Consider the following 57,671-nt stretch of genomic DNA (forward strand, 5'->3'; position numbering starts at 1 on the left):
TCAAATGGGTCTAGTGGCTTAAGCCAAATCAAATAGAAAACAGGCGGTAAAATGGTACTTTCAACGCCTTGCTCATCGGTTAAGGTCTGACATTCAGGCCAAGCTTCTAGTGCATCGAGAATGAATGCGCCATTTTGCTCCGCAAGCCCTTTAAGAAGTAATGGATATTGTGCAGGCCAAATTAAAACTTTTTCCATCAATTACTCACAAAGTTTGAAGCTATCTGTATTAATCTTAAATGCGCAGATCATAGCAGCTCATATATATAAAATCTTATTTTTTCAGCTGAATTCAAGGTATCTTAATGAAACTTTCGAAATTATAATGACAATATAATTTTAAACCGATTTAAGGGCCCTATCATGGCATCAACTAAATTCGAGACTTGGCAAGTCATCCTTATCATTATTGGTGTTCTAGGTATTATTTGGAGTAATATCGCGCTGCTTAAATACTCAGCTAAATTTGATATAAAGAAGAAAATTGATAAGCAGATAAAACCAGATAATGAAAAAGAAGAGTAAAGCTTACAACCTTTACTCTTCCTGAATACCTTACACTAACCAATGCGCCATTAAAGCAATCACAGGTAATGTTACCAACGTTCTTAGAATAAAAATTGTGAATAATTCTAGGATGTTAACCGGAATTTTACTACCCAGAAGTAAAGCGCCAACCTCAGACATATAGATAAGCTGTGTCACACTCATCGCTGCAACAATAAAGCGCGTTACATCACTTTCAATACTGCTTGCAGCAAGAATTGAAGGAATAAACATATCAGCAAAGCCAACAACAATCGTTTGTGCTGCTTGGGCCGCTTCTGGCACTTGTAACAATTCAAGGTATGGAACGAATGGCATCCCTAAATACTGAAAAACAGGCGTATATTCAGCAATGATCAGTGCAAACGTACCTACAGCCATCACCACTGGAAGCACGGCAAACACCATATCTAGTGCGTTGGTCATCCCCTCTTTCAATGTCCCTTTAACACCAGGTGCTTTTTCAGCTTTCTCTAGTGCTACAGATAACGCATGTTGAAACAAGGTTTTACCTTCGGGTACAGCTTCTGCATCATGCGCAGGCTCAGTACCATCAATATAGGTTGATTTTTTAAAGCTTAAAGGCGGTAATCGAGGCACGATAATCGCAGCAACAAAACCAGCTAAACATACGGTTAAATAAAAAGGCGCAAATAAATGCTCAAGCTTTACTTGGCCAATGACCACTAAGCAAAAAGTAATCGAAACAGCAGAGAAAGTCGTACCAATAATGGCAGCTTCTTTTTGTGTATAGTATTTTTCTTCATATTGACGGGCTGTCATTAAAATACCGACACTGCCGTCACCTAACCAAGAAGCCACACAGTTAACCGCACTTCTACCTGGTACTCCGAATAATGGACGCATTACTTTTGTGAGCAAAGTCCCCACCAGCTCTAGCAAACCGAAATTAAGCAATAAAGGTAACAACAATCCCGCGAGTACAAACACAGAAAATAACACAGGTAACAGGTCGCTCAGTACCAATGCACCTGTATGCTCTGCATGAATAAAAGCAGGACCCACTTTAAAAAAAGTCATTAATATAAATGCAGCACCCAATAAACGGGTAACTAACCAAATCCAACTGACATCAAACAAATGTTTAAACAGCGCGAACTGCATCAGAGCTTTTGGCTTCAACAGTTTGGCGACTAAACTTAAAACAGCTGTAGTACAGACAACCCCCACAATCATGGCATGAATAAAAGGGGCAACAAATGCTTGAAGTTTTTTAGCCAGTACAGCAATGGGAATAGTCATTGCTTCGCCAACTGAGACTGGTGTCATAAACAAAAATACACCGATTAAAGACGGTACAATAAACGCAAATAAAGTACGCCAGTGCACTTTATCTTGCTGATAAGGTTGAGTTGTCATTGTTATTTACCTATAAAACGCAGAAAAGAGCCGCAGCTCTTTTCTGTTCTTTAAATATTACTTGTTTAGATTGATAAGCCTTTGCTACCAATTGCTTTATTTAGCTTCTGTTGTAATTCACTTAACAACTCAGCGGTTAAAGCTTCACCGTCATTGTTTCGCCATGTGACTGATGACTCTTTATCTGATAACGAAGTTATTTTGATACGATAATCACCTCCTTCTATTGGAAGGATAGTCACTTCATCACCCCAAATAGAGTCCCACACGCTGTCTTCAGGCTTTTCATATCTAACATGTAGTTCGTCTTTTTCACCATCAACACTGATGATAGTAAAATTAAGACGCTCTAAAACATTGGCTAGATTTGCAATGACAACATTAAGTGGTTGTGCAGCAACCATTGCTGCATTGCCTTTTGGATCGAAGCCCATATCTAATGCCAATTGACCTTGTTGTTTGCGAAGCTCAACAAGTAATAAACGGTATTGATAATCGAACTCAGCAACAACTTGATTCAGCGCACGCACTTCCAATTGCTGTTTAAGTAAATCAGTTAGTTCAACTTCATCACTTTGGTAGTCAACAAGCTCAGCACTTAACGACGCGGTTCTTTGATGTTCACTTTGAGAAACCGTGAATTTATATTTTTGTTTAGATGGCGTAGTCTCTTCTTGCCAAAACCACTTTGAAGAAGGCGTGATCACTGAATACCAATCGCTAAGTGCTTCACCTTGATTTTTGCTCATGCTTTCAAAACCAGTTTGGTTTTCAGCAACGACAGAATCAACGGCTTGCCAAATAAATGAAGTTAAATCTTCAATGCCGTCGTTTTTATCAAAAAATACTCTAGCGAGTTTGTCATTTTGTTCAACCCAAGAGCCAGCAGCAAGTGTAAGTACTTGTTGAGGCGGGCGCAATGCAAGTGCCTCAGTATCGTTATTGTACTGTGCTTCTTGCATAACATACGTTGGATCTTTGTAAGGCTGTTTTAGATCACCCGGAACTTGAACTGTTTTGTTAATACGGTAATTTCTTTCGTGGTGGGTGTCATTTGTGAAAACACTACATCCAGATAAACCAAGGATCACGCCTAACGCGACCGTTTTTGGGATCCAATACTGCACTGATTATTCTCCTTAGCAGGCCCTGTTATTTAGTTATATGAGTCGGGTATGCTTAGTTTGGTTCACTGTAAAAGCGAAAATTATTATTGTGACTAAACTTTCTTATAAATTTTAATCACTTAGAATCTTTTAATTAAAAAATTCTCAATATGTTACTTGTCTATCCACACAAACACAAGAAACGCCAGCTTTTAAAAGTTGATAACCACAGTTACTGTGCGTTATTAAGCGTATTGTGATACACTCTCGCGCGGCTTTTTCATTGGAGAAGGTTTGTGCATGTTTAATACATTAACAAACACATTGTCTGAATGCTCAGATGGCTTTTGCTCAGCGCAATGCAAAAAGTAAATTATCGAATATTTTAAAATTCGACAAGCATGATGAACTTGCGCTAGCTCAAAGCATGTAATGTTCTGTTGTGTCGAAATAAAGCATTAAGAAAACGCATTTTACTTAGAGAAACAGCATTGCTGTTTTCGTTTAGATGCATACGAAACAAATAAATTAATTTGGCGACTTAATGACCGCATTTACAAACCAACAATTAGTACTAACTGCAATCGGCGAAGATCGCTCTGGCATCGTTAGTGAACTCACTCAACTCGTCAGCGACTGCCATTGCAATATCATTGATAGTCGTATCGCCATTCTAGGGCGAGAGTTTACCTTCATAATGCTTCTTAGTGGCGATATGGCCGCCATCAGCCGTGTTGAGCACACCCTACCAGTAAAAGGCATGGAGCTCGGTTTGCTTACAATGATGAAACGTACCAGTTCTCATACCGAAGACGATTATATTGGTGCCTATAATTTAGAATACACTGGCATAGATGCGCCTGGCACACTCAGCAAAGTGACACGTTTTATCGCAGAACATAATGTCAGTATCGCATCGTTAAAATCTGACACGTATGAACAAGACAATGAATTACATATGCGCTGTGAGCTAGAATTAAATTTACCTGCACAGATCGATCTTGACGATTTCAAAGTACAATTCGAAGCACTTTCAAGTACACTCAATGTAGATTACATTTTAAGACGTATTCGCTAAGGATATATATGAACACATTAAAAGCAGGTGACAACGCACCTTTATTCTCGTTACAAAACCAAAATGACGAAACAGTCGAACTAAAAACCTTATTAGAATCAAACCAAGTTTTAGTTTACTTCTATCCTAAAGCGTCAACACCTGGTTGCACGGTTCAAGCTGAAAATCTGCGTAATGAGAAAGCACAACTTGCGGAACTTAATACTGTTGCGGTTGGTATTAGCCCAGATCCAATCAAGCGTTTAAAGAACTTTGAAACTAAGAAAGAGTTAAACTTTGACCTATTATCTGACGAAGACCATGCCATTGCAGATGCGTTCGGCGTTTGGGGATTAAAGAAGTTTATGGGTAAAGAATACGATGGTATTCACAGAATCAGTTTCTTAGTGTCTCAAGACGGCAAAATCAAACATGTGTTTAATAAATTTAAGACTAAAGACCATCACGAAGTTGTCATTAGTTTCCTAAAAGAAAACGCATAATCGTATTCTTCTAAAAGTAAAAAGGTATGCTAAACGCATACCTTTTTTGTTTTACGCTACTTCTTGTCGTGAATCGCATCTAAGCGTGCTAATAAACTCGATGTATCAAAACGACCACCACCTAAAGCTTGTACATCGGCATAATACTGGTCAACCATTGCTGTCAGTGGAATGCTTGCGCCGTTGTTTCGCGCTTCATCAAGGGCAATGCCCAAATCTTTACGCATCCAATCTACCGCAAAGCCAAACTCATATTCACCCGCTAGCATGGTTTTATAACGGTTTTCCATTTGCCATGAACCAGCAGCGCCTTTTGAAATTGTCTCAATCACTTTTTCACCATCAAGACCAGCTTGTTTAGCAAAATGAAGGCCCTCTGCTAACCCTTGTACTACACCTGCAATACAAATCTGATTGACCATTTTACAAGTTTGACCTGCACCAACTGGCCCTAGTAACTGGCTAAAACGGCTAAACGCAGACATGACAGGTTGAACTTTATCAAAAACTAATTGTTCACCACCTACCATAACAGTTAATACGCCATTTTCAGCTCCGGCCTGACCACCTGATACGGGCGCATCAAGAAATGTGACTGATTGTTCAGCCGCCTTTTCAGCCACTTCTTTCGCGACTTTTGCCGATGTGGTCGTATGGTCGACTAAAATAGCACCCGACTTCATACCGGCAAGCACGCCTTCTTCTCCATAAACAACCGAGCGTAAGTCATCGTCATTACCAACACACATAAATACAATTTCAGCCTGCTCTGCTGCCAATTTTGGCGTAATTGCAAAGTCACCACCATGCTCTTTAGCCCAAGCTTCAGCTTTGGCTGTGGTGCGATTAAACACGGTTACCTGGTAACCCGCTTTCTGTAAATGTCCAGCCATTGGAAAGCCCATGACACCTAAACCGATAAAAGCCACATTCATTGACATAAAATTGTCCTATTTCTTTGTTAGGGTATGAAGATTGGAGCTTTTATACCCAAGACGCTTGGGTATGGCAAATGAAATAGACACATGCGGATTAAAAATAAAAAGCAATCTACTCGCTTTGGATGTATTAATTATGGATAACATTTATAGATACAGTATTGATTTACTTAATGGCAAAAAACTTCCAATGAGTACCTTTGAAGGTAAAACCTTACTCATCGTAAACATTGCCAGTAAATGCAGCTTTGCAAACCAAGTTGCCGGATTAGAATCTCTCTACAAAGAATACAAAAAAGATGGTTTTGAAATATTAGCAGTACCCTGTGATCAATTTGGTCATAGCGAACCTTTATCTGGTGAGCCTTTACTCGACTCTTATAACAAGTACTTCACTGCCAGCTTTTATATTTCTCAAAAACATCATGTGCTTGGTCCTGATGCACACCCTATTTTCAACTATTTGAAAACCCATACACGAGGCATAGTGCAAAATCGGGCAATTAAATGGAATTTCACTAAGTTTTTAGTAAACTCAAAAGGTGAACTCGTCGCACGTTATGCGCCTAGAACTAAACCAGAATCACTAAAAACAGCTATTGAGAGTCAGCTTTATGATGAAAGTCGCCTTGTTCAGCTCGCAAAGGTATGAACAACCCTATTTCGAACACGCATTATCAACTATCAGCAATATTAGCGTCTCGCATTTTAGCGAAGCATTAAATGTGCAAACTGCATCACTATGTTCAGGCTTTCAAGCTGTCTGCGCCTTTGTAAACGATGACTTATCAAGCCCTGTTTTAGAACTATTAGCTGAGCAGGGCATACGCTGTATCGCGTTAAGATGCGCAGGCTTTAATAATGTCGATATAGCATGCGCTAAAAAACTCGGGATCACCGTAGTTCGTGTACCGGCCTACAGCCCTGAAGCCGTTGCAGAGCATTGTATTGCCTTAATGTTGACGCTCAGTCGTAAAACCCATAAAGCTTATAACCGAGTAAGAGAAGATAACTTCGACCTAAATGGCTTACTCGGTTTTAATCTGCATAAAAAAACAGTCGGTATTGTTGGTGCAGGGAAAATTGGCCAAGCCTTGATCCGAATTCTCAATGGCTTTGGTGCAGAAGTTTTAGTGTTTGATCCCAATGTTGGCGAAGGCTCTTATACTCAAGTTAGCCTAGATATGTTATTGGCCCAAAGTGACATCATTTCGTTGCACTGTCCTTTAAATGAAGCAACTCATCATATTATTGATGAAACTGCGTTTAATAAAATGCAAGACGGAGTCATGCTCATTAATACTAGTCGTGGTGCCCTCATAGATACTACAGCCTGTATTCAAGCTCTTAAATCAAGAAAATTAGGTTACTTAGGCTTAGATGTTTATGAACAAGAATCTGAGTTGTTCTTCAAAAATCGCAGTGAAGAAATTTTGCAAGATGACTTATTCGCTCGCTTAGTGAGTTTTCCTAATGTACTTATTACAGGTCATCAGGGTTTCTTCACAGAAGAGGCACTGGAGCAAATTGCTGATGTGACAGTTGGTAACTTGTGTAACTTTAGTCAAAACAAACCACTATTGAATGAAGTGAGCTAACTTAAACTAAGTTCGTGTAGCCACGCTAAATTGTCTGTTTTCATCAAGCTTGATGTGCAAGTCGCTACGCGCACTCAGGCTTTCGATACCCCAACGCGTTAATCGCTCAAAATATTGAATAAAGGTAGTGACTTCTTCATCACTCATGCCAGACCCTGCTTGTTTTATTAGCTGATGCTCTTGCTGCAAACGCCAACTATAAACACGCTCGAAGCTTTGCGCATTCAAAAAGACTATTTTATCGAAAAGTGAAAACAAGGTTTGATACTCATCCGATAAAAATTGGTTCACTCGGGCACGATACTTCCCATTTGAGTCTTTCGTTGCTTCAAGATTATTCATAGGTATATTTAACTGCGCTTCACTTTGTGGCAGTAGTCCTAAACACCAACCTTCAAAAATAAGCACCTTGGGCTTATTTGTGCATTTTAACCAGTTAGCACTGCTATATGGCTCATCGGTCGCCTTATTAAAACGAGGCAGGATAAAATTCTCACTATTTTTAAATCGTTTTACTTGCTCAATGCCAAAAGCAGTATCGTGCGTACCTGGCACGCCTCGTACTTTGAAAAGTGGATGGTATTGAATAGCTCGCTCTGCTCTTTGTGCTTTTGATAAATAAAAGTCGTCTAAAGAAACAATCTCAGTAACAAAACCTTGGCTCTCTAAGTAACTCTTTATATAAGCTGATAATGTTGATTTACCACTGCCCTGAGCACCATTAATGGCTAAACAAAATGGGCTCTTTTGATGTGATAATAATGGCTCTAACCAGTCGATCACACACTGCACATTTTCTGGGTAACTTTTTAAAAGAGTATGTTTTTCTAAAAATTCTGTTTGCCAACGCATATTGACCTCTTATAAATGAAACACATATAGAAAAGGCCGCATGGGCGGCCTTTTAGAGTACGTGTAAGCTTATTAAGCTTGTCTTGCTTCTAACATGATACGCTTCATATCACGCACGGCTTTTTCAAGGCCATCAATCGCTGCGCGTGCAATGATGGCGTGGCCAATGTTCAGCTCATAGATTTCAGGCATTTCAGCAATCGGCTTTACATTGTGATAATGCAGACCGTGACCTGCATTCACTATGATCCCTAGACCGTGCGCATATTTCACGCCTTCACGAATGCGCTCAAGCTCTTGTGTCATTTCTTTATCTGTTTCGGCATCGGCATAAGCACCTGTGTGGATCTCGATATAAGGTGCTCCCGTTGCTTTTGCAGCATCAATTTGTGCTTTATCAGCATCAATGAATAACGATACTTTAATACCCGCAGCTTCTAGTTTGCTTACTGCGTCGGTGATTGCTGCTTGATGTGAAATAACATCAAGGCCACCTTCAGTGGTTAATTCTTCACGCTTTTCAGGTACTAGGCACACATATGCAGGCTTCACTTCGAGCGCGATATTGATCATTTCTTCAGTCAGCGCGATTTCAAGATTCATACGGGTTTGAATGGTTTTTGCCATTACATAGACATCTCGGTCTTGAATATGACGTCTGTCTTCACGTAAATGTATGGTAATACCATCAGCACCTGCATGCTCAGCAACCGCTGCCGCATGCGCTGGGTCTGGATAACTTGTACCACGAGCTTGTCTAAGCGTTGCAATATGGTCGACGTTAACGCCTAATAAAATATCTTTCATTGCCTTACCTTGATAAAAATAATTCTCGGCTCTTTAAAGCCTTGTTTCCTAAAAGTGGTTTTAATAAATACCGACTTAAATACTTTGCAGGTTTGCGCACCTCAGGATCTGCAAACTCCCCGCTTGCCATACGATTAAGTACTTTACCATTAAACCCCATTTGCGGGTTGTCGGTAACAACAAAGCCTAATTCTGGAATATATTGGTAATAATATTTATCTTTTATCTCATCACCATCGGCATCCACGTCAAACTCAACCCCAAACCCCAAAGCTTCAAGTAACTGATACTCATAAGAACGTAATACGGGTTCAAAGTCATTACAGTCTACTAGTTGTTTTAAGTGTTTTTGATATAGCTCGTAAATGTACTCTTGTGGCTCACTGGCTGGGATCACTCTATAACTGAGCTCATTCAAATAAAACGCACAATATAGCGGCTTGCCTTTTAAAGGAAGTGGGTTTTGTACTAATTCGAATTGATTTAAATATTTAAGGTCGAAGTTGCCAGCATAACGGCACAAAATTGGGGTGAATGGTTGAAGTTGAGCACTGTGTTTAACCGACTGTTTGCCTTTGAGTCTAGCCAACATGGTTAGGTGCCCTACACCTTCAACAAGCATACTTAGCATGGCCTGAGAGTCACTGTACGGACGTCTATGCAGCAAGTAAGCTTGTCGAAAGTCGTTATGCAATCAGTCTTCTCCGTAACCTAAAGAGCGAAGTGCACGCTCATCGTCAGCCCAGCCAGATTTCACTTTTACCCATAACTCAAGAAATACTTTGTTATCAAGCATATCTTCCAGGTCTTTACGAGCTTCGCGACCGATAACCTTAAGCTTTTCACCTTTGTTACCTATCACCATACGCTTTTGTGATTGACGCTCGACTAAGATCAAACCATTGATCTGCCAAACACCATTGTCTTGCCATTTAAACTGTTCGATTTCTACGGTCACAGAGTAAGGGAGTTCGTCACCCATAAAACGCATCAGCTTTTCACGAATGATTTCGGCCGCTAAGAAGCGCATTGAGCGATCGGTAACGTAATCTTCAGGGAAGTAAAACTCGCATGCAGGAAGGCGTTTGCGAACTTCATCTTTTACCATATCGATATTCTTACCGATTTTGGCAGAAATTGGTACGATGCCAACAAAGTTGCCCTGCTCACTTAACCACTGCATGTGTGGAAGTACGGCTTCTTTGTCTTTTACGTTATCTGTTTTGTTCATAACGATAAGCACTGGACGACCACTGTCTTGGACTTTTTTTAGTACCATTTCATCGTCTTTCGTCCACAGCGTGCCTTCGACCACAAAGATGATCAGTTCAACATCACCAATTGAGCTTGACGCTGCACGGTTCATTAAACGGTTAATCGCACGTTTTTCTTCAATATGAAGACCCGGCGTGTCAACATAAACGGCTTGATAGTTGTCTTCAGTATGAATACCCATAATACGGTGACGGGTAGTTTGCGGTTTACGCGAGGTGATACTGACTTTTTGTTCAACAATTTTGTTTAGTAACGTTGATTTACCCACGTTAGGGCGACCAACGATTGCGATCATGCCGCAGTGCGTATTAGGCGTCATTCTTTAAAATCTTCAATGCTTGCTCTGCTGCTTTTTGTTCCGCCTTGCGACGAGAACTGCCCACAGAAATAATGCTTTCCATCCCTTCCACTTCACATTCAACCGTGAATGTCTGGTTATGTGCCTGACCTTTCGTGTCGATCACTGTGTAATTAGGTAAAGGCAGTTTTCGAGCCTGTAGAAACTCTTGCAATAATGTTTTCGGATCTTTTTGATTGTGACCCGGAGAAATTGCCGCTAAACGAGATTCATACCATGTCAAAATAAGCTTAGTACAAGAATCAATATCTGAATCTAAGAAAACTGCGCCAATGATCGCCTCAACAGCGTCGGCAAGTGTTGATTCGCGTCTAAAGCCACCGCTTTTTAATTCACCTGGGCCTAAACGAAGGTAATCACCTAAATTAAACTCAACACCAAATTCAGCTAAAGTTTGACCGCGTACAAGCGTCGAGCGCATGCGACTTAAATCGCCTTCACGTGCTTTAGGAAACTTTTTGTATAACGCATCGGCTATCACGTAGCTCAAGATAGAATCGCCTAGAAACTCCAAACGTTCATTATGTTGGCCTTTATGACTACGGTGAGTCATGGCTTGTTCAAGCAATGACTCGTCACTAAATTCATAGCCTATTTTTTTATATAATTCTGCTACACTTCTTTTCATTTTATTGAATATTACCTAGGCGTTCAAAACGAACACCGGTTGGAACCCACCCTGGTAACAGGCTATCTGGGCCATTATCAAAATCAAAACTCATCCAAATAAATACAGCTTTGCCCACTAAGTTTTCTTTAGGAACAAACCCCCACATACGACCATCTTGACTGTTATTACGGTTATCACCCATTACAAAATAACTGTCTTTCGGTACAACCCACTCATCTTTACGAGTACCAGTTTGCTGGTAATAGCGATCAGTAGATTCTAAAGCTTGTGGATTTATTAGAATGTCATGTTGTGCACCTGGTAAGTCTTCAGTCAGTCTTACCAAAGGCATTGGTCCTTGCATAAATTCATCACGGTTTACAATATCAAGACCTATTTTATTGTATTCACCACACACTAGGTTGTCAGTGCGCTCTTTACCTGCTTCACAATTAGGCTTGATAAAAAGTTGGCGGTTACGATACACAATACTATCTCCCGGTAAGCCAATGACACGTTTAATAAAGTCAATTCGCTCATCCAGTGGGAATTTAAATACCGTAATATCGCCGCGCTCAGGTTCACCGACTTCAATCATCTGTGAACGCCAAACCGGATCCTTAATGCCATACGCATATTTTTGAACCAAAATAAAATCACCATCTAATAGTGTTGGCATCATAGAGCCTGATGGTATTTGAAATGGTTCAAAAATAAACGAACGAAAGATGGTGATCGCAGCAATCATCGGAAAAATCGATTTTGCACCCTCTACAATGGCAGGCTCAGGGGCAATCTGCGCAATCACATCATCATCAAGAGGAGTCTGCGTAGCACCTTGTGCCAACGCAATTCGTTCTTTTCGCTTTGGTGCGAACATGTAGTGGTCAATCAACCAGATCAAGCCTGACCCAAGAGTCAAAAGCACCAAGAATACAGAAAAATAGCCTGCCATTAATAAGTCCTGTTATTTACCTACTTTAAGGATTGCTAAGAATGCATCTTGAGGAACTTCAACGTTACCCAATTGCTTCATTCGCTTTTTACCTTCTTTTTGTTTTTGAAGTAGCTTTTTCTTACGACTCACGTCACCACCGTAACATTTCGCGATTACGTTCTTACGTAACTGCTTAACTGTTGTACGCGCAATAACATGCGTACCGATAGCTGCTTGGATCGCAATATCGAACATTTGACGAGGAATTAGCTCTTTCAACGCATCAGCCAACTGACGGCCACGCTGCTGCGAGCCTTCACGGTGCGCTATAATCGCCAATGCATCAACACGGTCGCCGTTAATTAGAATATCAACCCTAACCATATCAGAAGCTTGGAAGCGCTTAAAGTTATAATCTAGTGACGCAAAACCGCGACTTGTTGACTTAAGCTTATCAAAGAAATCCATCACAACTTCCGCCATTGGTAGCTCATACGTCACAGAAACTTGGTTTCCGTGGTAAGCCATCTTAGTTTGAACACCACGCTTCTCAATACATAATGTAATTACATTACCAAGGTATTCTTGCGGCACAAGGATATTCGCTTCAACAATCGGCTCACGAATTTCGATGATGTCATTAACTGGAGGTAACTCTGACGGGTTATCAATTTGAATAACACCATCTTTTGTTTCTACCTCATACACTACCGTTGGCGCAGTAGTAATAAGATCCATGTTGTATTCACGTTCTAGACGTTCTTGAATAATTTCCATGTGTAGCATACCTAAGAAGCCAACACGGAAACCAAAACCAAGTGCCGTTGAGTTTTCAGGCTCGAAGAATAATGACGCATCATTCAGGCTTAGCTTGTTAAGCGCATCACGGAAAGCTTCATATTCGTCTGAAGCAATCGGGAACATACCCGCGTAAACCTGTGGCTTAACGCGTTGGAAACCAGGTAAGCGTTCAGGCGCTGCATTTTGTGTCAGGGTGATTGTGTCACCTACAGGTGCACCATGGATATCTTTAATACCCGCAATCACAAAGCCTACTTCACCAGTCTTCAACACTCCAGTATTTGTCTGCTTAGGCGTGAAAATACCAACATGATCAGCAATATGTGTTTGATCAGTTGACATAATCTTGATTTTATCACCTTTACGTAATTCACCATGTTTAATACGTACCAGTGATACAACGCCTTGGTATGGGTCAAACCATGAATCGATAATTAGCGCCTGAAGAGGTGCTTCAGGATTGCCTACTGGCGGTGGTACATCGCGTACAATATTTTCTAATACATCTTTGATGCCTATACCTGTTTTTGCTGAACATTGAACAGCTTCTAACGCGTCAATACCCACAATTTCTTCAATTTCTTCAGCAACGCGGAGTGGATCGGCCTGAGGTAAGTCAATTTTGTTTAAAATTGGAATAACTTCTAAGTCCATTTCAATCGCTGTATAGCAGTTTGCTAGGGTTTGTGCTTCTACACCTTGACCCGCGTCTACAACTAATAGTGCACCTTCACACGCCGCAAGTGAACGTGATACTTCATAGGTGAAGTCAACGTGTCCTGGCGTATCAATGAAATTAAGTTGGTAAGTTTCACCATCATCAGCCGTGTAGTTTAACGTTACACTCTGTGCTTTGATTGTGATACCACGCTCACGTTCGATGTCCATCGAATCCAGAACTTGCTGCTGCATTTCACGATCTGTTAAACCACCACAGACTTGGATTAAGCGGTCAGACAAAGTTGATTTGCCATGGTCGATATGGGCGATAATAGAAAAGTTACGGATATGCTTCATATTTCTGGATTCTAAACTTCTTAAGTCATTAAATTAGATATTAGGGTGGGATTTTACATTTTATTTGCGCTAATCACCATCTATTTGCTTCACAGAGAAACTAATTGGGTAAATTTTTACCACTTTTACTTGGTGTTTAATGCGACTAACTCGATAACGTGCTAATAAAAACCCCAACACACCACCCATTAACGCAAACAAAATCTGTAATGGTTCAGATAAATTTAACAAAAGTGCGCCAATGAACATCATTATAAATGCACCCATTAATGGTGCCATATAGACCCAAGCGCCATGATTCACTAGCTGACTATCATCAAGGGATAGTTTTATTTTTTGACCAACTTCAACCGATTCATTTAGGTCAATGGGAAAGAGTTTCTTATATGTACCAAAAAGGCGGCTAAATATTTGTGAACCACATTTGCCATTACATCCTTCACAGGCTGGTTTTGGTTCGGCTTGAAGATAAGCAGTTGTGCCGCGAATTTTCGCGACACTCAAGGTTTGTTCTATCATAGAGCTCGTTTTACAGACTCAGCAATGCTCTTTGCTGTTTGCGGTGGAATTTTACCTACCACAGATACATCAAAAGCACCTGAGTTGTGAACATAAACAGTTGTTGCACCCGATGATAACGCGCCACTGGGCCTTTTACCAGCCAGCGGTCTTTGCACAAACACTGAAAACTCAACTAACCCGTCTGAAAATAAATAATAATCTGCAAGCTCATTATTTAAATCTAATTTATGCCTATCGGCTTTTAACAAGGTAAACCCTTGTGGTAACCAATCGATCTGCCAATTAGACTGAGATTGTGGGCTTATCACATTTTCACTAACTAGAGTTGGTTCAGGAAACTCTCTGTTTAAGAGCTCGACAAGCTGTTGTGCAGGCTCTGGGGTGACACTTATATGCGTAAGCTGAAGTTGTTCAAGCAATTCACCCACTTGATTCACATATGCCGCTTTTAATAACAGTGATGATTCGGTATCGATCCACAGCCAGTAATTGTATTTACCACTGTCTTTTGATTCTAAACGAACGAGCTGAGCAGGACGTCCTGCGATCCGCCCTTTTCCGCCAAGAACAAAATCATAATCTTGTTCTAAAACCGCTATGTCTTTAAAAAGCACTTCAGGGATTGGGCCAGCAATTGTGTCAGTTTTAATTGAATAAGGTGTCGATTGTGGCTCAAAGTAAGTGACCTTGTCATCAACACGGACAATTTCAAGGCCTGCACCATTAAGTAAACTTAACAGCTCTAACTCTTGATTTTGATGTTGGGCATGTAACCAACGGTATGGCTCCATACCCTTTTCTTTCATCACTACAAAAGAAGCATCAAAATTTCTTTGATGCACAGCAGTTGCCATATTTTGAAGTAACTGTTTTGCAGAAAGTAGCTCAGATGCCTGAACTACTATAGAAAAACATAAACTAATAAGAAAAATAAACGGCTTCATTAATTAGATTCTTTATTCTCTTCTACTTTTTCAGTTTTTGCCTGATGTAAAGCGTGGGCCATTCTAGATTGACGTTGATGTTCAAGAACAAGTGCGCCAATGCGTTGCTGCTGAAGCTCTCTTACTCCTTGCTGGGCACTTTGTAATGCAGAACCCTCAGATGAAAAACTCACCGGAGCAACACCACCCGCCACAGGAATGGACTGTAGTACAGGTAAATCATCACCAACAACAGGTGTCTGCTGCATAGTGTTTACACCTAATACCGCAACTAATGCAACGCTCGCCGCTATCGCAATTTGAGAAAACGGCTTTTTCCAACTACTGATACTGACAACATTAGATTGCGCAGGTTGATGAGCGACTTCTTCAATGCCTTTTACATTGTGGCAAGGTTCATCAGCCAATGCTGCTGCAACGCTTGCAGTAATGTCAATCGTTATTGCATTGTCGCTTTTAGCTCTCAATGCATCACCAATCATGGCATAACGCGAAAACTTTTCAGAGTCTAATTGACTTAAACTTGCATCATCTAGGATGCGCTCACCGTCAAAGATCTCTGAAGTGCTTACTTGTTCATTCTCAGCTTTATTAGCTTGGGCCATATTTAAGACTCACTAATCATTGGGTTTAAATTATTATCAATTGCTTCTCGCGCTCTGAAAATTCGCGATCTGACTGTTCCAACCGGACAGTCCATAATCACTGCAATTTCCTCATAGCTCATCCCCTCTATTTCACGAAGGGTAATGGCTGTTTTTAAGTCATCAGGCAAGCCATCTATGGTTTTATAAATAACTGCTTTAACTTCATCACTCAGCAATAAATTCTCGGGTGATGCATTTGAACGAAGAGAATCTGCGTTGTCGTAGAGTTCAGCTTCTTCTGCATCAATATCGTTGGCTGGCGGTTTACGACCTTGAGCCACCAAATAATTTTTAGAACAGTTAACCGCAATACGGTACAGCCAAGTATAAAATGCACTCTCGCCTCTAAAATTAGGCAGAGCACGATACGCTTTTATAAACGCTTCTTGTGCTACGTCTGCTATATCGCTTTGATTTGATACATATCGAGAGATAAGACCTGCGATTCTGTTTTGATATTTGGCAACTAAGAGGTTGAAGGCGTTTTTATCTCCTTGCTGTACCCGCTTGACCAATGCTAAATCCAATTCCTGCTCGCTCATTCGAGCCGGTACTCCTCTTTTTTATAATTGTAACTAAATGTGAGTTGCCATCTTTCACAGCAATTGAGACACACTAATAAATAAAAAGTTCTGTTTTTTTGAAATTTTTTTTAAAATATCGTTCAAACGCCTAAAATAACCTCTTTTTGAAAGTCTATTTTGGCCAAACGTTCGTACTTTTACGATCATAGTACACTTGTTAATGTACATCACATAGAAAAACGAAGATTCGAATATGAAACAAATCAATAACCATGAAACTGACGTGGTTGTCATTGGTAGTGGTGCTGCCGGATTGAGCCTTGCACTTTCACTTGCTGAGCACTGTAGCGTTACGGTGATCAGTAAAGGGTCTTTAAAAGAAGGGTCTACACTTTATGCTCAAGGTGGCATAGCAGCTGTTTTTGATAAAAAAAATGACAGTATTGAATCGCACGTTGAAGACACGTTAGCAGCCGGCGGCGGTTTATGTGACAGGGATGCTGTGCACTACACGGCAAGTAATGCAAAAGCTTGTTTAAAATGGTTAATTGAACAAGGTGTTCCTTTCGACATGGAGTTTGATAGCAAAGGTAAAGAGCGCTATCACTTAACACGTGAAGGTGGACATAGCCACAGACGTATTCTGCATGCCGCGGATGCAACAGGTAAGGCCGTTCAAACTACCTTAGTTAGCCAAGTACAATCTCATAACAATATTAAGCTGCTTGAAAACTACAATGCCATTGATTTGGTAAAAGATACTGAGTGTGACATACAGCCTGTAAAAGGTGTCTATGTTTATAATCGCCTTGCCGACAAAGTAGAAACGATTTCTGCTAAGTTTGTTGCCCTTGCAACCGGTGGCGCGAGTAAAGTCTATCTTTATACTTCTAACCCTGATGTGTCTAGCGGTGACGGTATCGCAATGGCGTGGCGCGCTGGTTGTCGTGTTGCGAACATGGAATTTAATCAATTCCATCCAACTAGCCTCTATCACCCCGAGTTGCAAAACTTTTTGATAACAGAAGCAATGCGCGGTGAAGGTGCCCACTTAAAGCGCCCAGATGGAACGCGATTTATGCCTGATTTTGACGAGCGCGAAGAACTCGCACCGCGTGATATTGTTGCCAGAGCGATTGATTTCGAAATGAAGCGTTTAGGTGCTAATTGTGTTTACTTAGACATCTCGCACAAAGACAAAGACTTTATTATTGAGCACTTCCCCACAATTTACGCCAAGTGTTTGAGTGTAGGGCTAGATATTACAAAAGAACCAATTCCTGTTGTACCAGCAGCACATTATACCTGTGGTGGTGTAATGACAGATTTTAATGGTCAGACCGACTTACAAAATCTATATGCTATTGGAGAAGTCGCTTATACAGGTCTGCACGGCGCAAACCGTATGGCGAGTAACTCATTACTAGAGTGCATTGTGTTCGCACATGCAGCAGCCAAGGATATTTTATCTAAACTCGAAAAATCACAAGCCCCTGATGGAATCAATCAATGGGATGAAAGCCAAGTAGGCAATTCAGACGAAGAAGTCGTGATCACCCATAATTGGCATGAGCTAAGATTGTTTATGTGGGATTATGTCGGCATAGTTCGATCGACAAAACGCTTGGAGCGTGCCTTAAGGCGTGTCGAACTCTTACAACAAGAGATCCAAGAATATTATGCCAACTTCAGAGTTAGTAATAACTTGTTAGAACTTAGAAACCTAGTACAAGTTGCTGAATTAATTATTCGTAGTGCGTTGGAGCGTAAAGAGAGTCGTGGCTTGCACTACACACTCGACTACCCTGAGCAGAGTGTTAACCCCACACCCACGGTTTTAAAACCATAGACAAAAAGCGGTTCTCGCTCTTCAAAACCGATCCTCTTAAATGTTCGAATCATTTTTGAGGATTGGATCTTTTTCATTCAAAGCGAATCGGCATATTTTTCGCCAATCTTTTTCACTCATCGAAGAAGCCAGAAGTTGTATGGTTTCTGATTTTTCTTGGGTGGTTCTGATTTTTAAAGATAAGACGGAAAACTTTAGTTGTGCTGAAATAATATGCCCAGATACCGCCCTTTCACTATGCACTTCGATATAATTATCTTCACAGTCAAGTAACAGTGTTCCACTAAGTGGCGTCGTATCTTGGGTAATTTTATAAAAAAGTAAAAACGCTAAAACTGCAGCGATGCAAATAAACAAGAAAGAAATCAGATGTGCAGAAACGAGAAAGGTGGCAAAGCTTAAAACCGACAAGAAAAGCACTATGACCCTGAAGTCTTGCCGGTTATCTGCAAATATGATTTTATACTTTGACGCGGCCAAGTATAAACTGAACCATTTTGTTTAGCTCTGGATCTGGACACTTTTCATGGCCCATAAACCAAGCAAATAAATCAGGATCTTCCACTTCGAGTAAACGTTGAAAAATTAGTTTTTCAGGGTCAGGCAACTCGTCAAAAGCTTCATCAACAAACGGTCCAAGCAGTACATCGAGTTCTAGCATTCCCCTTCTACAGGCCCATTTTAGTCGTGATTTTGGAAAAAGCTGAGTCATCTATAACCTCAAAGTAATTAGAATAATCTAGAGTAGTGAGTATATAAAATCAGGTAACACATTAAAATGCTACACAGCCGAAAAGTTGATATTAAGCAATGTATATCAGTAATCTTAGAGTAACTCGACAGGCAATTTCAGTTTTATATTGATGCCCTCCCCTAATGTGGAGCGACATTTGATTTCCCCTTTTAAAAGCTGCGTAATCAGGTTATAAACTATATGCATGCCCAAACCGCATCCGCCTTGATTCCGTTTAGTGGTTACAAAAGGGTCAAACACTGCTTTAAGCATTTCAGCACTCATTCCCTTACCATTTTCGTCATAGCTCAGATGCCAAAATTCTCCTTCTTGGTGAATAGAAACTTTGATATTGCCAGAATCAACGCCTTCAAAACCATGGATCATCGAATTGTTCAATAAATTAGTCATTACTTGATATATTGCGCCAGGATAAGTGTGCAATTCAAAATCTTCGCCTTCTATGTCTATCTCTATTTGCTTTCCCTTTGTTAAGGGGACCAATGAATCAAATACTTCTTTTAGATAAGATTTTATAAAGATGTTTCTTGCTTGTTCGCTTGATTGGTCAACAGCAACTTGCTTGAAGTTACTAATTAAGCTTTGCGCCCTATCTAAGTTTCTTAAAATCAGTGCATAGCCTTGGTTTTGTTCATTGATTGCATTATTTAAATCTTGCTGCCTCAGTGACCTGCTCTCAAGCTTATGCTCTATCGCAGCCAAACTTTCTTGGTTGTATGTAAGTGCCGTCAATGCAACACCTAAAGGCGTGTTTATTTCGTGGGCAACCCCTGCGACTAAACTACCTAATGACGCCATTTTTTCACTTTCGATAAGTTCTTGTTGTGTATGTTGCAGCTCCATCATAGCTTGCTCAAGTTTCTGATTCTTTTTATAAAGTTCATCGGTTCGCATTGCGACATTAATCTCTAATTGCTCGTTCAACTTTTGTAAAGCTTCTTGATTTTTCTTAAGTTCCGCAATGTCCTTTAACGCCCCTGCTATGCGTGTTGCTTTGCCACTCTGATCACGTTTAACGACTTTTCCTCTATCGAGTACCCAAGTCCATTGCTCAAATAAGTCTTTAACTCGTATTGCTATTTCATAGCTGTCTGTTTTGCCTTCTATACATTCACGTACTTTTTCTTCAACCAATATACAGTCTTTTGGATGGACAAATTGATCAAAGTCATCAATGGTCATCACTTTGACCGCATTCCCATAATCAACTTTCGAAGACACTGTATGACGATATATTTGATTGCTATTCACATGCCAATCCCAAAGCTCGTCACCACTTGCCCAGAGTGACCACTCTAAGCGCTGCCTCAACTCTGACATTTTAATATTGTCACGAACAACTTTTTTGTATCTCTGTTGGCGGGCATAAACAACAGAGGCTATGAGGGTTAATACTAAAAAGATATAAAAGCTTTTAGAGCTAGTATTCCACCACCAAGGTGCTGCAATACTGAGTGTGAATTGATGAACTGGTGAAGCGACATTAAAACGGTTAATGGTATAAGCTTCGATAATATAGTTGCCAGGCTTGAGTTTTAATAAACTTACTTGTCTTACCCCATTTGCAAGTTTTAACCATTGCTCGCTCAATCCTATAACACGATAATAAAACTGATTTTGCTCTGCGCCATAGTCCAAGCTGGAATAGTTCAAAGAAATGATGTCTTGGTTATGCTTTAAGTTTAGCCCCTCAACCAGCTCAGGGGCAACCGACAATACTGAGCCATCTGAAGGCTTGAGTGATTTGCCCAATAGCTCGATTTCACTGACTAACAGGGGCCTTGCTGAATTATCTACATCGAGTTTCTGCGGGTAGAATTGATTAAACCCTTTCGCGCCACCAACAAACAACCGCCCATCAGGTGCCAACCAAGCTGCATTATAATTAAATTCATTATCTTGAATACCATCTGTCGGCGAAAAGTTGTGCACATTAAAGTTACTAATATCAATGCGGCTGAGCCCACCACTTGTTCCAGCCCAAACGTGCCCAACACCGTCATAAATCAGACCCCAAATTGCTGTATTACTTAACCCTTCATTTTGTGTGAAAGTACGGTCGATACTAAAGTCGCTATGGATCAGCGTGATCCCTTGCTCACTGGCGACCCATACTCTGCCATAAGCATCTTGAACAAGCATGAAAACCAAATTAGATAGTAAGCCATCTGATGTATTAATCTGTTGTAGTTCATCCCCTTTATAGCGGAATAATCCATTGCCAATACTGCCAAACCAGAGCTCTTCTTTTACAACAAGCAATGAAGAAACATGAGAAGGTGCATCAAGTGAACTTGCAAAATACGGCATTAACTTACTCGTATTTTCATTAAAAAACATCAAACCCATTGTTCTTGAAGAGAGTAATAACACGCCGTCATAAAGAGTAATGTCGTTAAAACTTAACTCCGGCCCATTGCCAAAATCGGGCTTGAAATGGTCAAGAGTTTCAGTTTCAAATGAGAACCGAAATACACCATTACCTCGTGTTGTTATCCATAAATCGCTGCCATACATAAATAACTTTGTGATGAAACTGCCTTGTACAGCAACTAACGCCTTATAAATAAATTGAGACTCAATAAACCCTTGCCCATTAAAAATATAAACACCAGCGGAGGTGCCTACCCAAACTCTATCTTGTTTATCAATGGCAAAGCTACGAGTGTCTGGCGTAGATAAAGGCGAATCTGGATAGTTATCTGTACTAACATGTCCAAATGACTCACTAAGTTGGCTAAAAAAATGTAGCCCTCGGGTCTCTGTACCAATCCAAATGCCTTTATTGCCATCTCTCATTACTGACAAAATATTATTATCTTGAAGGCCATTTACTTGCTGCCGTTTGTACCAATGATTTAACAAAGTGCCATCGAAATGGAATAAATAGACACCGTTGTTTGTAGCGAGCAATATTTCATTGGTCGAAAGATACAAATTATTGAGGGTGATGTTCGAGACCTCAGCAAACGTTTTCGACCATAAGACTCTGCTGTATAACAAATCATAAACGATCAGTTCTTCACTTTTAGTCAGCAGGAATACTCTTTGCCCCCTGACCTTGAGCATCTTGAACTCACCTTCAAATAACAACAGAGACTGTTGCTGCTCGTTAATTTTCATTAGACCTTTGTCAGTGAGATAATAAATATTGTTATTTTGTGTCTCTGGTGAACGAATGAAATTGCCAACAATGGCAGAGCGGCTTACTTCTAACGTACTTTTATTAATTTGATAACTCTCACCATTAGCGCTAGAAACCAATACATGGGCGCTTTGACAAGTTAAATCATTCACTCTGTCAGATGTAATCGCGTCATAGTCACTTGCCAAAAAGGAATGAAATCGCCCATTTTGCGTATTGTATCGACTTAACCCTGTGTGTGTACCTATCCATACATCTTGATCACTAATGCAAATGTCGGTGATGAAACCACCTGAGAGGCTATTTTTGTCTTGTTGTTTTGGTTTAAACTGTTTGAATTCATGACCATCAAATCTATTTAAGCCTGCTTGAGTGCCCACCCAAATATAGCCAAACTGGTCTTGAGCTAGCGCTGTAATCGAGCTTTGCGTGAGACCTGCACTATAATCGTAAGAACGCATTATCTGCGCCGTATCGGTAAACTGCGGCACAGCCAGTACCAATTGACTAGAAAAAAGCAGAAATAAAAAAGATAGAATTGTCGCTCTCATACCCTGCCATCAAACACACCAAAGTGTTTTAAATATAGCAAAGCAATTAAAACTCACTAAAAAATAAACAAGTTTTTAGAGTTCGAAGTCGCTCTTTGTGCCGTCAGCATGTAACAGGTAGTAGCCTGCAAGTTTGTTGTTCTCAAGCTCAATGAGGCTGATTGCAGCGTGAGATAAGAGATAAGGTGAGCGCAAATGCTCAGAGCGACAAAGATGCTTGGTCACTTTCATTTGCCAACGTTTAGTAAAAAAGTTGAGCGGGCTCCATCTCGCGTATAAAAATGAGTCTAAATGATCAAAACACTTCAATAGCGTTTTAGGGAATTCATTTTTAATACCTGATGCAGTTAATTGCCAAATCCGGTTATCGTGTTGCCCAAAGCGTGCTTGCACAGAAAAGCAAAACGAATAATGTACGTCGCCCGATAAAATAATAGTTTCTATCGGCGTATCACTTCGCCTAAAAATGTCCATAAGTTTTCTGGCTGCCCCTTCATGGGCCATCCAGTTTTCAACATCCACCACCAAAGGATGCCCACAGGCGTTGAAAATGGCTTGCACCGCTTCAATGGCTTTTACCCCAAATACTGGCGCAGGAGACACAATAATTGTTTCTTTTTGATGCTGAAGTTGAGTTTGAAGAAACATCAGCATTTCCCAGTCCATTAAGCCACTAGGCTCATTAAAGTCTTGCTCATTTCGCCAACGGTGGGTTCTTGTATCTAATACAACCAGCTTCGGCGTTGTTTCAAGGCAGTAATGCCAGTTATCGAACTGATGAAGGTGCGTATCAAATTTTGTTAGCTCCCATTCACATGTCTTTAGACTAGCGTTGAAATGAGTTAAAAGCGTTTTAGACATTGAACCTGCGTCATTACCCAGCCCTTGAAATAGCCAATAAGAAAGTAAACCATTACTGATGATCCGTTGACTGGCAGGATTCGACGAAATGTTTTGTTCCCACTGGGCGGTTAAATTCCAATCATCTGTTACATCATGGTCGTCAAACATCATCAAAGTTGAGAGATTCGCAAACAGCCTTGCCACCTTTGGTAAACTCTTTACAAACCCCTTTAGGCTGTTTTTTTGTAATTCATATAAATCAGTTTGTTTGGCGTTGGTAGTTTTAAAATGTGCTTTTTCAAAATCAAATAACCGCCAGCACGCTTCACTATGCGCCAATAAATAATAAGCAACAAACTCTTCTAAATAAACTAGGTGATTGACTGCATGCGCGCTAGTGAAGTGCGGTTCATCTTTGCGAAGCCAATATCCTAAACTGCGTTTTGAACGCTCTTGCCATGGTGTTTTTGGTAAGTGCGGCGTTCTTGCAAATAATTGCTCTGATAAGTTATCAGGTAGATTTATGAACTCAGTCCGTGATTCTTTGTATAAGCAAAGTTGCTCAATAACTGTATAAATCGCCTGCAACATTGGTCCTGCCACATCATCGGCATAAATCTGGTCGCCAGAAAGTAATAATAAGGTTGGTGCTGTTGTTTGATTGAGTCTCGCTTGAGATAGCGTTTCATCTGCACTCGCCAACGAATCTTCTACAGGGTAATGCGGGTTACGACAAGAGCCATGCAATACCTGTTTTAAAACATTTGGGATCACAAACTCAGGCGTACTGGCATCAGGATAACAATAAGCTGACAAATCCGTTTTAACCTCATCGAGATACAACGTATAGCCTATTTTTGTATCGGTAATAAACTCACCACTTTTTGGTTTCACATTGACTATATAGAAAAAACAATGCTTACCCAGTGGTATTTCGAGTACTTCGTTTTCAACCTCAGTGCCTGTAAACTCAAAACGTACAGCCCGAGGCATTGAAGTGACCAGTTGCAAACACACATTACTAGCCTCAGCCCGACGAACCATCGGCCCAAGTAAAAGTTCTGGAAGATGTGTGTTTACAACTGACATGACGATTATTTGCGCTTGGCTAAGCTAAATAGATCATAGAAGTTGTTTGTTGTTGCCGTTGCGAGCTCTTTATATGTGATACCTTTTAAGTCAGCAATATAATAGGCAACATCTTGCACATAAGCAGGCTGGTTTGTTTTGCCACGATAAGGCACTGGTGCAAGGTAAGGAGAATCAGTTTCGATGAGTAATCTATCTAGTGGAATTTGTTTCACCACCTCTTTTAATTCAACCGCGTTTTTAAATGTCACAATACCTGAGATTGAAATATAAAAACCCAAATCAAGAGCTTGTTTTGCCATCGACCAATCTTCAGTAAAACAATGCAAAACACCACCGCATTTATCGGCACCATGGGCTTTCATAAGATCTATGGTATCAGTTCGGGCATCTCGGGTATGAATGATCAGCGGCTTTTGTAGTTCATTAGCCACTTCTATGTGTCCAACAAAACTCTCTTGTTGCACAGAGTGCGTGTCTTTTGAGTAGTAATAGTCTAGGCCCGTTTCACCAATCGCAACCACTTTATCGTGTTGAGCCAGTGACAATAACTGACTTTTATCCAAGGCTTGCTCTTGGTTTAAAGGGTGCACACCACATGAGACTGAAATATCATCAAATGCTTGTACTTTTTCAAGCATACTCGGGAATTGATCTAGTGTGACGCTTACACATAAAAAGTGCTCGACTTGCTTTTGTCTTGCTGCATCTAATGCTTCTGGGAGTGATAAACCAAGTTTATCAAAATCTAATCTATCTAAATGGCAGTGCGAATCTACAATCATAACTACTCTTACATGGTGTAGGTGGGTTTTTCTGAATTAAGTGCTGTCCCCAGCAACTTTATGATTTTATCGTTGACTGTTTCATTCCCCTCAGAAAAGCCAACGCCCACGCCTGGTGGATTTGAATTTTGCGCGCCTTGCGGTGTTATCCATACTACTTTGCCTTCAATGACATCTTCTTCTAATGCATCTGGCAAAGTCACGCGCAGCGATAAAGGCTGCCCCATATCAAAGCGAGAGTTAGTTTTAACAAACAAGCCGCCGTGCTTTAATGCGGGCATGTAACAACGATATAACTCGTCAAAATCTTCAAAATCTAGAAGTAAAACTTGCATAGTGCTCCCCTACTGCAAAGCCTGTTTTAGGGCTGTAAATAACTTAAGCAAGGCTAATTGTAAATTCAAGCCTGGGATCTGTTGATGATCCTTTATAAAGTCAACCAAAGCCTGTTGTGCGACTGTAATCTTTGCGAAGTCAGCACCATCGTATAAAGCTTGCTTTATTCGCCCTTGAACAAAGCGCCCCATTTCATTGACCAATTCTGGCGATTTTATCAATAATTCAACACATTGCGAAACATCCGCCGCATGATTGAGAGTGTCAATACTATGGAATAATTGGTTAATTTGTTCAACTTGACCCGTTTCAAACCAATGCTCAATTTTTAAAGGCTGCGACATAAACAAATTAATCCATGGCTGTTCAGCGTAATCACCTAATTGTTGCATCAACCAAGTCCTAACTTGCGGCTCGGATTGAACCGCTATATCGCTCTTTGCACAGCGACTCACAATCGTCGCTGGCAATTGCGCGACATCATCACAAGTTAAAATCAAAAAGCGTTTTGCGTTTGGCTCTTCAAGTGTTTTTAGCAATGCATTGGCCGCTGAATGCGTCATTTTATGCGCTTGGTGAACAATAACTACTTTGTTGCCACCTTGCTGCGCCGAATGATAGATGAAATCGGCGATTGCTCTTATTTCATCGACACCTATGGTCGCACCCTCAGAGCTGACAAGCAGTTTATCAGGGTGAGTTTGTGCTGCAATTAAGGCACAACTTTTACATTGGCCACATGCCAAAAGCTCTGAAGTATTTTCACACAAGATGGCATCAGCCAGCCCCTTTGCTAATGCTAACTTGCCTACTCCTTGCAACCCAGCAAGCAGCTGAGCATGATGAAAGCGACCCGCTTTAAAGCTCGTATTGAGCTGTTGCCAAGGACGCTCTAACCAAGGCATCATCACAAATTAACCTGCTGATAAAAGTTTTCTAATGCCGCCAAAATATCAGCATGCACTTTATCTATCGCTTGCTCTGCGTTTATGACCACGCAATTCTCATCTGATTCAGCTAATGCTAAATAACGAGCGCGAGTTTTTTCGAAAAACTCAATCGCTTCTAACTCAATTCTATCGAGCTCTCCACGCCCACGTGCGCGTGATAAACCCACCTCTGGTGAAATGTCCAGATATAAGGTGAGATCGGGTTTTAAACCTTGTAATACAATATCAGAAAGACTGTTCAATGTTACTTGAGATAAACCTCTGCCACCACCTTGGTAAGCTTGTGAAGACATGTCATGTCTGTCACCCAGTATCCACTTGTTGGCAGCAAGGCTAGGTCTGATCACATTATGCAGTAACTGCGCTCGTGCAGCGTACATAATAAGTAGCTCAGTTTCACCTGCCACTTCTTCTTCATACTGGTTTTTAACAAGCGTTCTAAGTGCTTCAGCCATTGGCGTGCCACCCGGCTCTCGGGTGTTAATAAAGTCAATTTGCTTATCTGCAAGAAACTGTTGGCAAATTTGCATTGCTGTTGATTTACCAGCCCCTTCAAGGCCTTCAATCACAATAAATTTAGCTGTCATTACTTCTCTTTAAAATATACTGTCTTACGGCCTTATTATGATCCGTTAAGTTTTTAGAAAACTGATGCTGGCCGTTGCCTTTGGCAACAAAATAATAGTAATCAGTTGTATCAGGTTGAGTCGCCGCTATGATTGCCTCTTTTGATGGCATGGCAATGGGTGTTGGCGGCAAACCATTTATTCTGTATGTATTATAAGGCGTATGCTCTTTTAAATCTTTGCGTTTAATATCTCCATCAAATCGTTCTCCCAATCCATAAATTACCGTAGGATCAGTTTGCAAACGCATTTTCTTATTGAGTCGATTAATAAACACTGAAGCGATTTTTTTGCGCTCTCCAGCGTAACCCGTTTCTTTCTCAATGATCGATGCCAATATTAGTGCCTCATAAGCATTTTGCAGTGGCAAATTAGCAATTCGATTTTCCCAAACTTGCGCGAGTTCTGTTTTCATTGCCTCATGTGCGCGTGTCACAATCGACAACGCGCTGTCGTTTGCATGATAAAAATAAGTTTCGGGTAGTAACCAGCCTTCCGCATAGTTAGTCACTTCTAATTGCTCTGAAAGCTTAGCCTCGTCAATATCGTAATCGATGAAATCAGCCGATTTGAGCTTATTGAGGACCATTTTTAAAGTGTCACCTTCAATCACAGTAAAACTAAACTGTTTTTGCTGGCCTTGGTAAATTTTATCAATGGCCTCTAACACGGTTAAGTTTTGTAGCTCATATAAGCCTGGTTTTAGCGAGGTATTCGCAGGGTATAACTTGGTATATACTTGCAGTGCAAAACACGAATCAATATTACCTTTCGCTAACCACTCATTACAAAGTCGATGAACACCTGTACCTCGTTTCACTTCGAACAACTCAGGGATATTTGTCAGTTGTAACTGCTTAAAGTGTGTTATTTGCTGTTGAATGAATACGGCAGCGATTAACATCAAGAGCATAAAGGCTACGGTTATCTTCTTAAGCATATAAGGAACTCATTAAACTCTGTTTGACGATTAAAGCTGCTTCAAGCTCAAACTGTTTTGTATCTAATTGAATAATTGGCACTAACTCCATCAAACTATTACAAGTAAACAACGCGTCCATATCAGTCCAAAAGCCGATACTCTCTTCAACTTCAGTAATGAGATTTACTTGCTGTAATGCACTTAGGTAAACACCTTTTATACCTGCCTTAGACAATTTTGGCGTAAAAAACTCACCATTTTTAAAACCAATCAAGTTTCCAGCTGATGTTTCAATTACTTGATTATTAATGTCTAACACTATCACATCATGGCTATCAGTAAACTGCTTGGCATCTTGTTTGATCAGCACTTGTTCAAGTCTATTTAACGTTTTTAAGCCAGCCAACAATGGCTGATGACCAAGTTTTACGTTTGAAGTACTTACTTTGATCCCATGACTCTGCCAATCAGCATAATGCGTAGGAAAAGGAAGCACGGAAACAATTGCATTGAGGCTTGGTTCATCAGGGGCTAGGTAACCACGCCCTCCTTCACCTCTGGTGATAACCACTTTTAATACGGCTAATTCATGCCCTATTACATGCTTTTCACACTCGGATTGCACCTGTTGCCAATCAATTTTTGGAAAATGGAGTGCTTTAGCACATGATTGCAGGCGTGTGAGATGTAAGTCCCAGAGTTGGACTTTACCTGATTTAATGGCTGCTGTAGTAAAAAAGCCATCGCCATATTGGAAGCCGCGGTCTTGAGGTGTGATTGTGGTTGTTATTTTTAAACTCATTTTAATCACAAAAAAGCCCGGCATTGCCAGGCTTTCTTTATTAGTTTGTCGCCGTATTTAAGGATTATACCTTTTTAAATAGCAACGAGCCATTGGTTCCACCAAAACCAAATGAGTTACATAAAGCATACTCAAGTTTTGCGTCACGACCTGTATGCGCAATATAATCTAGATCACACCCTTCGTCTGGGTTATCTAGGTTAATAGTCGGTGATACCTTTTGGTCGTGTAACGATAGCGCTGTGATAATTGACTCAACAGAGCCCGCAGCACCGAGTAGGTGACCCATCATTGATTTAGATGAACCAACCATCACTTTATCAGCAGCCGCACCGAAGATAGACTTAACCGCTTGCGTTTCAGCTTTGTCGCCCGCATGCGTTGAAGTACCATGTGCGTTGATATAGCCCACTTCTGCAGCATTTACACCCGCGTCTTTAAGGGCATTCTCCATCGCAAGTGCCGCACCTGAACCATCTTCAGGTGGTGACGTCATGTGGAATGCATCGCCACTCATACCAAAGCCAACTAGCTCAGCATAAATTTTTGCGCCGCGTGCTTTTGCATGTTCGTACTCTTCAAGTACCATCACGCCCGCACCATCCGCAAGTACAAAACCATCACGGTCTTTGTCCCAAGGACGAGAAGCTGCTTGTGGATCATCATTGCGTGTTGAAAGTGCACGTGCTGCACTAAAACCACCCATACCAATTGGTGTAGATGCTTTTTCCGCACCGCCTGCAACCATCGCATCTGCATCACCATAGGCAATCATGCGCGCGGCATGACCGATGTTATGCAAACCGGTTGTACAAGCAGTAACGATTGAAATATTTGGACCTCTCAAGCCATGCATGATAGACAAGTGACCAGAGATCATATTGATAATTGTCGAAGGTACATAAAACGGTGACAGCTTACGTGGGCCACTATTGAGTAGTTTTACATGGTTTTCTTCGATTAATGTTAAACCACCGATACCTGAACCTACAGCTACACCTACACGTGCTGCATTTTCGTCAGTGATTTCAAGACCAGAGTCTTTTAAAGCTTGAACCCCTGCTGCAACACCATATTGGATAAACAAGTCCATTTTTTTGGCTTCTTTCTTCGGCATGTACTCAGTGACATCAAAGTCATTGATCAGACCTGCGAATTTAGTTCCAAAATTTGTGGTATCAAAGTGCGTGATGTTAGAAATGCCACTTTGGCCTTCTAGTAAGCCTTGCCAGGTTGATGCAACATCATTGCCTAGCGGCGTCAACATACCTAAGCCAGTTACTACGACTCGACGTTTAGCCACGGTTTCCTCCAAAAGGGATTGATTATTTTTATGAGGGGGTAGAAAAGACTAAGGGCAGCGAATGCTGCCCCAAGTGATACGTTTGATTACTCAGCGTGAGCAGTAACGTAGTCGATCGCTGCTTGAACAGTAGTGATTTTCTCTGCTTCTTCGTCAGGGATCTCAGTGTCGAACTCTTCTTCTAGAGCCATTACTAGCTCAACAGTGTCTAGAGAGTCAGCACCTAAGTCGTCTACGAAAGACGCTTCGTTTTTAACTTCTTCTTCTTTAACACCTAGTTGCTCAACAATGATTTTCGTTACGCGTTCTTGGATATCGCTCATTCTTCTTTCCTTTATTAAAACGCATTTGCGTTATTTTCAGATTGCGGCGTAGTGTACGGCGCATAATTCTGTGTTTCAAGGATTTGCTCAGATATTTTGATCTGGTCAAACCTGTTATAAATTAATTTATACTTTTATCGCTTATTTTAATAGCAATTTCAAGTAAGATTGCAGCAAGATCACAAAAAATTAATTGAATCTTTTTTATGATCTACAGCAATTAAACCATGTACATCGCACCATTTACGTGCAAAGTCTCACCTGATACGTACGCAGCCGCATCAGACGCTAAATAACATACAGCAGCCGCGATTTCTTCAGGCTGGCCTAAACGACCTGCAGGTACGTTAGCAAGCGTTGCTGCTTTTTGATCATCAGTTAGCTCGTCAGTCATGTCAGTTTGAATGAAACCTGGTGCTACAACGTTTACTGTAATACCACGAGAAGCGACTTCACGTGCTAGAGATTTAGAAAAACCAATTACACCCGCTTTTGCAGCTGCATAGTTTGCTTGACCTGCATTACCCATTGTGCCCACAACAGAACCAATGTTAATGATACGACCAGCTTTTTTCTTCATCATAGGACGAAGAACCGCTTTAGAAAGACGATAGATAGAGCTTAAGTTGGTATCGATGATGTCATTCCACTCATCGTCTTTCATACGCATAAGTAGATTGTCACGTGTGATACCTGCGTTATTAACTAGCACGTCAATATCACCAAAATCAGCTTTAATTGCCGCTAATGTTGCTGTAATTGAATCAGCATCAGTCACGTTCAGCGCGTAACCTTTGCCGTTTTCGCCTAAATATTCACTAATTTTTTCAGCGCCAGACTCGCTTGTCGCAGTACCCGCAACAATCGCACCTTGTGCAACTAATGCATTAGCAACAGATTTACCGATACCACGGCTTGCACCTGTTACTAAAACAATTTTACCTTCTAATGAAAATAGATTGCTCATTCTTTATCTCTTCTTATTTAGCAGATTCAATTGCTGTTGCATCGTTCACAGATGCACATGCAATTGACTTATCAATACGTTTAACTAAGCCACTCAGTACTTTACCTGGGCCGAATTCATAACTTTGTGTAATTCCAAGCTTTGCAAGTTCTTGAACTGTTTCAGTCCATCGCACTGGGCTGTAAAGCTGACGTACTAGTGCACCTTTAATCGCTGCCGCTTCTGTTTCAATGGCAACATCAACGTTGTTGATCACGCTTGATTTCGGTGCATTGAATGCAAGAGCTTCTAAATCAGCAGCCAGTTTTTCTGCTGCAGGCTTCATTAGTTCACAGTGAGAAGGCACGCTTACAGCCAGTGGAAGTGCGCGTTTTGCGCCCGCTTCTTTACAAGCCTCAGACGCTTTTTCTACCGCTTCTTTGTGACCCGCAATAACAACTTGACCAGGAGAATTGTAGTTAACAGGTGCAACCACTTGCTCACCCGAAAGCTCAGCACAAATTGCTTGGATCTTGTCATCATCAAGACCAATAATAGCAGCCATTGAACCTACGCCTGCTGGAACAGCTTCTTGCATGTAAAGACCACGGTTCTCAACCAACTTTACGGCTTCAGCAAGGCTTACTACACCTGCACACACCAAAGCTGAGTACTCACCTAAGCTGTGACCAGCTAGAACAGTCTCAACTTCTGCATTGTTTGCTAACCACTCACGGTAAACTGCAACACTCGCAGTTAATAATGCTGGTTGTGTACGATGAGTTTGATTTAGTTCTTCAGCTGGGCCATTAACAACAAGATTTGCTAGGTCATAACCAAGCGCTTCTGATGCTTCTGCAAATGTTGCTTTTACAATTTCTGATGATTCAAGTAACTCTGTAAGCATGCCAACTGCTTGTGAGCCTTGACCTGGGAATAAAAGTGCAATTTTCTGTGACATATAATGCTCTTTATAATAATAGTTATGCCACCCTCACCCCAAGTCAGTGATTTTCGAGGGACGATGGCGAGTGTTCTTCATCTAATGCAATTTGTTCGAAGGTCGCTTCTATTTTTTCAGGAACTTGTTTTTCAACTTCTCTGATGGCTTCTTCGATTGCAGCAAGAAACGCCTTGTTCGAAGCATTTCCGTGACTTTTCACAACAATACCACGCAATCCTACCAGACTTGCACCGTTATACTGGTCGGGGTTCACCCTTCTATAGAGTTTTTTTATGATTGGACTGAGTAATACGGCTAATAATCGGTAGAAAAAACGTTTTTTCAACGCTTTTGTAAACTTATACATAATAAGTTTAGCAATACCTTCACATGTTTTTAGAGCGACATTTCCCACAAACCCTTCACAAACGACAACATCGGCTTTACCAGAAAACATATCACTGCCTTCACAAAATCCTGTGTAGTTAATATAAGGTGTTGCCTTCATCATATTCGCGGCTTCTTTAATTGTGTCATTGCCTTTAATGTCTTCAGAGCCAATGTTAAGCAGACAGACTTTCGGCCTATCACCTTTACAGGTCTCACCGGCAACAATACTGCCCATAATGCCAAACTGAAATAACGTTTGAGCATCACAATGCACATTAGCACCTAAGTCCAGTAAATAAACAGGTTGTTTTTTTTCTGTAGGTACAGCAGAAATGAGTGCTGGTCGTTTGATGCCCGGGAGCATTTTTAACACAAAGTGTGCAATTAACAACAGTGCACCAGTATTGCCTGAACTAACACAAGCTTGTGCTTGCTTGTTTTTTACTAAATCCAAAGCAACACGCATTGAAGAGTCTTTTTTGTTACGAAGTGCTTGTGCAGGTTCGCAGTTGTTAGAAACCACTTCACTACAGTGCTTAATAATCAATCTCGGATGTGTGTTTGCTTTATGTTTTAATAGAGCATTAGAAATGAATTTTTCATCGCCACAAAGGAGCAATGTAAGATTGGGGTATTTATTTACCGCAGAAATGGCGGCTGGAATAGATGAACGGGGGCCGTAATCGCCCCCCATCATATCTAACGCAATGGTTAGATGAGTCAGCATAAAAGCAATCTCTTATTTAGAAATTACTTTTTCGCCTTTGTAGTAACCATCAGCAGTCACGTGGTGACGAAGATGAGTCTCACCAGAAACCTGATCTACAGTTAGAGCTGGTCCACTGATTGCGTCGTGTGAACGGCGCATGCCACGTCTTGCGCGAGACTTTTTGCTTTTTTGTACAGCCATTAGCCTTCTCCTAAGAATCTTTCTTAAGTTGTTTTAAAATTTCAAATGGATTTGGTTTGCTCTCTGTTGCGACTACTCCACCAAAGCTCGCAGGCTCTTCGGAATAAGCGCAAGATGCTTCGTCGTGAGTTGGCACTATAGGAATCGCTAAAATAAGCTCGTCTTCTATAAGTTGACGAAGATTTATTTCACCTTCTTCATCCAGTTCAACCACATCGTAGCAATCAGGAAGATGGTCCGACTCATCACCCGCTTTAACCGGTGAATAAGCAAAGTCATGTTCCAAATCCAACCCTAAATCTCCATTACAACGCTGACAAATAACGGTCAGATGTGCACGGAAAGAACCGCGAATTACAACCAACCCTTGTTCATCATTACTGCAATGAATGTCTACCGCTATTTCACCAGTTTGATCTTGCACAACTTGCTCTAAGCGAGAAAGTTCTTCAAGCTGAACAACGCCGTCATAACTAAGTCTGCGTTGAGCTGCTCTGCAAGGATCAAGAGTGATGGGAATTTTCACCTTTTGCATAGGGGCTGCATCATATAGATAGTTAATGTTTTAGTCAAAATAAAAATCAAAGTTTCCTTTGTTTTTCGCTCTATTGCGCCCTATTCTAGCGCTATTGGTATTTTGACAACTAAGTGTTTATGAAAACTCCTCTTATTTTAGCGTCAAGCTCGCCATTTAGGCAGCAAATTTTAAAAAAATTAAACCTTCCTTTCTCATCATTTTCACCTGATGTTGATGAAAGTCATTTATGCGATGAGTCGCCTGTAGAATTAGTGTCTAGGTTAAGTGTGTTAAAAGCAAAAGCAGCCAATGACAAATTCAAAGAAGGCTTGGTGATTGGCTCAGACCAAGTAGCTGTTCACGACGGAAAAATACTTGGTAAACCCCATACAAAAGAAAATGCCATCAAACAGCTGCAAAGTTTTAGTGGTAATAAAGTGAAGTTTTTAACCGGATTGTGCCTATACGATATAGCAACGAACCGATATGAAGTCATTGTTGAACCGTTCAACGTTCATTTTAAGAAGTTAACTCTCGCACAAATCGAGGCATATTGTGATGCTGAAACGCCCTATCAATGTGCTGGCAGCTTTAAAAGCGAAGGTTTGGGGATTTGTTTGTTTGAAAAATTAGAAGGCAGCGATCCAAATTCATTGATTGGGCTGCCATTAATTAGATTAACCGAGTTATTAGCTCGCTTTGACGTCGATGTGTTGCTCAGCCAACAGAAAAGTATGTAAGTCAGTTAGACTGTCTAGTACTGTCAGCGCTTGCGTTTTTTCAAGCGCTGCTCGAGTTGCTGCACCATGGGTCAATCCAACCGCTGCAATACCCGCTTGCTTGGCCATTTCAATATCTAATAATGAATCACCAATCATAATGGCATCTTCAGCAGCCACACCTGTCATCGCTAAAATTTGATTTAACATATCAGGATTTGGCTTCGACTGCGCTTCATCAGCTGTTTTAGTGGTAACAAAGTATTCTTCTGTCGATGTTTCAGCCATTAAGCGGTTTAACCCTGTACGAGATTTACCGGTCGCAACTGCCAGTTGCACCTGACTCGCAGCTAAAGCATCTAATAAATCATTTGCTCCTGTAAATAACGGCGTAGGTGTATCATCCCCTTCTTTATAAACCGTTTTATAAGCTTGAGCTAACGCTTCCCACTTATCTTCATCGTTTGGAAACAGCTTTGCAACCGCGGTCGGTAAAGATAAACCTATAATAGATTTAGCAGCATCATCGGTCGGAATTACCGCATCACAGTGCTTGGCTGCAAGTTTTAAAACATTCACAATTTTTGGCACTGAATCCATTAAAGTGCCATCCCAATCAAAAATAACAAGCTCGAACTGCATTACTTTGCTCTTAATGTTTTCAAAGCATTATTTAATGCTTTATCTAGTGGTGCCTCAACATGCATGGTTGTTTCATGTTTCGGATGCAAAAAGCGAAGATCATGGGCGTGTAAGAATAAACGGCTCAGTCCCATTTCTCTCATACGGCTATCGAAAACTTGGTCGCCATACTTATCATCACACGCAATAGGATGGCCTTTACATTGAGTGTGAACACGAATTTGGTGAGTTCGACCTGTCACTGGCGATGCTTGTACCAACGTGCAACCCGCAAAACGCTCAAGTACTCTAAAACGAGTATGAGATGCTTTTCCCTGCTCTTCATCTACTCGAACAACACGTTCGCCTGACTGTAGGGTATTTTTTCGAAGTGGCTCGGTAACATTTTTAATTTTTGCTGCCCACTCTCCCACTACTAATGCCCAATAGTTTTTCTCCATGGTTTTTTCACGCAGCTGCTCGTGGAGTCCTTTTAAAATAGAACGCTTTTTTGAAATCAGAAGACAACCTGATGTATCTCTGTCTAAACGATGCACCAGCTCTAGGTTTTTCTCTTGGGGCCTTAAAACGCGTAACGCTTCAATTAAGCCATAACTCAAACCACTTCCGCCATGTACAGCCATACCTGAAGGTTTATTGATCACGATTAGATATTGATCTTCAAATAAGATTGCATCTTCTAAAGCTGATATTTTATCCAAGTTTTTTGGTACAAACTCTTCACGTTCAGCCACTTTAATGGGTGGAATACGAATTAAGTCATCCATTTGCAATTTATAAACAGGCTTAACGCGCTTTTTATTAACTCTTACCTCTCCCTTACGAAGGATTTTATAAATTGCACTTTTAGGCACCCCCTTCAAATGGGCCACTAAGAAGTTATCAATTCTCTGACCTTGCTGATCTTCAGTTACGGTTACAAAGCTGACTTTTAAAGGAGATTTTTCTGACATTGCCTAATCACTGATTTGAGTAATAATTTAGTTGCTATCACGACGTTATTAATGGGATAATCGACGCGCAATTTTTTTTGCGAAACTGCTTTTTATCGCAAAGACAACAATCGTGATGCACATCATGGGTGACGATCATACAGATAGCAGCTTGGATTTCCAAAGCTTTTGTCACCCGAATAACACGTGCCTTTAGCTCACTTCGATGCGCGTAACAGATCGCAGTGAAGGCTAAGCATGATTAAAAAAGAAAGCAAAAATAGAAATAAATGTCTGATTGCGTAAGTAAAAGCCAAAAACGAGATAAAACTTATTCACTAAGAAGCGCCCTTACCGTGCGAATAAACTGGTAGTGATAACCGTCACCGTGCGCTTAAAAAATAAGTTGTAAGAATATTCCATTGACCCCAGTCGTGAGACTGCATCATTAAATATGGGGCACTCGTCAGGTCCACGCTTTGCACATCAGACTCGACTTAATTTGAAAGTAGAGTTAACAATATGAAACGTATGCTGATCAATGCTACGCAGCAAGAAGAAATGCGCGTCGCACTGGTTGACGGTCAGAAATTATATGACTTAGATATCGAAAGTCCTGGCCACGAACAGAAAAAAGCCAATATTTACAAAGGTAAAATCACTCGAATCGAACCATCTCTAGAAGCAGCATTTGTTGATTACGGTGCTGAGAGACACGGTTTCCTTCCTCTTAAAGAAATCGCTAAAACTTACTTCCCAGAAGGTTACACATTCAATGGCCGCCCTAACATCAAAGATGTGATCAAAGAAGGCCAAGAAGTTATCGTTCAGGTTGATAAAGAAGAGCGAGGCCAAAAAGGGGCTGCTTTAACAACATTCATCAGTGTTGCAGGTAGTTACTTAGTCCTAATGCCGAACAACCCTCGTGCAGGTGGCATTTCTCGCCGTATTGAAGGTGACGAGCGAATTCAACTTAAAGAAGCGCTAAGCAGATTAGATTTACCAAAAGGCATGGGACTTATTGTTCGTACTGCGGGTGTTGGAAAATCATTTGAAGAACTAGAGTACGATTTAAAAGCACTTCTTGTTCATTGGGATGCAATTCAACAAGCTGCTGACAGTGGTAAAGCACCATTCTTAATTCACCAAGAAAGTAATGTAATTTTCAGAGCAATTCGTGATTATTTACGTCGCGACATTGGTGAAATTTTAATTGATAAAGCCCGTGTTTTTGAAGAAGCTAAAGCTCATATCGAGCGCTTCCGTCCTGACTTCATCAACCGCGTTAAACTTTATCAAAACGACGTACCACTATTCACGCATTACCAAATCGAAAGCCAAATTGAATCTGCTTTCCAACGTGAAGTGCGCTTACCTTCAGGTGGTTCAATTGTCATTGACCCAACTGAAGCACTAACATCAATTGACATCAACTCTTCAAAGGCGACCAAAGGTGGCGACATTGAAGAAACCGCGTTAAATACTAACCTTGAGGCGGCTGATGAGATTGCGCGTCAATTACGTTTGCGTGACTTAGGTGGTCTAATTGTTATCGATTTCATCGATATGACACCGCCTCGTCATCAACGTGAAGTTGAAAACCGTCTAAAAGATGCTGTACGTCCGGACCGAGCGCGTGTACAAATTGGTAAGATTTCACGCTTTGGCTTACTCGAGATGTCACGTCAACGTCTTCGCCCTTCATTAGGTGAAGCGAGCCAGCATTCATGCCCGCGCTGTAGTGGCCAAGGTACAATTCGCTCAAACGAATCTATCGCCCTTTCTATCTTACGTTTAATCGAAGAAGAAGCGATTAAAGAGAATACTGCACAAGTTAATGCGCAAGTACCAGTTGCAGTAGCAGCATACTTGCTTAATGAAAAGCGCAAGTCTGTTCATCGTATCGAGAAACGTCATAACTGTAATGTATTCATCATTCCAAACCAGCATTTAGAAACACCTCACTATGAAGTGGTTCGTTTGCGCAAAGATGAAACACCAGAGACGGCAAGTTACGAGCAAATTGTTACACCTGAACCTGAAGTAATCGAAGTTGCTGTCAGCACAACCCCTAAAGAAGAGCCGGTACTTAAAGGTGTTGTTATGCCTTCTGCACCAGCGCCTGCACCTCAGCCTGCGGCCGTTGCTCCTAAAGCAGAAGAGGTTAAGTCTGAAGGGTTATTAACGCGCTTAGGTAATTGGTTAAAAGGCCTGTTTTCATCAGAGGAAGAACCTGAAAAGACAGAAACAGAGAACAAAAGCCAAGAACGTAAACCACGTCGCAATAATGATAATCGCCGTCGCAATCAGCAGAAGCGTCGCAATCACAAAAAACGTGATGATGCCCAAGCTAAAGACAACTCTGAAAGCAAAGACCAGAATGAGAAAAAAGAAGGTCAGGAAAATCGCAATAAGCGCCGTCGCCAAAATACGCGTCGTCGTCCTGACAGTCGCTCTAACAAAGAAGCTGATGAAAAGCAACAAACTAATACTGAAGAGACTGCAAATGCTGAAGTTCGCGTAAAACCGAGACGTCAGCGTCGTAATCTTCGCAAAAAAGTACGTATTGCTGATCAAGAAGCGGCTATTGAAAATCAAGATAGTAACAATACAGCTGAAGGTTCTAAGTCTGAAAATGCTGCTGTTTCTCAAGAGCAAATCCAAGTTAAAACTCAGAATGAGGAAAAAGCTACACGTTCTGAAACAAAACGTGCTGAGAAGCCTAAAAAAGCAGCTCAAGCAGAAAATAAACCTGTAGAGGCTGTGTCTGAAGAAGCAACTCCAGTCCCGGAAGTGACAACTGAATCTGTCGAGCAAGGTGAAGAAGCACCGAGAACACGTTCTCGTCGCTCTCCTCGTCACCTTCGTGCAGCAGGTCAGCGTAGAAGAAAACCTGAATCTGCAGAAAAAGAGCAAGAGCCTGCATTCGTTCCTGTTGCAGACCAAGCTGCCGCAGAATACGAAGCAGAGCTTAAAGCTAAGCAGGTAACTGAAGAGATTGTTGATTCACCGAAAACAGAAGAGATTGTTGAAGTAGCTGAAACGCCTAAAGCAGAAGAAGCTATTGCAGTAGCTGAAGCACCTCAAGCAGAAGAAGCTGTTGCAGTAGCTGAAGCACCTCAAGCAGAAGAAACTGCTGCAGTAACTGAAGCATCTCAAGCAGAAGAAGCTGTTGCAGTAGCTGAAGTATCTCAAGCAGAAGAAACTGTTGAAGTAGTTGAAGCACCTCAAGCAGAAGAAGCTGTTGCAGTAGCTGAAGTACCTCAAGCAGAAGAAACTGTTGAAGTAGCTGAAACACCTAAATCTGAAGAATCTGTTGAAGTGGTTGAAACGCCTAAAGCAGAAGAAACTGTTGAGGCAGCTAAAGCGCCTAAAACAGAAGAAACTGTTGAAGTAGTTGAAGCTCCTAAAACTGTTAACACTTTGTCAGCACTACCTCGCGTTCGTTTCCATGCCAATGCGTCAGCGCCAATGACGAAAGCACAAAGCAGTGATGAGATCGATGCATTTGAAATGCCATCTGCGATGCCTTTAGAACAACGTATGCCTACCCATAACTCAGGTATGTCTGCGGGCTCTAAAGCACCATCGGCGAGAGCCAGTGCCGACATGGCATCTCCTGCTCAAGTTGACTAAGTATCACTACTGACTAAAAAAGGCTGCAAATGCAGCCTTTTTTGTTTTTTGTTTTTTGTTTTTTGTTTTTTGTTTTTTGTTTTTTGTTTTTTGTTTTTTGTAAAATACTAAAGTCTATCAACTACGTATAGCTTCTCTTTCTCAAGCACCTTATGAATGTACTTTCTAGTTTCGTCATAAGGTAAATTTGCGCTTAATACTTCTAAAACACGCTCAGGAGACATAGAGTTAATGACTTTGCTGGCATTGCGAATACTTCTAGAGCCATCGCTGTTAAAAGCCCTCGCTACATTCCCGGCTCCTGTATTATAAGCCGCTATCATGCAGTACTTTCTGCTTAAAGGATCTGAAATATGTTTTAAGTAGCGTTTATCTAGTAAATGCAAATAAGCCGAGCCCGCTTCTATATTATTATCAGAAACGTATAAATATGGCGCTGACATTGGCGCGTCAATATCATACAAGAAACGATTCACATCAATACCCGCACTTGTCGGCACAACTTGCATTAAACCAAAAGCAGGAATATGCGACTTCGCCATTGGATTAAAATGACTTTCGGTATGCATCACAGCCAGTATCGTTGCAGGAGGTAACTCAAATCGTGCACTTTGCTTTTTTATCGGCTCAAGGTATTTCTCTGCACGCTGTGATACCTGATTGCTTTTAGGTAAGGTAATTACAAATTCAGTAATAAGCGTGTTCTTTGGTGCCTCAGAGATAATTTCTGGCACACTCTTTTTAAGAGTAAGCATACGCTTTTGTTCTAACTGTTTTAAGGCTGCTTTATCTTTTTCTAAAGATTTAAGCGATTGTTTATTACCATTTTCATTAACAAGTTGTTCATCATACTTTTTATCAAGCGCTTGTTGCTGAAGACGCGTTTGCTTCTTTATCTCTTGTAATGCCTTCTTCAATGCCTTAGCTTGAGATTTTTTATCAATCTTTGTGGTGTCTGCTTGTTTAAAATCTCGCTCATCTAAAGATGCAGGCGCATGGTTATAAAACTCTTGTAATAGTGATTGTTCAGAACGAAGAAATTTCTGAAATAGTGCTTCTACTTCGTGTTTTTTAGGTGCGATACCCGCCTTATGCTTAACACTCAAAGTGAGCGTATTATTCTCAAAATCAACATTCAGTCTAGCTGAATCATCCTCAGAATAACTCACAAACTGATTTTGGTTTGTTACTTGCGCATCACCCCAAGATTTTAACAGCTTATCCCTGAACTTATCATACTCAGCCATTTGCGTTTCAACATAGCGGTTAAAATCTTTTAAGTGCTGCTGTTTAAACGCCTCAAATTCAGATAAGTTGTTTTCTTGAGAAGGCTTTTGCTCTGCCTGCCAAGACTGCATGGCTTTATCGAGTTCAGTATAAAGATTAGAAGGCGTAGCTTGCACCTGCAGTGCTAAAATAGGGGATGCTGCTAATAGCATTAATTGACGTTTCATTTACTTGTCCTCAATGACAAAAAAGCGCATCGAATGATGCGCTTAGAATTGCTTTAGTTTGTTAATCTAGCAATTTCCTTTTCTAAATCCTGCTCTGCTTTGAACGCTTTAAATTCCTGATATAAAAACTGCTCATCTTGTGGATCAATTTTAAGCTTTGTTTCTTGCACTAAGTCTTGAAATAGTGTTTTTGTCAGTTCAGGAGACAAAGTCGTCAATGCACAAAAATAATCTTTGCCGGCAATATCAACAATATCTGCTTTAACCACGCGAGAGCCACGTAGGGTTTGTTTTGTTAACTGCTTAGAGACCGAACTAAAAGTTGAGCCCACAGTTGTTTTATCATTTGCATCAACACGGTTAGCAAAAGTTTTATCTAAACCTTCAATACGTGTTTCAATTTGTTGCGCCAATGCCAAGCGTGCATTTGCAACTGCCATTTTTTGATCTATCGAGATATTACCTGAGTACTTAATACAATCAGCAGCTGCAATACCATTTTCAACAACAGGGTTTAAAACCCAATCAGGTACATTTACACGAGAGCTTGATGCCGTGTTGTCTGATGTTGAACTACACGCTGATAGCATACCTGCCATGAACACTGATGCAATTAGTGGTTTAACTTTCATCTTGGTTTCCTTTATAGCCTAAAGCAATGTTAGAGTTACTGTAGCAAAGTTAATCAAGCTAAACAGTAATAAAGTGTAAAAACACCATTTAACAATTTTACACTTTCAAATGTTACTTTTTTTATTTAACTTACTTGGTTATAAGTTACTATATTCTTTATTTATTTTCAGTGCAAAGGATGTGTCTTTGAAGGTATTTCATTTTTTCCCATTAAAACAACTTTTTGTTTGCTGCCTAGCGCTTATATTTCTATCAGGTTGTAATACCATTCATGCTAACAAAAGCGCCATCTTGCAAATAGAACAGGGGCAATTTACTCAAGCAAAGCAGACTATAAAACAAAACTATTCGTCTGTGGGTCGAGATAGGCTTCTCCACGAATTAGAACTTGCGACTATTCTTCATCTAGAGAAAGATTACTTACAAAGTAATCAGCATTTAGAGAGAGCTAAAACACACATCGAATCGTTTTACACGATTAGCGTATCTGAGCAAGCCTTAGCAATGTTAAGTGGGCCCAGTTTTGCCAACTATGAAGGCAAAAACTATTATTTACCCCTGATACATTATCTGAAAGCGTTGAACTTTAATTCACTCGCTCAACTTAACCCGAGTATGCGTGAAACCTATCTAGATTCGAGCCAAGTTGAAATGCGACAGCTTGATGTTTACATGGAAAATTTAAAGTCTGAAACCGGTGGTTACAAAAAATCTGAACAAGAAGATGAAGGCTCTCTTACCGATATTATATATGACATTTTAAAACCAATCGCGGCACCTGAAACGCTTTTAGAAAACATTGAATATAAAGACGATGCTTTCATTCATTTATTCAGTGGTTTACTAAGCGAACAAAATAACGATTTAGATGCTGCTAGATTGCAGTACCAGAGGGCCGCTCACGCATATGAAAATGGCTTTACTAAGCAATATGGGTTAGCTGATACAACCGAAAAACTTGCACTAAAAAACTTGGCGAGAACGATGAAGTTAGCAGGTGGATACCGTTCAGAGTTGCAGACCCTACTAAATAAACATACCTCTCTTGAAGTGCCCGAAGGTACACAAGTTACGATTATCCAAAACCTAGGGATTGCACCTGAAAAAAAGCAGTTGAACTTTATGCTAAGAGCTGAAGCCCGATCAAAAGCCTTGGTGATGTACCCTATTTTTATTGGCTCAGAACAAGAAAAGCGTGAGCAACGACTTTGGTTTCAAATGCTTTATGCCGATACTAGCCTATTTGACTTAATGCAAAATTACATACTCGGTGATGTAAGTGATGTACTGTTAGGGACCATGACTAAGCGGATCCCATTAGGCTCTTTATGGGATGAAGCTGAAGATATAGGTCTAATTGATGCTCTTGAATACGGGGGCAGGATCTCAGTAAGTTATTTAGCACCGCCCAAATTACCGATCCGTAAGACTGAAATTTGGCAAGGCAATAAAAAACTAGCCGACCTAGAGCAGTTTCATTCAATAAGTCAATTAGCCTTACAAAAGGCCTTGATTGATGCACAATCTGAAATCCGTATCGCATTTACGCGAGAAATCGTCAAAGCCTTAACCGCCCGCAAAGCGATGCAGGTAGCCGGCGCAGATCAAAACAATCTATTAGGTAGCTTCGTGAAAATTGCTTCAACCGCAGTGAACGCAATTACCGCATCGGCCGACACAAGACAATGGCAGTCATTGCCTGCACAAATCAGGCTAGCTCAGTTTTCACTCGAGCCCGGGCTACAAAATTTAACAATAAAAACCACCCTAAACTCGGGACGAGTGATACAACAATCGGCTAACATAGACGTACAAGGTTCAATGACTGTTTGGCATACGCGAACTTTTTTAAATGCCGCACCAACGGTTAATGCTCTATAAATGGAAAACACAATGCAGAGAACAAAAAAATTTTTAACCTACTCTGGTCTTTTACTTTCAGGCACTTTATTACTTTCAGGTTGTCAAAGTACAAAGATTGAACGCGTAGACAGCAATCAAGAGATTGCTCTATCTGACAATTGGAATGCTAAGGATTCGCAACTCGTCGCCGAAGCTATGGTCAATGATATGCTCACCTTTCCATGGGTTAGCGATCACTTAAAGTACCACAGCAGCAAGCCTGCCATTATCATTCAAAGTGTTCGTAACAAATCTCATCAGCATATTGCCGTTGATACTTTTTTAAATGATTTAAAACGTGCCATTCTAAGAACGGGTCAGGCTGATTTCGTGGCAAACAGCAGTATTCGAAATGAGATCCGTGAAGAACGTAAAGACCAAGAACTTAATGCCTCTATCGAAACGCAAAATGAAATGGGACAAGAGCTAGGTGCTGATTATGCCCTATCTGGGAGTATCAACTCATTTGTTGACGAACAAGATGGGCAAAGAGTGACGTTTTACCAAGTAGACTTAAGATTAATCGATATGACAAGCAACCGTGAGGTATGGAATGGCCAGAAGAAAATTCAAAAACATCAAAAACGTTCGCGCTTTGGTTTCTAAAGCCCCTATAGCTGCGTGCTTATCTTTGCTGATGTTATCGGGTTGTCAGTCTACCTCTTCAAGAAGTGAGCCTGTCACCCCTGCTTGGATCATACAAACTCCAAGCGCACCGAATGTGGTATACGGCGTTGGTCAGGCGCAGAATTATGGCGATTTACAGCAAGCTAAAAATACAGCGATTGAATCCGCCCGTGTTGCTTTAGCAAAACAACTTAATGTCGTGATCACTGCCGATACCCGTATTGTGCAACAAGCCAGTAATGGCAGTAGTAAGTTTAAACTTAACGAATTAATTCGTTCACAAGTGCCTGACTTAAAGTTACAAGGGTTACGCATTAGTGAAGAGTTTCAACAAGGCAATACCATTTATGCACTGGCTGAGTTCAATAAAACTAATGCAATTATGCAAACTGAACTCGAGATTTCAGGTATTGATAGTCAAATTACCGGTGTTAGCTTAACCCAACCGACTAAAACACAACGTTTGAAATCGGCATTGAGAGTTAAGAAGCTCTTAGCTGAACGTATTCAAAAGAATGAGTTTTTGTCTATGCTACAAAGCCAACAAGTGATCTTAAGTGAGTCAGTATTTTATAAAGCCAAACAAGCTGAAGAAGTGATTGCTGATTTAAGCTTTAATCTCGAGGTAACTTCTGAGAAAGAATCAAATTTAAGAGATCACCTAGCTAAAGCGCTCACAGATCAAGGCTTAAAAGTTTCGACATTTAAACCGGACTTTACCATCAAGATCAGAACTGATTGGCAAAACATCAACCAAGACAGCACTCATTATAGCGTTGCGCAGACCTTTGTTTCTATCGTTGAGAACGGGGAAGAAAGAGCACACTTCAACAGTAAAGTAAAAGCGGCTTCTTCTTATCAAAGTATGGCAAAAAATAAAGCCATGGATAAGATTGCAGATAACCTAGCTGCACAAATCGCTGAGTTTATTTCTTCATCTTATATGTAAGTACACACTTACAATTAAGCCATTCTTAACTTTATCGCTTGGTTACGGCCAAGCGTTTTTGTTTCATTTAAGGCTGTATCAGCCAAAGCCAGTAGATCTGTATAATTATGTGCTTTATTTGCTAAGGTCGTCGCAATACCAATAGAGACAGTCACAAAGTCATTGCCATCATCTTTGTTATAACAGATTTTGCGAGATAAAATATTATTCTGAATGCGGTTTGCTATTTTTAGTAATTCTTTTTCTGGGGTATTGTGTAAAATCATCACAAATTCTTCACCAGAAAAGCGCCCGACTATATCTTCGCTTCTGCCTGCAGATAACACATTCGCAATGCCCATAAGTGCTTCGTCGCCTGCCGCATAACCATATTTAAGGTTATATTTTTTTAGGTCATCTACATCAATCAAAAATACGGTTAATTCTGTACTATAACGGCAAGCTGTTTGCCAACTGCGTTGTAAAACACGTTCAATTTCACGACGATTATAAAACCCGGTTAATGCATCATGAGTTGCATAACCACTAATAATATCTAATTGATGTTTAGTACGAATATGCATGGCTAACCTACCAAGTAAGCTCTCTTTTTGTCTGCTTACATCAAGCATGTCAGATACGCCAACGGCAAAACCTTGTGTCTCGACTTCATCGGTTAACTTATCGCTATAATAAATAACAGGGGTTGTACTTTGCGACATTGCACGAAACTGTTTACAGAACTTAAAGTCAGGATCCGCTTGGTGTTCAACGAGTATCAAAGCACAGTTTTGTTTCAGCGCTTTACTCAATAAAGCATCTTGCGACTCAAGTTTATAAAAATCATATTCTGCATGAGACAAATAACTTGAAACTACTTGAGATGATAATGAGTCTCCAAGCATAAACACTTTTTCATTAAATTTAAGATTGCAGGCACTGTACTGATCAACTTGTTGCACGGCTTCATTTTTAAAGAATGAGAGTAAAGTACTTTCATTTTGTAAACCTGTAATAGAATCTCCGGCTCCGTTTGCCAAAACAGGTACTTTATGCCCAAAATCACCTTTTTCCCAGTCCGACTGCCATTGCAACAGCTGTACTTGCTGCTGTTCACTAAACTCAAATTCATCTACACCATACTTAACAAGTAAAGAATCTAAAATTGTAGGATCTGATATATCTAAATTCTCTATCCATAGTGCTCGGTATAAAGCATCTCTAAACTCAAGGGCTTTATCTGGATAACAGCCTGACACCGCATTGAGCGTTTCATTCAGCATTGAAGTATTAACCATAAATTTTGGATTATGGATCTCAATGTCAGGGGCTTTATCTATTACGGCTTTAAATTCGGCATTGAGAATATCAATATACTTTAACTCTTGAACATTTGCAGAGGGTGCATGCTCTACTAACCGCCACTCTATTTCGTTAACTAAATCGAGATTTTTTAACCGCTCGTGTAGTACAAAACAAAACGGGCAATTTATATCAGCATAAACAAACGGTCTTTGATTCATAATAGTCAGGTACAATGAAGTATATTATTAAATATAGACAAGACTTTACCTTAGAGTAAGCCAATAAAAAAAGAGCCGAGGCTCTTTTTTTGGAATTATCATAATTTACTGCTATTCGTTTTCTTCATAAAAGCGCTGTAACTGCTCTTTTAGATTTGGTGGTATACCTTTAATTGTAAGCGTGTCATTTTGAGCATCATACAATACCCGCTCACCTAAGTGTTTACGCTCAAAACCCACACTTACACCACCACCTATACCTGAAAATTTCACCATAGTTGTTAACGTCTTCTTATCAACTGGGAAAGATTCAGCTAAGTCATAGCTTTGATCTTTATAAAAGTCTTCAAATTGAGTCTCTGAAGATTTTGACAGTGTTTCAGATAAGTCAGCTATATTGGCGTCTTCACCTGTTGTGATGCAGTCGTTACAGTAATCAAAGACTTCTTTCCTTAAGTCGTCTTTTTCTTCCTTATTAAACTGCTGTTCACTCAAATAATCTTCCACAGCTGCCAACATCACATTCGACTGCTGTTTAGCATCAATGCCTTCTTCACAGCCTAAAAAGTCTAAGAAAAAGTCAGCCACTTTTCGACCTGCTCGCCCTTTAATGAACGAGATGTAACGCGCATCTTCAGGCTGAGTATCCCAAGCTGATAAATCAATTCTTGCTGCAAGCTGCATACGAGAGATATCTAAATGGCGCGAGGCAGATAAATCAAGCTCTGAAGTAATCGAGTAATGCTCTTTAATGTTTATAAGTGCTATTAGCACATATTCTGTTGCCACATATTGGTAGTGACAAAATACCAGATATCCAGTTTCGTTAAACGCGTATTTATTTAGCTCTTCTTTTAATACCTGTGTGGCTTGTTCGGTCACATTATAAAAATTGAGTTCATTATTGCGATAGCTCTGCATTGCCGATGCAACTTGGCTATTTTTATCTGGGCTAAACGCACAGTATCCCTTGCCAGGTTTACTGGTGTAAGCATGATGTAATTGTTCAATAAATACATTCACTCGGTCGTTAATCGACATCTCATCATTGCGTAAATGGATTTGGGTATCTTCGTCCTGTTTGTCGACATAATGGACAACCAGTTTATTCACCTCAATGCTCATCTTTGTTTTTCGCGCCTCTGGTGTTAAAATAAAAAATTATTATTTATTGATTTTGAACCAACTGATGCCTATCCAATCTAAATATTCCAACAAACAAGTAGAACAAATTGTCGACCAGCTTATCGATGTGTTAACTCAACAACAGGCACCTGTTGATTTAAGTCTAATGTGTTTAGGAAATTCTATCACGCATATTCTAAAAGAACATGTGCCAGAAAATAAAAGACAAGCTGTTGCCGACAATTTCGCTAAAGCGCTCGTGCAATCGGTAAAATAACTGAATGAATCTCACCCCTGACAACCAGTTTTCTTCGAAAGCCAGCCAACTTTTGAGTTGGGGACACTGGTTTACTTTCGCTAATATTGGCTTAGTACTGCTGATCAGTACGATTTATTTATTTGCCGATAGCCAACCGAGCACACCGCTTGGTTGGTTCTATATGCTGATAACTTGGGTGAGTCATACCAGCTTTATTACGTTTTGTGCCTTTGTCTTAACCATATTTCCACTGAGTTTAGTATTCCCTTATCCTAGGCACATACGGGGCATGGCTGCGGCCATTGCAACGATTGGTGTTTCAACTTTATGCTTAGATGCATTCGTATACTACAGCCTCGGCTACCATATTAACATTCAGTCGCTACCTGAGATAATTAGCTTACTTTGGTCAACACTCACAAGCTCACCAGCCATCACTACTGTCATTGCTGGTTCTATTATTATTATTATTTTGGGACTGGAATTGATTGCCAGTAACCATGCTTGGCGACACCTAGATAGACTGAAAAACCTAAAATTTGCCCGTTACGCTACGAGTGTACTGGTTACTTGCTTTGCCTTAAGTCACAGTATTCACATATGGGCCGATGCAAACAACTATTTCGATATTACAAAACAAGATAATGTATTGCCGCTCTCTTACCCTACAACGGCAAAGACCTTATTAGCACGTCACGATTTACTTGATATTGAAAAATATCAACAGGCGAGAAATGTACAATTAGAAGGCTCAAAGGGTGAATTTGTACTTAAGACTTCATTGCCAAATTGTGAAGCTGAAACACAAATCGTCAATATTGTCGTATTTGAAAATAGTGAACAATTGAATGCTTTTGTTACTGAGCGTTCGAATTTGTCTGTGCTCGACAATGTTTTACAGCCAGGTAATCGCCAAGATGCACTGTTTAACCTTATTTATGGGCTACCTGCATATTACAATTCTGAAAAGCTACGAGGCTCTTTACCCGCTTGGTCACAGAAAAATGCGCTACTGGGCCTATCAGGCTTTACAGATTCAGGCTTCAAAGATACTGATGGTGAGCACCCAGTCAACATCATCTTAGCTGATAAACTTGAAGGTCTTCCTACTGAAAATTTGATTGCACTTTCTCTTGCTGACGACAATGGCAAAGAGCTAATTACCACCTCACAGGCATATGTGTCAGATTCTATTCAAATAAAAAATAGTGACAGTTTTAAACAGCTTAACGACATAGTCTATTCTGTGATATCAGAGCAACTCAATTGCCCTACACTTGCAGAAGCTACCATGTTAGGTAGAAACCTAAATCAAGACTTCCGCCAAGAGGGCGTGAACTACACTAACGGTGTATTGATTACGTTCAAGAAAGACCGAATTACTTTGGTTAACCCAGACGGCAGTTATAAACAAATGTCAGGCTCTGAGGGTTTCTTATTAGAACAAAGTTTAGATATCCCCTTTCTTATCCATAGTATCAAAGAATTACAAAAGTTCACCCGCAGTAGTGGTGGCAATTAACTTGCATCTCCTTTTAGCTTTACTATATTTCTATAATCCTTCTGAAGGTTATGGAGAAAACTAAAAGGAGCTGTTTATGCTAAGAACATATGCCATCATTCTTATACTACTCTCTATGGGTGTTTCTGCAGAAAAGGTCTCTGTCAGTTACTATAAGTGCGTTACAGATAGAGGCACTATTTTTAGTCAGCACCCGTGTGGTAAAAATGGCACTATTCACACATTAACGCATTCCAATCCTGAAGCAAAAATACCTGCTGAACAGCATTTCAAAACACTCAATAACCTTGAGAAAAAACAAATAGTTAGAAATTTAAAGCGTGAGATCCGTGCTAAGCGTCAGAAATCTGCTATTTTGAGTCGTGACAGAGACAGAGACTCTAGAGAGCAACAAGCTCGCTTGAATCGCGTTATGGATGACCGAAAAAAACAACAAACTATCCGAGATGTTAAAAAGCAGCTCAAATCTATCAATAAGCAATATTTAAAAGATATTAAAGACATTGATAAACAAATAGCGAGATTAGAGAAGCAACTAGCCCGCTATCAATGACGCTTAGGGAAGAATAAGCAGATCGTAATCACCTCTAGACCATTGTGGGATAGCCAAACACCCCATTTTCATTATATAGTGTCAGCAAGATAATGCGTTTTTGGTAATTTTCACCCTATTTTGGCGGCAAATTACCTAAATATCGAGGATGATGATGCACGCTTTCAGTCTAGCCCAATTGATACTTTCTGGCTTTGCTAAGCACTATCAATTATTTCAACAGATAACAGGGCAAGCCCCTATCGCTTTTGCTACACAAGACTGGGGGAAGCTACAGCAAATCAGCAAAGCACGTATTCATCATTATGATGCCCGAGTCAACGAAACCATCAATGACGTAAAAGAGCTACTAAATTGTGATGTGCTTGATGAAGCTTTTTGGTACCAAGTAAAACAGCACTATCTAGATTTATTAACCTTTCATCCTCAAGCTGAACTGGCCGAAACCTTTTATAACTCTGTATTTTGCCGTTTATTCGACAGGCAATACTTTAATAATGATTTTATTTTCGTCGAAACAACTTTAAAAGATGCTCCTGCGGTTGCCGTTGAAACCGAATATCGAAGTTATTTTCCAGTTGTTAAAGGGTTAAAGCCCACTATCAAACAAATTATCAATGAGTTTGACTTTCAGTGTGAATTTGCCAATTTAGAACAAGATATTAGATTATTAGTAAAGGCATTTATTCAACAAGCACCCGATACGCACCACCAGCACCATCAAATGCGTTTTGATATGTTACCTGCGCCATTTTATCGCAATAAAGGCGCATATATCATTGGTCGCGTTGTCTCTCAGAGTGGCATTCAACCCTTTATTATTTCTGTATTGCATGATGAGCAAGGCAAGCTGTGCATTGATGCTTTACTTACCAACTCTTCCCAGATGCGGGTTATTTTTGGCTTTGCGCGCGCGTATTTTTTGGTTTCAACTAATACCCCGTCAGCTATGGTGCATTTTTTAAATCAATTAATGCCGAATAAGACTCCCGCAGAGCTCTACAATGCCATAGGCTTTCATAAACAAGGCAAAACTGAGTTTTATCGTGAGTTTTTACATCATCTAGATAACAGTAATGATAAGTTTGTGATCGCCCCAGGCACACCCGGTATGGTGATGATGGTATTTACGCTCCCAAATTTTCCCTATGTTTTTAAAATCATTAAAGATAAATTCTCTGAAAGTAAGCCTTTTGGTCGCGATACAGTATTAGCTCGATATCAATTGGTCAAAAATCACGACCGTGTTGGTAGAATGGCTGACACCATCGAATACTCAGATGTTGTACTGCCGCTAAATAGATTCTGCCCTGAATTACTAAAGCAATTACAAGCAACCATTGCTGGCAGTATCAAGATAGAGAATGATCATTTAGTCATTAAACATTTATACATCGAGAGACGAATGAATCCGCTCAACCTTTTTATTGAGCAAGCTTCTGACGAACAAAGTTTTAAAGTGATTGACGATTATGGATTAGCCATCAAAGAGATGTTGCAGGCTAATATCTTCCCTGGAGATATGTTGCTGAAAAACTTTGGTGTCAGTAAACACCACAGGGTGATATTTTATGATTACGACGAAGTGCAATACCTAACAGAAATGAATTTTAGAGCCTTGCCGAAGCCAAGTTTAGATGACTTATACTCAGGGGCTGATTTATATTCAGTTGCACCACAAGATGTATTTCCTGAGCAGTTATTAACTTTTGTGATGACGAACCCTAAATTGAAAACATTCTTTGAGCAGACGCATCCCGAATTATTAACCGTTGAGTATTGGCAAAATGCACAAGCCGATATCGTCAATAAAATAAGTAAGCATATTTACCCATACCCGCCTGAGCAAAGATTTAACCACATTGCGAAACAAAAGAGATTAATGTGAATATCAGTAAAATAGATTTAAATTTATTAGTATATCTCGACACTTTATTACGAGAATGCAATGTTACTCGAGCTGCAAACCAGCTTAGTATTACGCAACCAGCCATGAGTAATGGCCTAAAGAGACTGCGTAACTTATTCAATGACCCTATTTTGGTTCGAACCAGTGATGGCATGGTGCCTACAGAGCGTGCCTTAGAGTTACAGCCCGTTATCCGTGGTATTTTAATGACGCTTGAAGAAACCCTTGCACCAAATCGAGAATTTGAAGCAAGTCAAAGTAAGCGTGTATTTAGGATCATGGCAAGTGACTACGCCGCAAGTACGCTTGCGCCAAAGTTATTAACTAAGTTACATGAAGAAGCACCTGACACCACACTAGATATATTAACGCCAAGTGACGTCACCTTTCATGATGTAGAAAATGGTAAGGTAGATATGGCCATCAACCGTTTTGAAAATCTACCTCAATCTTTCCACCATAAACGTATCTGGAAAGACAGTTTCTGCTGTTTAATTAAGTCTGATAACCCAATCATAGATAAATTTAACCTCGATGCATATTTAAAAGCACGACATATCTGGGTAAGTAAAACTGGCTTTGGTGTAGGTGTTGGTATGGACCCAGAAGATGTGCAAAAACTGGGTTGGGTTGATGAAGCGCTCGCGCATTTTGGTAAACACAGAAACATAGCTACCTTTACCCGTAACTATCATGTCGCTATTCATCTGGCTAAGGAGCAAAACTTGATTGCTACACTGCCATCAAAAGCTGCCAATATTTATAAAGATGATCCACAATTAGCTATTTTAGAGCCGCCGTTCCCTATACCGCCATTTGAACTCGATATGATTTGGAGTCCTCTCCTTCACCGCGATGCAAGCCATATTTGGCTCAGACAGAAAGTCGCCGAGGTGGCTGAAGAATTAAAATAGCCTTAGCATCATGAAATTAAAAACGAATACCTGCTTCTGCAGGTATTTTTTTGTTCAAATAACACAAGTCGTTACATTTAAAATGACAAATAAAGTTAACTCTAAGTTAAATATCTTTGACCTCACCACCATTTTGATGTAACTTTAACCATGTTAAAAATATTTAACTTTAAGTAAAAAGGAATAAACATGACTAGACAGCAAAAATTTAAAGAATGGCTTGATAGCTGTAGCTTTCGAGAAGTGACATTACTCGTTGATTTGCTTATTTGTGGCTACATCTTGTTTTACTATTTGCGCGCAGTGTTATTAGCAAGTACTGAGCAATTGAGTGATATTACTTGGTTATCTGAGCTACTTGGTAACGTGATCATTTATAGTATTGTACTGATGATAGCTAGTTATATTCTTTTAGCCCTTGCGAGTGAAAAAGAGCTTGAACAGCCCATGGATGTACGTGAGAAGCAAATCAACTTAATCGGCTACAAATACTCAGCATGGATCTTACAAATCGGTTTAGGTATAGGCATTTTCCAATATCAAATTGAAGCTAACCCGTTTTTTGCAGATAAAATCAGTATGCCTTTTTTACCACTACATATTATGGTCATCGCCTTTATCTTAGCTGAAATCGTTTTTTATGGTGTACAACTCATTAAAGGCCGTACAGGAGCGATTTATGACTGATCGCGTTATCACAAATTCGATTAGAACGTTGAGATTTTTAAACAATGAGATGACGCAAAAGCAACTTGCTGAAGCCATCGGGGTGACTCGTCAAACAGTGATGGCCATTGAAGCCAATAAATACTCGCCAAGTTTAGAAGTGGCTTTCAAAATTGCTGAGGTCTTCTCTTTACCACTTGAAGAAGTATTTCAATATAAAGAAGTTGAATAAAGCCAAAGGGTTGGCTTTATTCTTTTTAAAAAGGGTTAGAGGTTATTAGTTTCAACCTGCTTTTCACCTTTAGCCTGTTCTAATTTATGTTGTTTAACTGCATCTTCGTAACCAATCTGAATATGGGTATGCAATGCACTTAGATAACCCACTATGAGTATTCCTAAAAACATAACTGTGCAAGACTTCAAAAATACTTTTATTTTATTTTTTTTGAAAAAAGTCGTGTAAGTATAAATAGGAAATACGATTGATAAACACAAAGAAGTATAACCAATAGCTTTTGCATCTAACAAACTAGTCGCAACCAATATTGAAGTAAACCAAGTTAAATGTGCAGATGGTAGAATTGCTAATACGTAAAACTCAGTAAATTTAATACCTTCTTTTCTAAAGAAAACTCTCAATAACAGAGCAAAAATTGCTGCGTAAATAAAAGTTAAAAACAACATTGAGCCTTCTATAATTTTGCTTAAGACCTCACCAAAATGTTGAGTTTCAGGTGAAGAAGAGCTTGTGAATGCACTCATTGTCAGCTCACTGACGGATTGACCAGTTAAAGCAGTTAAAAAAATAAAAAATGTCAAACTCCAGAAAGCGTATTTAATTGGATTAAAATAACTTGCTCTCTTGCCTTCTATATAATTTCTGCAAACTCTACCAGGGGAAGTTGTCATGGTGATAAATGTTTTTAAAAATGGTGACTCAAACTCTAAAAGCGCTCTTTGAGCTGTTTTAAATAACTCTTTAAAAGTAATACGTCGTGCTTTCTCTTGCCCACATTCGCCACAAAAGCGTGTTGTTAATTTTGCACCACAGTTTAAGCAATTTGCTTGCTCATCAAAGTTTACCACGTGATTCATCCCTATCGAAAACGACTAAAAATAGAGCGTTAGACATTATTCTTGTAAGCAAATTGTCCCTAACCTGATACTTCCTGTCAAAGGTTTATTTACATATCCGATATTAATACATTGAATAAAGCGTCAGTTTTAGTCCCTCAAAATGATTAGTTATTAACAAGGGCTGGCATTATTAATAATCAGGAAAATAAAAAAGCTAATCATGTTATATGATTAGCTTTTCTAAATGCTTAAGAGGTCATAGTGTACTTTAGGTAATGGCTTTTCGCCCTGAAAACGCATGCATTAGCGTCATACCATCAACTAAGTCAAGCTCGCCACCTACAGGCATACCATGAGCAATACGAGAAGCGAGTACATCATATTTTTGACAAAGCTCAGAGATAAAATGTGCTGTTGCTTCACCTTCTACGGTTGGGTTAGTGGCGAGAATGACCTCATCAATGTTGCCTTCAGAAAGACGACGCTCTAACACATCTAAACCGATCTCATTAGGGCCAATGCCGTCTAACGGTGATAAATGCCCCATTAATACAAAGTACAAGCCTGTGTATTGACCTGTTTGCTCAATAGCAAGTACATCAGTTGGCGATTCAACCACACACAACAAACGACTATCTTGGCGTTTAATATTTTGACAAAGCGAACATTCTGGCTCTTCACAAAACGTGCGACAAGTTTGGCAGTGCCCAATAACTTGCATCGCTTTAGTTAGGCTTTGCCCTAACTGGCTACCGCCTTCTCTGTCTCTTTCAAGTAGGTGAAAAGCAATACGCTGAGCCGATTTAGGGCCTATGCCAGGCAAACAACGCAAGGCTTCAATGAGTTGTGATAAGGTTCCAGATAGTTGCATAACGCTTCTTTTTATTTAAAACTCAACACTTATACAAACCCTCTTTATTAAGTGATCTATTTTGAGGCAAATGAAACTTGTCGATAACAAGGCGAAAGATTTTCTATTTAGTTGTTCTAAATAAGATGTTTTCAACGAAGTTAGCGTCAGTTTTAGCCCCTAAAAATTATTAAATATTACTAAGGGTTAGTATTGTGTACTAAGTATGTCTTGTTAGATTGATGTGATTATAAAAGTGCGACAAACCTGTCACAAGTATAATTAATTAACTTATAGAAAAATCATAGATAAGTGTCGTTTCGTGCCAGCTTAATATTTCCAGCTATACTGATATAATGAAGATAAATCGACGCTTGTTTATCAAAGGTGCATTGAGTGTTGGTGCTCTAAATTATTGCGCCCCGCTTTTGTGCCTTCCAGTTGAGACTATTCAAATTGAATACGACCTTATGGAAGAACGAGATAAACGAAGTAGAGCTGACTATATTCTCAACTTTGCTTCTCCTTATCAAACCGTCCAACACAGAACGACCCCTCACCTACACCAAGAATTAAAGTTTTATATTGAGTCATTATCTGAAGGTAAAATATACGTATCACTATTTGACAACGGGCAACTAGGTGTAGGCACTGAGTTGATGGCCTCCATTAACCATAAACGTATAGATGCTGCATTAATTTCAGTTTCTAACTTATCCCGAGCTCTGCCATTGCTCGACATTTTAAACATCCCTTTTTGGACGAGTAGCAACCAAGCATACCTAAACTTAATCAGCTCTAAACAATGGCATGATTTAGTACTCGCCCCCATTAAGAGTCAGGGTAAATTCCAAATTCTTTTACATCACATTGTCGGTTCACGCACATTAACGACGGTTAAACGCTCAAACAAACGCATCATAATGCCCGAAGACCTAAAAGATATTACATTACGTGTGCCCGCATCTAAAGTGCTCACTCACTTTTATAAACTTACGCAGGCTAATATTGTCGAAATACCATGGAGTAAAACCGCTAAAATGGCACGCCTAGGTCTAATACACGTACTTGATCCTAGTATAATTGGACTTCATTCAGGTCCTGACGGCTTAAAAAGTTACTTAAAACATGTTACTAAAATCGACAGTGTACCGGATGCATGGGTAACCGTTATCAGCCAAGCTTGGCTAAAGCAGTTACCAGCCTCTTTAAAAGAGGTAGTTACCATTGCCGCTGAAAAGACATTTGAGCATCACATTAATAATTTTAATGCCATTCATACCGAATGTATCAAAGGGCTCTCAAAATATGGCACCGCTATTTACCAGCCAAGTAATAAAGAGCAATCAGAATGGATAAGGCAGTTTGGTCATCACCAATCTGCCTGGCGGGACA

At 40.2% G+C, this 57,671-nt stretch carries 59 protein-coding genes (2 of these 59 cut by a window edge); 19 read left to right on the plus strand and 40 right to left on the minus strand.

Annotation, left to right across the window (positions count from 1 at the left end; translation table 11 throughout):
• A protein-coding gene (locus C1E24_RS12985; RefSeq protein ID WP_138482083.1) for an ankyrin repeat domain-containing protein crosses the window boundary here: on the minus strand, positions 1-197 show its beginning. The gene continues 1,132 nt to the left of window position 1, outside the view; only the first 197 of its 1,329 coding nucleotides appear in the window; it begins with the start codon at positions 195-197; the stop codon falls past the left edge of the window.
• 165 nt (positions 198-362) lie between these two features.
• Here C1E24_RS12985 and C1E24_RS12990 point away from each other — a divergent pair, with 165 nt between their 5' ends.
• Entirely contained in the window at positions 363-524 is a 162-nt protein-coding gene (locus tag C1E24_RS12990) for a DUF2897 family protein (RefSeq protein ID WP_130256720.1), read from the plus strand.
• A gap of 30 nt (positions 525-554) precedes the next feature.
• On the opposite strand, the gene C1E24_RS12995 is transcribed toward C1E24_RS12990, so the two are convergent.
• Positions 555-1,925 (minus strand): YjiH family protein, encoded by a 1,371-nt coding sequence (locus tag C1E24_RS12995; protein ID WP_138482085.1) that lies wholly within the window; start codon positions 1,923-1,925, stop codon positions 555-557.
• A 65-nt stretch (positions 1,926-1,990) separates the two neighbouring features.
• The gene (gene bamC / locus C1E24_RS13000) at positions 1,991-3,052 is read right to left on the minus strand and encodes an outer membrane protein assembly factor BamC (protein WP_138482087.1); all 1,062 of its coding nucleotides are present in this window, start codon (positions 3,050-3,052) and stop codon (positions 1,991-1,993) included.
• A 523-nt stretch (positions 3,053-3,575) separates the two neighbouring features.
• Here bamC and C1E24_RS13005 point away from each other — a divergent pair.
• Together C1E24_RS13005 and bcp are read left to right on the plus strand one after the other, a co-directional pair.
• Positions 3,576-4,109 carry a glycine cleavage system protein R gene (locus C1E24_RS13005; protein WP_138482089.1) on the plus strand — a complete coding sequence of 178 codons (534 nt, stop codon included), beginning with the start codon at positions 3,576-3,578 and terminating at the stop codon, positions 4,107-4,109.
• An 8-nt stretch (positions 4,110-4,117) separates the two neighbouring features.
• Positions 4,118-4,591: a thioredoxin-dependent thiol peroxidase gene (gene bcp / locus C1E24_RS13010; protein WP_138482091.1), complete on the plus strand. Its 474-nt coding sequence runs from the start codon at positions 4,118-4,120 to the stop codon at positions 4,589-4,591.
• Between the two features lie 56 nt (positions 4,592-4,647).
• On the opposite strand, the gene C1E24_RS13015 is transcribed toward bcp, so the two are convergent.
• On the minus strand, positions 4,648-5,532 hold the full coding sequence (locus C1E24_RS13015) for an NAD(P)-dependent oxidoreductase (RefSeq protein WP_138482093.1): 885 nt from the start codon (positions 5,530-5,532) through the stop codon (positions 4,648-4,650).
• A gap of 64 nt (positions 5,533-5,596) precedes the next feature.
• Between C1E24_RS13015 and C1E24_RS13020 the strand changes: the two genes are divergently transcribed.
• Positions 5,597-6,181 (plus strand): glutathione peroxidase, encoded by a 585-nt coding sequence (locus C1E24_RS13020; protein ID WP_404390166.1) that lies wholly within the window; start codon positions 5,597-5,599, stop codon positions 6,179-6,181.
• Positions 6,147-7,127 carry a 2-hydroxyacid dehydrogenase gene (locus C1E24_RS13025; RefSeq protein ID WP_138482205.1) on the plus strand — a complete coding sequence of 327 codons (981 nt, stop codon included), beginning with the start codon at positions 6,147-6,149 and terminating at the stop codon, positions 7,125-7,127. The genes C1E24_RS13020 and C1E24_RS13025 overlap by 35 nt, the downstream gene beginning before the upstream one ends.
• 6 nt (positions 7,128-7,133) lie before the next feature.
• Here C1E24_RS13025 and C1E24_RS13030 read toward each other — a convergent pair whose 3' ends face one another.
• From C1E24_RS13030 to rpoE, 11 genes are all read right to left on the minus strand, one after another.
• Positions 7,134-7,979 (minus strand): kinase, encoded by an 846-nt coding sequence (locus C1E24_RS13030; protein ID WP_138482095.1) that lies wholly within the window; start codon positions 7,977-7,979, stop codon positions 7,134-7,136.
• Between the two features lie 72 nt (positions 7,980-8,051).
• Complete coding sequence (pdxJ, locus tag C1E24_RS13035; RefSeq protein WP_138482097.1) at positions 8,052-8,786, minus strand: pyridoxine 5'-phosphate synthase; 735 nt, start codon at positions 8,784-8,786, stop codon at positions 8,052-8,054.
• Positions 8,787-8,790: 4 nt separating this feature from the next.
• Positions 8,791-9,480, minus strand: a complete 690-nt coding sequence (gene recO, locus C1E24_RS13040) for a DNA repair protein RecO (protein ID WP_138482099.1) — start codon at positions 9,478-9,480, stop codon at positions 8,791-8,793.
• Positions 9,481-10,380, minus strand: coding sequence for a GTPase Era (era, locus tag C1E24_RS13045; RefSeq protein WP_138482101.1), 900 nt, complete (start codon positions 10,378-10,380; stop codon positions 9,481-9,483). It lies immediately after the preceding gene.
• Positions 10,370-11,047 (minus strand): ribonuclease III, encoded by a 678-nt coding sequence (gene rnc / locus C1E24_RS13050; protein ID WP_138482104.1) that lies wholly within the window; start codon positions 11,045-11,047, stop codon positions 10,370-10,372. Before rnc ends, era begins: the two co-directional genes overlap by 11 nt.
• Position 11,048: 1 nt before the next feature.
• Entirely contained in the window at positions 11,049-11,984 is a 936-nt protein-coding gene (lepB, locus tag C1E24_RS13055) for a signal peptidase I (protein WP_138482106.1), read from the minus strand.
• 12 nt (positions 11,985-11,996) lie between these two features.
• Positions 11,997-13,784: a translation elongation factor 4 gene (gene lepA / locus C1E24_RS13060; RefSeq protein ID WP_138482107.1), complete on the minus strand. Its 1,788-nt coding sequence runs from the start codon at positions 13,782-13,784 to the stop codon at positions 11,997-11,999.
• Positions 13,785-13,853: 69 nt separating this feature from the next.
• Complete coding sequence (locus C1E24_RS13065) at positions 13,854-14,303, minus strand: SoxR reducing system RseC family protein (protein ID WP_138482109.1); 450 nt, start codon at positions 14,301-14,303, stop codon at positions 13,854-13,856.
• On the minus strand, positions 14,300-15,250 hold the full coding sequence (locus C1E24_RS13070) for a MucB/RseB C-terminal domain-containing protein (RefSeq protein WP_138482111.1): 951 nt from the start codon (positions 15,248-15,250) through the stop codon (positions 14,300-14,302). The genes C1E24_RS13065 and C1E24_RS13070 overlap by 4 nt, the downstream gene beginning before the upstream one ends.
• Positions 15,250-15,855 (minus strand): sigma-E factor negative regulatory protein, encoded by a 606-nt coding sequence (locus C1E24_RS13075; RefSeq protein WP_138482113.1) that lies wholly within the window; start codon positions 15,853-15,855, stop codon positions 15,250-15,252. The genes C1E24_RS13070 and C1E24_RS13075 overlap by 1 nt, the downstream gene beginning before the upstream one ends.
• A 2-nt stretch (positions 15,856-15,857) precedes the next feature.
• Positions 15,858-16,439, minus strand: coding sequence for an RNA polymerase sigma factor RpoE (gene rpoE, locus C1E24_RS13080; protein WP_058030117.1), 582 nt, complete (start codon positions 16,437-16,439; stop codon positions 15,858-15,860).
• Between the two features lie 235 nt (positions 16,440-16,674).
• On the opposite strand from rpoE, the gene nadB reads away from it, so the two are divergent.
• Positions 16,675-18,270, plus strand: coding sequence for an L-aspartate oxidase (gene nadB / locus C1E24_RS13085; RefSeq protein WP_138482115.1), 1,596 nt, complete (start codon positions 16,675-16,677; stop codon positions 18,268-18,270).
• Between the two features lie 36 nt (positions 18,271-18,306).
• Here the strand turns inward: nadB and C1E24_RS13090 are convergent, their stop codons facing one another.
• The 17 genes from C1E24_RS13090 to yceD all read right to left on the minus strand — a co-directional run bounded on the left by C1E24_RS13090 (position 18,307) and on the right by yceD (position 34,423).
• Complete coding sequence (locus C1E24_RS13090; protein ID WP_138482117.1) at positions 18,307-18,681, minus strand: hypothetical protein; 375 nt, start codon at positions 18,679-18,681, stop codon at positions 18,307-18,309.
• Between the two features lie 49 nt (positions 18,682-18,730).
• Positions 18,731-18,982, minus strand: a complete 252-nt coding sequence (locus tag C1E24_RS13095; RefSeq protein ID WP_138482119.1) for a succinate dehydrogenase assembly factor 2 — start codon at positions 18,980-18,982, stop codon at positions 18,731-18,733.
• 114 nt (positions 18,983-19,096) lie between these two features.
• Positions 19,097-22,720, minus strand: a complete 3,624-nt coding sequence (locus tag C1E24_RS13100; protein WP_138482121.1) for a sensor histidine kinase — start codon at positions 22,718-22,720, stop codon at positions 19,097-19,099.
• A gap of 75 nt (positions 22,721-22,795) precedes the next feature.
• Entirely contained in the window at positions 22,796-24,652 is a 1,857-nt protein-coding gene (locus C1E24_RS13105; protein WP_138482123.1) for a metallophosphatase, read from the minus strand.
• A 5-nt stretch (positions 24,653-24,657) separates the two neighbouring features.
• The gene (locus tag C1E24_RS13110) at positions 24,658-25,437 is read right to left on the minus strand and encodes a TatD family hydrolase (RefSeq protein WP_138482125.1); all 780 of its coding nucleotides are present in this window, start codon (positions 25,435-25,437) and stop codon (positions 24,658-24,660) included.
• A gap of 8 nt (positions 25,438-25,445) precedes the next feature.
• Positions 25,446-25,772, minus strand: coding sequence for a PilZ domain-containing protein (locus C1E24_RS13115; protein ID WP_058030124.1), 327 nt, complete (start codon positions 25,770-25,772; stop codon positions 25,446-25,448).
• 9 nt (positions 25,773-25,781) lie between these two features.
• Positions 25,782-26,681, minus strand: a complete 900-nt coding sequence (gene holB / locus C1E24_RS13120; RefSeq protein ID WP_138482127.1) for a DNA polymerase III subunit delta' — start codon at positions 26,679-26,681, stop codon at positions 25,782-25,784.
• Positions 26,681-27,310: a dTMP kinase gene (tmk, locus tag C1E24_RS13125; protein ID WP_138482129.1), complete on the minus strand. Its 630-nt coding sequence runs from the start codon at positions 27,308-27,310 to the stop codon at positions 26,681-26,683. Before tmk ends, holB begins: the two co-directional genes overlap by 1 nt.
• Positions 27,300-28,289, minus strand: coding sequence for an endolytic transglycosylase MltG (gene mltG, locus C1E24_RS13130; RefSeq protein WP_138482131.1), 990 nt, complete (start codon positions 28,287-28,289; stop codon positions 27,300-27,302). The genes tmk and mltG overlap by 11 nt, the downstream gene beginning before the upstream one ends.
• A complete protein-coding gene (gene pabC / locus C1E24_RS13135; protein ID WP_171040893.1) occupies positions 28,282-29,073 on the minus strand; it encodes an aminodeoxychorismate lyase in 792 nt (263 codons plus the stop codon). Before pabC ends, mltG begins: the two co-directional genes overlap by 8 nt.
• Positions 29,074-29,137: 64 nt before the next feature.
• Positions 29,138-30,376, minus strand: a complete 1,239-nt coding sequence (fabF, locus tag C1E24_RS13140; protein ID WP_138482134.1) for a beta-ketoacyl-ACP synthase II — start codon at positions 30,374-30,376, stop codon at positions 29,138-29,140.
• A gap of 86 nt (positions 30,377-30,462) precedes the next feature.
• Entirely contained in the window at positions 30,463-30,699 is a 237-nt protein-coding gene (gene acpP, locus C1E24_RS13145; RefSeq protein ID WP_058030130.1) for an acyl carrier protein, read from the minus strand.
• A 220-nt stretch (positions 30,700-30,919) separates the two neighbouring features.
• Positions 30,920-31,666, minus strand: a complete 747-nt coding sequence (fabG, locus tag C1E24_RS13150; protein ID WP_138482136.1) for a 3-oxoacyl-ACP reductase FabG — start codon at positions 31,664-31,666, stop codon at positions 30,920-30,922.
• Positions 31,667-31,679: 13 nt separating this feature from the next.
• Positions 31,680-32,606 (minus strand): ACP S-malonyltransferase, encoded by a 927-nt coding sequence (gene fabD, locus C1E24_RS13155; protein ID WP_138482138.1) that lies wholly within the window; start codon positions 32,604-32,606, stop codon positions 31,680-31,682.
• A gap of 43 nt (positions 32,607-32,649) precedes the next feature.
• Positions 32,650-33,705: a phosphate acyltransferase PlsX gene (gene plsX / locus C1E24_RS13160; protein WP_138482140.1), complete on the minus strand. Its 1,056-nt coding sequence runs from the start codon at positions 33,703-33,705 to the stop codon at positions 32,650-32,652.
• Between the two features lie 12 nt (positions 33,706-33,717).
• Complete coding sequence (rpmF, locus tag C1E24_RS13165; protein ID WP_058030134.1) at positions 33,718-33,888, minus strand: 50S ribosomal protein L32; 171 nt, start codon at positions 33,886-33,888, stop codon at positions 33,718-33,720.
• A gap of 10 nt (positions 33,889-33,898) precedes the next feature.
• Complete coding sequence (yceD, locus tag C1E24_RS13170) at positions 33,899-34,423, minus strand: 23S rRNA accumulation protein YceD (RefSeq protein WP_138482142.1); 525 nt, start codon at positions 34,421-34,423, stop codon at positions 33,899-33,901.
• A gap of 119 nt (positions 34,424-34,542) precedes the next feature.
• Between yceD and C1E24_RS13175 the strand changes: the two genes are divergently transcribed.
• Positions 34,543-35,145: a Maf family protein gene (locus tag C1E24_RS13175; protein ID WP_138482144.1), complete on the plus strand. Its 603-nt coding sequence runs from the start codon at positions 34,543-34,545 to the stop codon at positions 35,143-35,145.
• On the opposite strand, the gene C1E24_RS13180 is transcribed toward C1E24_RS13175, so the two are convergent.
• A complete protein-coding gene (locus tag C1E24_RS13180) occupies positions 35,095-35,766 on the minus strand; it encodes an HAD-IA family hydrolase (RefSeq protein WP_138482146.1) in 672 nt (223 codons plus the stop codon). The two genes, C1E24_RS13175 and C1E24_RS13180, sit on opposite strands and share 51 nt — an antisense overlap.
• Positions 35,766-36,719 (minus strand): 23S rRNA pseudouridine(955/2504/2580) synthase RluC, encoded by a 954-nt coding sequence (gene rluC / locus C1E24_RS13185; protein WP_138482156.1) that lies wholly within the window; start codon positions 36,717-36,719, stop codon positions 35,766-35,768. The genes C1E24_RS13180 and rluC overlap by 1 nt, the downstream gene beginning before the upstream one ends.
• Positions 36,720-37,220: 501 nt before the next feature.
• Between rluC and rne the strand changes: the two genes are divergently transcribed.
• Positions 37,221-40,334, plus strand: coding sequence for a ribonuclease E (rne, locus tag C1E24_RS13190; RefSeq protein ID WP_138482158.1), 3,114 nt, complete (start codon positions 37,221-37,223; stop codon positions 40,332-40,334).
• A gap of 107 nt (positions 40,335-40,441) precedes the next feature.
• Here rne and C1E24_RS13195 read toward each other — a convergent pair whose 3' ends face one another.
• Both C1E24_RS13195 and C1E24_RS13200 read right to left on the minus strand, forming a co-directional pair.
• On the minus strand, positions 40,442-41,788 hold the full coding sequence (locus tag C1E24_RS13195) for a transglycosylase SLT domain-containing protein (protein ID WP_138482160.1): 1,347 nt from the start codon (positions 41,786-41,788) through the stop codon (positions 40,442-40,444).
• 53 nt (positions 41,789-41,841) lie between these two features.
• On the minus strand, positions 41,842-42,420 hold the full coding sequence (locus C1E24_RS13200) for an LPP20 family lipoprotein (RefSeq protein WP_138482162.1): 579 nt from the start codon (positions 42,418-42,420) through the stop codon (positions 41,842-41,844).
• Between the two features lie 292 nt (positions 42,421-42,712).
• Here C1E24_RS13200 and C1E24_RS13205 point away from each other — a divergent pair, with 292 nt between their 5' ends.
• Genes C1E24_RS13205 through C1E24_RS13215 form a run of 3 tightly spaced genes read left to right on the plus strand, consistent with a single transcriptional unit; the run spans position 42,713 to position 45,899 of the window.
• Positions 42,713-44,302 carry a hypothetical protein gene (locus C1E24_RS13205; protein WP_240722017.1) on the plus strand — a complete coding sequence of 530 codons (1,590 nt, stop codon included), beginning with the start codon at positions 42,713-42,715 and terminating at the stop codon, positions 44,300-44,302.
• 12 nt (positions 44,303-44,314) lie between these two features.
• Positions 44,315-44,929, plus strand: a complete 615-nt coding sequence (locus C1E24_RS13210) for a penicillin-binding protein activator LpoB (protein WP_138482166.1) — start codon at positions 44,315-44,317, stop codon at positions 44,927-44,929.
• Complete coding sequence (locus C1E24_RS13215; RefSeq protein WP_138482168.1) at positions 44,877-45,899, plus strand: LPP20 family lipoprotein; 1,023 nt, start codon at positions 44,877-44,879, stop codon at positions 45,897-45,899. The genes C1E24_RS13210 and C1E24_RS13215 overlap by 53 nt, the downstream gene beginning before the upstream one ends.
• 14 nt (positions 45,900-45,913) lie before the next feature.
• On the opposite strand, the gene C1E24_RS13220 is transcribed toward C1E24_RS13215, so the two are convergent.
• Positions 45,914-47,401, minus strand: a complete 1,488-nt coding sequence (locus tag C1E24_RS13220; RefSeq protein WP_138482170.1) for a diguanylate cyclase — start codon at positions 47,399-47,401, stop codon at positions 45,914-45,916.
• A gap of 111 nt (positions 47,402-47,512) precedes the next feature.
• A complete protein-coding gene (gene yejK / locus C1E24_RS13225) occupies positions 47,513-48,526 on the minus strand; it encodes a nucleoid-associated protein YejK (protein WP_138482172.1) in 1,014 nt (337 codons plus the stop codon).
• Positions 48,527-48,590: 64 nt separating this feature from the next.
• On the opposite strand from yejK, the gene C1E24_RS13230 reads away from it, so the two are divergent.
• From C1E24_RS13230 to C1E24_RS13260, 7 genes are all read left to right on the plus strand, one after another.
• The gene (locus tag C1E24_RS13230) at positions 48,591-48,803 is read left to right on the plus strand and encodes a DUF1414 domain-containing protein (protein WP_138482174.1); all 213 of its coding nucleotides are present in this window, start codon (positions 48,591-48,593) and stop codon (positions 48,801-48,803) included.
• Positions 48,804-48,807: 4 nt separating this feature from the next.
• Positions 48,808-50,307 carry a DUF3413 domain-containing protein gene (locus tag C1E24_RS13235; RefSeq protein WP_138482176.1) on the plus strand — a complete coding sequence of 500 codons (1,500 nt, stop codon included), beginning with the start codon at positions 48,808-48,810 and terminating at the stop codon, positions 50,305-50,307.
• Positions 50,308-50,383: 76 nt separating this feature from the next.
• A complete protein-coding gene (locus tag C1E24_RS13240; RefSeq protein ID WP_138482178.1) occupies positions 50,384-50,860 on the plus strand; it encodes a DUF4124 domain-containing protein in 477 nt (158 codons plus the stop codon).
• 154 nt (positions 50,861-51,014) lie between these two features.
• The gene (gene aceK / locus C1E24_RS13245) at positions 51,015-52,748 is read left to right on the plus strand and encodes a bifunctional isocitrate dehydrogenase kinase/phosphatase (RefSeq protein WP_138482208.1); all 1,734 of its coding nucleotides are present in this window, start codon (positions 51,015-51,017) and stop codon (positions 52,746-52,748) included.
• On the plus strand, positions 52,745-53,683 hold the full coding sequence (locus C1E24_RS13250) for a LysR family transcriptional regulator (protein ID WP_130255821.1): 939 nt from the start codon (positions 52,745-52,747) through the stop codon (positions 53,681-53,683). The genes aceK and C1E24_RS13250 overlap by 4 nt, the downstream gene beginning before the upstream one ends.
• A gap of 189 nt (positions 53,684-53,872) precedes the next feature.
• Positions 53,873-54,370 carry a hypothetical protein gene (locus tag C1E24_RS13255; protein WP_138482180.1) on the plus strand — a complete coding sequence of 166 codons (498 nt, stop codon included), beginning with the start codon at positions 53,873-53,875 and terminating at the stop codon, positions 54,368-54,370.
• Positions 54,363-54,581: a helix-turn-helix transcriptional regulator gene (locus C1E24_RS13260; protein ID WP_130255819.1), complete on the plus strand. Its 219-nt coding sequence runs from the start codon at positions 54,363-54,365 to the stop codon at positions 54,579-54,581. Before C1E24_RS13255 ends, C1E24_RS13260 begins: the two co-directional genes overlap by 8 nt.
• Positions 54,582-54,616: 35 nt before the next feature.
• On the opposite strand, the gene C1E24_RS13265 is transcribed toward C1E24_RS13260, so the two are convergent.
• Both C1E24_RS13265 and recR read right to left on the minus strand, forming a co-directional pair.
• Positions 54,617-55,435: a DUF3667 domain-containing protein gene (locus tag C1E24_RS13265; RefSeq protein WP_171040894.1), complete on the minus strand. Its 819-nt coding sequence runs from the start codon at positions 55,433-55,435 to the stop codon at positions 54,617-54,619.
• A gap of 259 nt (positions 55,436-55,694) precedes the next feature.
• Positions 55,695-56,297, minus strand: coding sequence for a recombination mediator RecR (gene recR / locus C1E24_RS13270; protein ID WP_138482184.1), 603 nt, complete (start codon positions 56,295-56,297; stop codon positions 55,695-55,697).
• Between the two features lie 335 nt (positions 56,298-56,632).
• Here recR and C1E24_RS13275 point away from each other — a divergent pair, with 335 nt between their 5' ends.
• On the plus strand, positions 56,633-57,671 hold the 5' portion of the coding sequence (locus tag C1E24_RS13275; RefSeq protein ID WP_138482186.1) for a TRAP transporter substrate-binding protein. The gene runs 86 nt beyond the window's last position; only the first 1,039 of its 1,125 coding nucleotides appear in the window; it begins with the start codon at positions 56,633-56,635; its stop codon lies off the right edge, out of view.

The sequence above is a fragment of the Pseudoalteromonas phenolica genome, from assembly GCF_005876835.1.
In the GTDB taxonomy this organism is placed as follows: Bacteria; Pseudomonadota; Gammaproteobacteria; order Enterobacterales; family Alteromonadaceae; genus Pseudoalteromonas; species Pseudoalteromonas phenolica_B.

What these genes read in the sequence shown, in the direction of transcription:
- C1E24_RS12990 (WP_130256720.1), top strand. Translation starts at nt 363, where the DNA reads ATGGCATCAACTAAATTCGAGACTTGGCAAGTCATCCTTATCATTATT.
- C1E24_RS12995 (WP_138482085.1), bottom strand. Translation starts at nt 1,925, where the DNA reads ATGACAACTCAACCTTATCAGCAAGATAAAGTGCACTGGCGTACTTTA.
- C1E24_RS13005 (WP_138482089.1), top strand. Translation starts at nt 3,576, where the DNA reads ATGACCGCATTTACAAACCAACAATTAGTACTAACTGCAATCGGCGAA.
- bcp (WP_138482091.1), top strand. Translation starts at nt 4,118, where the DNA reads ATGAACACATTAAAAGCAGGTGACAACGCACCTTTATTCTCGTTACAA.
- C1E24_RS13015 (WP_138482093.1), bottom strand. Translation starts at nt 5,532, where the DNA reads ATGTCAATGAATGTGGCTTTTATCGGTTTAGGTGTCATGGGCTTTCCA.
- C1E24_RS13020 (WP_404390166.1), top strand. Translation starts at nt 5,597, where the DNA reads ATGGCAAATGAAATAGACACATGCGGATTAAAAATAAAAAGCAATCTA.
- C1E24_RS13025 (WP_138482205.1), top strand. Translation starts at nt 6,147, where the DNA reads ATGAAAGTCGCCTTGTTCAGCTCGCAAAGGTATGAACAACCCTATTTC.
- C1E24_RS13030 (WP_138482095.1), bottom strand. Translation starts at nt 7,979, where the DNA reads ATGCGTTGGCAAACAGAATTTTTAGAAAAACATACTCTTTTAAAAAGT.
- pdxJ (WP_138482097.1), bottom strand. Translation starts at nt 8,786, where the DNA reads ATGAAAGATATTTTATTAGGCGTTAACGTCGACCATATTGCAACGCTT.
- era (WP_138482101.1), bottom strand. Translation starts at nt 10,380, where the DNA reads ATGACGCCTAATACGCACTGCGGCATGATCGCAATCGTTGGTCGCCCT.
- rnc (WP_138482104.1), bottom strand. Translation starts at nt 11,047, where the DNA reads ATGAAAAGAAGTGTAGCAGAATTATATAAAAAAATAGGCTATGAATTT.
- lepB (WP_138482106.1), bottom strand. Translation starts at nt 11,984, where the DNA reads ATGGCAGGCTATTTTTCTGTATTCTTGGTGCTTTTGACTCTTGGGTCA.
- lepA (WP_138482107.1), bottom strand. Translation starts at nt 13,784, where the DNA reads ATGAAGCATATCCGTAACTTTTCTATTATCGCCCATATCGACCATGGC.
- C1E24_RS13065 (WP_138482109.1), bottom strand. Translation starts at nt 14,303, where the DNA reads ATGATAGAACAAACCTTGAGTGTCGCGAAAATTCGCGGCACAACTGCT.
- C1E24_RS13070 (WP_138482111.1), bottom strand. Translation starts at nt 15,250, where the DNA reads ATGAAGCCGTTTATTTTTCTTATTAGTTTATGTTTTTCTATAGTAGTT.
- C1E24_RS13075 (WP_138482113.1), bottom strand. Translation starts at nt 15,855, where the DNA reads ATGGCCCAAGCTAATAAAGCTGAGAATGAACAAGTAAGCACTTCAGAG.
- rpoE (WP_058030117.1), bottom strand. Translation starts at nt 16,439, where the DNA reads ATGAGCGAGCAGGAATTGGATTTAGCATTGGTCAAGCGGGTACAGCAA.
- nadB (WP_138482115.1), top strand. Translation starts at nt 16,675, where the DNA reads ATGAAACAAATCAATAACCATGAAACTGACGTGGTTGTCATTGGTAGT.
- C1E24_RS13095 (WP_138482119.1), bottom strand. Translation starts at nt 18,982, where the DNA reads ATGACTCAGCTTTTTCCAAAATCACGACTAAAATGGGCCTGTAGAAGG.
- C1E24_RS13100 (WP_138482121.1), bottom strand. Translation starts at nt 22,720, where the DNA reads ATGAGAGCGACAATTCTATCTTTTTTATTTCTGCTTTTTTCTAGTCAA.
- C1E24_RS13105 (WP_138482123.1), bottom strand. Translation starts at nt 24,652, where the DNA reads ATGTCAGTTGTAAACACACATCTTCCAGAACTTTTACTTGGGCCGATG.
- C1E24_RS13110 (WP_138482125.1), bottom strand. Translation starts at nt 25,437, where the DNA reads ATGATTGTAGATTCGCACTGCCATTTAGATAGATTAGATTTTGATAAA.
- C1E24_RS13115 (WP_058030124.1), bottom strand. Translation starts at nt 25,772, where the DNA reads ATGCAAGTTTTACTTCTAGATTTTGAAGATTTTGACGAGTTATATCGT.
- holB (WP_138482127.1), bottom strand. Translation starts at nt 26,681, where the DNA reads ATGATGCCTTGGTTAGAGCGTCCTTGGCAACAGCTCAATACGAGCTTT.
- tmk (WP_138482129.1), bottom strand. Translation starts at nt 27,310, where the DNA reads ATGACAGCTAAATTTATTGTGATTGAAGGCCTTGAAGGGGCTGGTAAA.
- mltG (WP_138482131.1), bottom strand. Translation starts at nt 28,289, where the DNA reads ATGCTTAAGAAGATAACCGTAGCCTTTATGCTCTTGATGTTAATCGCT.
- pabC (WP_171040893.1), bottom strand. Translation starts at nt 29,073, where the DNA reads ATGAGTTTAAAAATAACAACCACAATCACACCTCAAGACCGCGGCTTC.
- acpP (WP_058030130.1), bottom strand. Translation starts at nt 30,699, where the DNA reads ATGAGCGATATCCAAGAACGCGTAACGAAAATCATTGTTGAGCAACTA.
- fabG (WP_138482136.1), bottom strand. Translation starts at nt 31,666, where the DNA reads ATGAGCAATCTATTTTCATTAGAAGGTAAAATTGTTTTAGTAACAGGT.
- fabD (WP_138482138.1), bottom strand. Translation starts at nt 32,606, where the DNA reads ATGTCACAGAAAATTGCACTTTTATTCCCAGGTCAAGGCTCACAAGCA.
- plsX (WP_138482140.1), bottom strand. Translation starts at nt 33,705, where the DNA reads ATGCTGACTCATCTAACCATTGCGTTAGATATGATGGGGGGCGATTAC.
- rpmF (WP_058030134.1), bottom strand. Translation starts at nt 33,888, where the DNA reads ATGGCTGTACAAAAAAGCAAAAAGTCTCGCGCAAGACGTGGCATGCGC.
- yceD (WP_138482142.1), bottom strand. Translation starts at nt 34,423, where the DNA reads ATGCAAAAGGTGAAAATTCCCATCACTCTTGATCCTTGCAGAGCAGCT.
- C1E24_RS13175 (WP_138482144.1), top strand. Translation starts at nt 34,543, where the DNA reads ATGAAAACTCCTCTTATTTTAGCGTCAAGCTCGCCATTTAGGCAGCAA.
- C1E24_RS13180 (WP_138482146.1), bottom strand. Translation starts at nt 35,766, where the DNA reads ATGCAGTTCGAGCTTGTTATTTTTGATTGGGATGGCACTTTAATGGAT.
- rluC (WP_138482156.1), bottom strand. Translation starts at nt 36,719, where the DNA reads ATGTCAGAAAAATCTCCTTTAAAAGTCAGCTTTGTAACCGTAACTGAA.
- rne (WP_138482158.1), top strand. Translation starts at nt 37,221, where the DNA reads ATGAAACGTATGCTGATCAATGCTACGCAGCAAGAAGAAATGCGCGTC.
- C1E24_RS13195 (WP_138482160.1), bottom strand. Translation starts at nt 41,788, where the DNA reads ATGAAACGTCAATTAATGCTATTAGCAGCATCCCCTATTTTAGCACTG.
- C1E24_RS13200 (WP_138482162.1), bottom strand. Translation starts at nt 42,420, where the DNA reads ATGAAAGTTAAACCACTAATTGCATCAGTGTTCATGGCAGGTATGCTA.
- C1E24_RS13210 (WP_138482166.1), top strand. Translation starts at nt 44,315, where the DNA reads ATGCAGAGAACAAAAAAATTTTTAACCTACTCTGGTCTTTTACTTTCA.
- C1E24_RS13215 (WP_138482168.1), top strand. Translation starts at nt 44,877, where the DNA reads ATGGCCAGAAGAAAATTCAAAAACATCAAAAACGTTCGCGCTTTGGTT.
- C1E24_RS13220 (WP_138482170.1), bottom strand. Translation starts at nt 47,401, where the DNA reads ATGAATCAAAGACCGTTTGTTTATGCTGATATAAATTGCCCGTTTTGT.
- yejK (WP_138482172.1), bottom strand. Translation starts at nt 48,526, where the DNA reads ATGAGCATTGAGGTGAATAAACTGGTTGTCCATTATGTCGACAAACAG.
- C1E24_RS13230 (WP_138482174.1), top strand. Translation starts at nt 48,591, where the DNA reads ATGCCTATCCAATCTAAATATTCCAACAAACAAGTAGAACAAATTGTC.
- C1E24_RS13235 (WP_138482176.1), top strand. Translation starts at nt 48,808, where the DNA reads ATGAATCTCACCCCTGACAACCAGTTTTCTTCGAAAGCCAGCCAACTT.
- C1E24_RS13240 (WP_138482178.1), top strand. Translation starts at nt 50,384, where the DNA reads ATGCTAAGAACATATGCCATCATTCTTATACTACTCTCTATGGGTGTT.
- aceK (WP_138482208.1), top strand. Translation starts at nt 51,015, where the DNA reads ATGCACGCTTTCAGTCTAGCCCAATTGATACTTTCTGGCTTTGCTAAG.
- C1E24_RS13255 (WP_138482180.1), top strand. Translation starts at nt 53,873, where the DNA reads ATGACTAGACAGCAAAAATTTAAAGAATGGCTTGATAGCTGTAGCTTT.
- C1E24_RS13260 (WP_130255819.1), top strand. Translation starts at nt 54,363, where the DNA reads ATGACTGATCGCGTTATCACAAATTCGATTAGAACGTTGAGATTTTTA.
- recR (WP_138482184.1), bottom strand. Translation starts at nt 56,297, where the DNA reads ATGCAACTATCTGGAACCTTATCACAACTCATTGAAGCCTTGCGTTGT.